We start from the raw sequence: 55674 nt of genomic DNA on the forward strand, positions 1-55674 counted from the left end.
TTACGCCACGACCGTCACGGTGCCCCTGGTTGCCAGCTAGGATACGGCCGGCTTCGTTGAGTTGGCGGCGCCGAACTCAGACGGTAACGGATCGACTGGGAACCATCGCTCGATCTGGAATTGTACTTGCAAGAGGTCGATTCTCTTCGCGGCTGTAGATGCTTAAAGCTCGCTCCTGAGACCTCAGGGATGGACTTTTTCTATGGAACTAAAGTCAGGCTGCTTGCTTGGTCGCGTCCGTGAAAATCACCGAAAACCAGTCCATCAGTGCTGCAACATGCCGACAGGCTATCTCAGTCACCAGGCCTTTGATCTTGCTGGTGATCCCGACAGGAATCGAACCTGTGACCTACAGATTAGGAATCTGCCGCTCTATCCTACTGAGCTACGGGACCACGCCGCCCGACACATAGCCGCTTCCGATCGTTTCGCCAAGAGGCTCGCCGAAGGCAATGAAGAGGCCGGCCGAAGGCTAATCGGCCGGCCTTTCGTCGGGGCAGGTCAGGCTGCCAGCGCCGTTTCGGCCAGTTTAACCCAGTAGCTCATGCCGTGCGGGATGACTTCGTCGTTGAAGTCGTAGGCCGGATGGTGGAGGCCGGCGGTCTCGCCATTGCCGATGAAGATGAAGGCGCCAGGGCGGGCTTCCAGCATGTAGGAGAAGTCTTCGCCGCCCATCACCGGCTGGATGGCGCGGTGGACCTGGGTGTCGCCGGCGACATTTGCCGCGACATCGCCGGCAAAGACCGTTTCTTCCGGATGATTGAAGGTCACGGGATAGTTGGCGTCATAGTCGACAGTGATCGTCGCGCCGAAGGCGGTGGCTATTCCTTCGCAGATGGTGCGGATGCGCTCTTCCGACTTCTTGGCGATCTCTTTCTTCAGTGTGCGCACCGTGCCGGCAATCTCGGCGGTCTCGGGAATGACGTTGTAGGCGTCGCCGGCGTGGAACTTCGTCACCGAAACCACCACCGCCTCGACCGGATCGGTGCTGCGCGAAGCGACCGTCTGAAGGGCGCCGACCAACTGGCTGGTGATGACGATCGGGTCGATCGTGCCGTGCGGCATCGCCGCATGGCCGCCGCGGCCCTTCACGGTGATGGTGAACTCGGCGGTCGCCGCCATGATCGGACCCGGCCGGATGGCGAACTGGCCCACCGGCAGGCCCGGCATGTTGTGCATGCCAAAGACCCGCGAAATATCGAAACGCTCCATCATGCCGTCCTTGACCATCTCGTTGCCGCCGCCGCCGCCCTCTTCGGCCGGCTGGAAGATGACCGCGACCGAGCCGGCGAAATTGCGCGTTTCGGTCAGATATTTGGCGGCGCCCAAAAGCATCGCCGTATGGCCGTCATGGCCGCAGGCATGCATTTTGCCAGGAATGGTCGAGGCATAGGGCTTGCCGGTGATCTCGTTGATCGGCAGCGCGTCCATGTCGGCGCGCAAGCCGATGGTCGCGCCTTGCCCCTTGCGGCCATGGATGATGCCGACGACGCCGGTCTTGCCGAGGCCCGTCACCACGTCGTCGCAGCCGAATTCCTTCAGCTTCTCGGTGACGAAGGCGGCGGTCTTGAAGACATCGAAATTCAGTTCTGGCGTCTGGTGCAGATGGCGTCGCCAGCCGGCAACTTCATCCTGCATCTCGGCGGCGCGGTTGAGAATCGGCATAATGGTTCCATCTCGCTATTGGAGCAGACGATCTGGCCTGCTTGATTGCAATTGTGATTGCCATGCTTGTTGCCATCTTGGCACTTTGCCATCTTGGCGTCACATAGGGTAAATAGCACCCCAGACAATGTGATCCGGAAATTGAGGGCCGGATCAGGTCATGCTGGCCATCGCGTAACGAAATCTTACGGAGCCAGGGGCGACTACGGCAAGAGGCGATTTCGGATTCCATGATGCGGCACAGCCATATCCTCAAATTACTGCTAACGGGCGGCTTGGCGTTACCCATGCTGGCTGGGCCAGCTTTGGCCAATCCGGTGATCCTGTTCGACCTCAACAGCGGCAAGGTTCTGCAGCACCAGGACGCCTTCAAGCGCTGGTATCCCGCTTCGCTGAGCAAGCTGATGACCGCCTATGTCACCTTCCGGGCGATTGCCGCCGGCGAGGTCCAGCTCGATTCACCGATCAAGGTGACCAAGCATTCGGCGGGCGAACCGCCGAGCAAGATGGGCTTCAAGCCGGGCTCGGTGATGCGGCTCGACAATGCGTTGAAGATGATGCTGGTCAAATCGGCCAACGATATCGCCATGGCCATCGGCGAAAACATAGGCGGCTCGCAGGCCGGATTCGCCGTTCGCATGAATGCGGAGGCGGCGCGGCTCGGCATGACCGGAACGCATTTCGTCAATCCGAACGGACTGTTTTCGCCGGAGCAGTATACGACGGCGCGCGATCTTGCCCTGCTGGTGATGGCGATCCGCAAGGAATTCCCGCAATACGCCCCCTGGTTCTCGATCGAAGGCCTTGCCGTCGGCAAGAAGGCGATCTCCAACTACAATCTCTTGATCGGGCGCTATCCCGGCGCCGACGGCATGAAAACCGGGTTCGTTTGTCCCTCGGGCTTCAACATGATCGGCTCGGCGACACGCAATGGCCGCACGCTGGTCGCGGTCGTGCTCGGCGAAAAATCGGCGATCAGCCGTGCCGAGACCGCCGCCAGGCTGCTTGACCAGGGCTTTGCCATGCCCGACCCGAACTGGCTCACGGTCGCGGCCATGCCTTCCTATGGCGATACCATGTCACCGAACGACATGCATGATGAGATCTGCAAGAAGAAGGCGCCGCACGAGCAGTCCGAGGCGGCTCCGCCGGTGGCCGCGAAGGGCGCCGACGTGCCGAAATCGCCCTATCAGGAAAAGCTCGACCACGTGCCGACGCTGGTTGCCGTCGGCCTCGGCGGCGCCACCGGGCCGGCGCCGAAGGCGATGCTCGACCAGGGCGGCCAGGAATACGCCGATGTGCCGCTGCCGAGCTGGCGGCCAGACATTCCGGCGCCAAAGGGCGCCGAACCGGCCGTGGTGGGCCAGGCAACCGCGGTGCAGGGCGACCAGCTGGTCAAAGCCGCGAACTAGGCGATGGCTGGCTTTCCGATACCCGTCACGGTGGTCACCGGCTTCCTCGGCGCCGGCAAGACGACATTGCTCAACCGGCTGCTCAAAGATCCGGCACTGGTCGACACGGCCGTCATCATCAACGAATTCGGTGAGGTGGCGATCGACCACCTTCTGGTCGAGCAGGCCTCGGACGGCATCATCCAGCTGTCCGACGGGTGTCTATGCTGCACGGTGCGCGGCGAACTGGTCGACACGCTGGCTGACCTCGTCGACCGGCTGCAGACGGGCCGTATCGCCCGTCTCGCCCGCGTCGTCGTCGAAACCACCGGGCTCGCCGATCCGGCGCCGGTGCTGCAGTCGATCATGGCGCATCCCGCCCTGGTGCAGGCCTTCCGACTTGATGGCGTCATCACGCTGGTCGACGCGGTCAACGGCAACGCGACGCTCGACGGCCATGTCGAGGCGGTCAAGCAGGTGGCAGTCGCCGATCGCATCGTGCTGACCAAGGTCGATCTGGCCAGCGATTCCGGCGACGTCGATGCTTTGCGAACGCGAGTCCATCAGCTCAATCCAGGCGCCGTGGTGCTGGAGGCCGGCGACGGCCGAACCGGCGTCGCGGCTCTGTTCGACTGCGGCCTCTACAATCCGGCGACCAAATCCGCCGATGTCCGGCGCTGGCTCGGCGAAGAAGCCGCCCATGAGCACCACCATCATCATCATGATCACGGCGAGCATGAGCACCACCACGATTCCCGCGTGCGCTCCTACTCGCTGGTCCATGACGGCCCGGTGCCGTTTTCGGCGATCGAGATGTTCCTCGACCTGCTGCGTTCTGCGCATGGCGACAAGCTTTTGCGGATGAAGGGCGTCATCGAGCTTGCGGAGGACCCGTCGCGGCCGCTTGTTGTCCACGGGGTACAGAAGATCCTGCATCCGCCGGCGCGGCTACTGGCCTGGTCGGACGGCCAACGCGGCACCAGGCTGGTGCTGATCACGCTCGATATGCCGGAAGATTATGTGCGCCGGCTGTTTTCCGCTTTCACCAACCGGCCGTCGATCGACACGCCGGATCGCGCGGCGCTGGAGAGCAATCCGCTGGCGATAGCCGGGGGCTGATTCTCAGGCTCGCTCTGCGCCGCGTTCGACCAGGAAGCGGTGGCCGCCGGTGACGGCTGACGTTTCAACCAGTTGGTGACCAGCGTCGGCGCAAAAGGCGGGGATGTCGATGACCGCCAGCGGGTCGGTGGTCTCCAGCCAAAGCCGGCTGCCCGGCTGCATTGCCGCTAGGCGTTTTTTCGCCTTGAGAACGGGCAGGGGGCAGTTCAGGCCCTTGAGGTCATAGATTGCGGTGTGATTTGTTTGTTTGTTTTCATGCATGTCTTTGTCCCAAAACCGCTGCGCACTTTTGGGCGGCATGCATCGGCAAGGCGAAAACCTCAGCCGCCGAACATGCCTAGCAGCTTGTTCTTGATCTTCGACATCCGGCTTTCGTCCGCCGGCGGTTCCGCAGGCGCCGCCTCGACGCTCGCAGTGGCGACCGGCTGCTGGGCGGCCTGCTTGGCTGCTTCCTTTTCGGCCAGCGATTGGGCCTTTGCGGCTTGCTTTTCAGCCAGTGCCTGGGCCTTGGCGGCTTTCGCAGCCTCGATGGCAGCAACCCGCTGTTCCTCGGCCTTGCGCTTGGCTTCCTTCTCTGCGTCCAGCGCCGCCATCTTGCGGCCGGCGGGCGAATCGATGCGGCCCATGCGCGCCGTCTCGGTCAGCGTGCCGTCGGAATTCAGCGACGGCGGTTCGATCGGCACGCGCTCGCCCCGGGCGCGGCGCTTCGACCAGTCTGAAACGATGGCGGCTTCCTTGATGCCGGCAATGGTTGGCTTGGGCGCTGGCACGCTGGCCTTGACCGCGCCGGTGAAGGCCGCGTCATAGCTGCTTTGATAGGCGTTGAGTGCGCTCTTCAGCGAATCGGGCTGCGTGGTCGCGGGGCATGCGCCAGTCGGATCGAATGTCGTGCCCTCAGGCGCCACCTGGTTGAAGACATAGCGCTTGTCGCAGACATCGACCTTCGGTGGCACCTTGGTGATCTCGAAATTGTCGTAACCGACCTTCAGCATCTTCCAGAACTCATAGTTCGGGTCGTTGCGGTAGCGCGCCATGTTGGCGGCGGTCATGCGGAACGGGAAGGCCTGGATCTGGAACTCGGTCTGGCCGCCCTGGAAGGCATCGCGACCAAAAGCGTAGATCTGCTCGATCTGCGGGTCGGTCATCGAATAACAGCCCGACGACGAGCAGGCGCCGTGCACCATCAGATTGGCGCCGGTGCGGCCATTGGCACGGTCATAGGCGTTGGGATAGCCGATGTTGAAGGACAGGTGATAGTTCGAGCGCGGATTCATCTGCGACGGGCGGACCGTATAGAAACCTTCCGGCGCCTGGCGGTCGCCCTCGGTGTATTTTGGGCCGAGCTTGCCCGACCATTTGCAGATGTCGTAGCTGGCGACCATCTCGTAGCGGCCGGTGGTCTTGGCCTTCCAGATTTCGAGCTTGCCTTCTTCCTTGAAGATGCGAGCCATCACCGACGAGGTGCGGATCATGCCCTTGGCTTTCATGTCGGCCAGGATCTTGTCCGGCAGCGGCTTGCTGGCTTCCGGCGCAAAATTCTTCATCGAGGAATCGTTGCAGCCGGCAACGCCAAGCGCGGCGATCAGGAGTCCAGTGCGGGCAAGCTTGGTAAACATGGATACGGCTATGTCTTTTTCTCGCGGCACGGCCGGATAGCGCCCGGGCCTGCATGCTGAACACTGACGGACCCTAAGCCCGTTAACCTTGAAAATTCCTTACCGCAAGCGTCGGACGGCGCCCCCCACGGCAATTCGCCCGGTGTCACGGATTTTTTATTGAGCCGAATGCGGCGGCATTTTTGTGGCGAAATTGCTCCTTGACGCCACATTGCGGTGCGCTGCCGGCCAAAATCAGAGGCTGCGGCCCATCGCCAGATATTTTTCGCGGCGCTGTTCGCGAAAATCGGTGTTGGCGCCGGCAAAATCCTTCATCGTCTTGGCGATGAGATCGCCGGTGGCGGCGATCACCGTTTCGGGCGCGCGCTGGGCGCCGCCGAGCGGCTCGGCAATGATGGCGTCGATGATCTTCATTTCCAGAAGGTCCTGGGCGGTGATCTTCATGTTGGTCGCCGCATCTTTCGAGCGCGTGGTGTCGCGCCACAGGATCGAGGCAGCGCCTTCCGGCGAGATCACCGAATAGATGGCGTGTTCCAGCATGTAGACGCGGTTGGCGGTGGCGATCGCAATGGCGCCGCCCGAACCGCCTTCGCCGATTACAACCGAAATCGATGGCACTTTGAGGCCGAGGCAGGCCGAGGTTGAGCGGGCGATGGCTTCAGCCTGGCCGCGTTCCTCGGCGCCAACGCCGGGGTAAGCGCCGGCGGTGTCGACCAGCGTCAGAAGTGGGATCTGGAAACGGTCGGCAAGTTCCATCAGCCGCACGGCCTTGCGGTAGCCTTCAGGGCGCACCGAGCCGAAATTGTGCTTGAGCCGGCTCGCCGTGTCGGAGCCCTTTTCCTGGCCGATGACGGCCACCGGTTCGCCGCGGAAGCGGGCGAAGCCGCCGATGATCGCCTGGTCCTCGCCGAAATTGCGGTCGCCGGCGAGCGGCGTGAAATCGCTGAACAGACCCTTGATGTAGTCGAGGCAATGCGGCCTGTCGGTGTGGCGCGCGACCTGCACCTTCTGCCACGGCGTCAGCGCCTTGTAGATGTCGCGCAGCGCGTCGCGCACGCGCTTCTCGAGCCGGCTGATTTCGTCGCCGACGTCGACCGCCTCGCCATTCTCGGCAAGCTTCTTCAGCTCGAGGATCTTGAGTTCAAGGTCCTGCACCGGCTTTTCGAAATCGAGGTAATTGTACATTCTTGAGCGGACCGATGCGTCGGAAGGCAAACATCGCGCAGATGTAGGCTCCGCGCGGGCACGTTGCCCTCACATAGCGATATGAGGCCTAGTCGGCAAGCGGATGATGATCGTTGACCAGCCGCACCAACCGCTCTTCCAGCACATGCGTGTAAATCNCTGCGTGGTCGAGATATCGGCGTGGCCGAGCAGCTGCTGCACCGCCCTGAGATCGGCGCCGTTCTGCAGGAGATGGCTGGCGAAAGCATGGCGCAGCACATGCGGCGAAATTTTCGCCGCCGATATGCCGGCCCGCGCGGCAAGGCCTTTGAGATCGCGGGCAAAGACCTGCCGGGAGAGAAAGCCGCTGTCGCCGGCGGCCGGGAACAGAAACGGGCTGTCGGCGAAAGCCGGCACCGTGGCCCGGGCTGTGAGCCAAGCCCGCATCGCCGTGCGGGCCTTGGCCGACAGCGGCACCATGCGCTCCTTGTCGCCCTTGCCGCGCACCATGAAGAAGCGGTCGTCGCGCTGGGCGACGGTCACCGGCAGGCCGACTAGTTCGGAGACGCGCAAGCCGGTGGCATAGAGCACCTCCACCAAAGCGTGCAGGCGCAGTGCAGCCACCCGGTCACCATTGACGGCATCGCCTGTCTCAAGCGCGGCGCGGTCGAGCAGCCGACCGGTATCGGCCTCGCTCATCGTCTTGGGCAGCGGCCGGCCCTTTTTCGGACTGTCCAGCGTGCCGGTCGGGTCGTCGCCGCGCAAGCCCTCGGCGTAGAGAAACTTGAAGAACTGGCGGATCGCCGACAGTTTGCGCGCCTGCGACGTCGACGCAAAGCCGCGCGCCGCGATATCGTCGAGATAGGCGCGGATGTCGGCTGCGGCGGCAGCGGCAAGCCCGCCGGCAATCTGCTGCGAAGCGTCTTCGAGATCACGGCGGTAGGAAGACAGCGTGTTTGCAGCGGCACCGCGTTCGGCGCTCATCATCTCGAGAAAGGCTTCGATGCGAGCCGCGCTGTTCATGTTCCAGGGGTCAGTTTTGGGTCAGTTTTTCTTGGGGTTCAGCTTTTCCGGTGGAATGCGCACGGTGATTTCGGCTTTTTTCGGCTCGACGAACATCGCCAACGCCACCATCGTACCATAGGCAATGCCGGCAAGAATCATCATCGTCACGACAAAGCGGAACAGTGTCGGCATCAATCTTCGCCCGTCTTCTTGCTCTGCGATTCCAAGCCCTGTGTCCTTATGGGACGCTAATTCCGTCAATTCAAGGACGAAGGGCTCTGCGTGCGAAAGGCGCTGTGCTTGACGCAAACGGGCTTTTGATGTCGATACGCCGGCAAAGACGGCTTAGAAACAGCATGGTCTCATGAACGCGTTACCAGCAAATCCTCCCGGCGATAGCCATGCCGCGCTGCTCGACAGGCTGGGCAGCCGCTCGATCGTCTTTGTCGGCCTGATGGGCGCCGGAAAGACGGCGATCGGCCGCAAGGTGGCGACGATGCTGTCGCTGCCCTTCGTCGACAGCGACCAGGAGATCGAAACCGTGTCGCGCATGACGGTGCCGGAACTGTTCGAACGCTATGGCGAGACCGAATTCCGGGCATTGGAGCAGCGCGTCATCCTGCGCGTGCTGGAGAGTGGGCCGCAGGTGCTGTCGACCGGCGGCGGCGCGTTCATGAATGCGCAGACGCGGGAAGCGATCGCCGGGCATGGCGTGTCGGTGTGGCTGAAGGCCGAGATCGACCTATTGATGGAACGCGTGTCCAAGAAGCAGAACCGGCCGTTGCTCAAAAGCGCCGATCCGCGCGCCGTGCTCGAGCGACTGATGGGCGAGCGCTACCCGGTCTATGCCACGTCCAACATCACCGTGCCGACACGCGACGACCGCAAGGAGGTCATTGCGACGGAGGTTGTCGACGCGCTGTGCGGGCATTTCGGCATTCCGGCTCCGACTGCGCCAGGCGAGGTGCGGCTGTGAGCGAACCGGTCACTGTCGAGGTCGGCCTTGGCGAGCGTGCCTATGACATCCTGATCGGCCCTGGCCTTTTGGCGCGCGCCGGCGCCGAGATTTCGCGCCGCCTGCCCGGCACGAGGGCGGCGGTGGTCACCGACGACAATGTCGCGGCGGCACATCTCGACGCGCTGAAGGCCGGTCTGGAAACAGGCGGCATCCAGCCTGCCGTCATCACTTTGCCGGCCGGCGAAAAGACCAAGAGCTTTGCCCATCTCGAAGAGGTGGTCGACGGCGTGCTCGCCGCCAAGCTGGAGCGCGGCGATGTCGTCATTGCGCTCGGCGGTGGCGTCATCGGCGACCTGACCGGCTTTGCCGCCGGCATCGTGCGCCGCGGCATGAATTTCGTCCAGATTCCAACCTCGCTGCTGGCGCAGGTCGATTCCTCGGTCGGTGGGAAGACCGGCATCAACAGCCCGCGCGGCAAGAATCTGGTCGGCGTCTTCCATCAGCCGAAGCTGGTGCTGGCCGACACCGAAGTGCTCGACACGCTGCCGATCCGCGAATTTCGCGCCGGCTATGCCGAGCTTGCCAAATACGGGTTGATCGACCGACCGGCGTTTTTCGCCTGGCTGGAAGCGAACTGGGAAAAGGTGTTCGCCGGTGGTGCGGAACGGGCGGAGGCGATTGCCGAGGCCTGCCGCGCCAAAGCCGATGTCGTCGCCCGCGACGAGTTCGAAACCGGCGACCGCGCACTGCTCAATCTTGGCCACACGTTCGGCCATGCGCTGGAAGGCGCCACACAGTATGATGGCGCTCGCCTCGTCCATGGCGAAGGCGTCGCCATCGGCATGGCGCTGGCGCACCGCTTTTCCGCAAGGCTCAATCTGGCCAGCCCGGACGACGCGGCGCGCGTGGAGGCGCATCTTCGCGCCGTCGGTCTACCCTGGCGGATGGCCGACATCCCTGGTGAGTTGCCCGATGCCGAGGCGCTGCTTGGCTTCATCACCCAGGACAAGAAAGTGTCGCGCGGCGCGCTGACCTTCATCCTGACGCGCGGCGTTGGCCAGGCTTTTATTGCCAAGGATGTACCGGCGTCGGAAGTGCTTTCGTTCCTCAGGGAGAACCACCCGGGCCAGGAAAGCCGGCAGCGATGATCAACGAGCCCGGCTGGACCGTCGTCGCCGTCCTTGCCATCCTCATCCTGCTGGTCCTGGCCGTGCGCACGCGCCTGCTTGCCATGTTCGGCTATGAGCTGTCGCGCATCGAGCCGCAGCGCTCGACACAGGACGAGTTGCGCGGCGCGGTCGACGATTTCCGCCGCGACGGCCAGATGGTGCGTGAGGACCGCGACCGCGTCGGCGGGCTGTTCGATCTCGCCGAGCTCGAAGTCTCCGACATCATGGTCCACCGCACCAATATGCGCTCGGTCAATGCCGACAATGGGCCGGAAGCGGTGGTGCGCGAGATCCTGCAAAGCCCGCACACCCGCATGCCGTTGTGGAAAGGCTCTCTCGACAACATTGTCGGCGTGCTGCACGCCAAGGACCTGCTGCGAGCGCTGAACGAGGTCGGCAACGACTTTTCCCGGATCGACGTGATGAAGATCGCTTCGAAGCCTTGGTTCGTGCCCGACACCACGACGCTGCAGGAACAGCTCAACGCCTTCCTGCGCGCCAAGGCGCATTTCGCTATCGTCGTCGACGAATATGGCGAGGTCGAAGGGCTGGTGACGCTGGAGGACATTATCGAGGAGATCGTTGGCGAGATCGCCGACGAGCACGATGTAGACATTCAGGGCGTGAAGCAGGAGGCGGACGGTTCCGTGGTCGTCGACGGCACCGTGCCGATCCGCGATCTCAACCGGGCGCTCGACTGGAACCTGCCTGACGAGGAAGCGACCACCATTGCCGGCCTGGTCATCCACGAGACGCAGTCGATCCCCGAGGAAAAGCAGGCTTTCACCTTCCACGGCAAGCGCTTCGTGGTGATGAAGCGCGACAAAAACCGGATCGCCAGAATCAGGATCAGGCCGGCGGGCGAATCTTAAAGGTACCGAGCAGGCCCGCCACATGACGCTCTTTGCCGAGCTTATGCCGCGATCTGGCTCGTAGACCGTTCGTGGATGGTCGCACCGGTTTGAGCGTCAACTGCGACCAGGCTGACCTCGTAGCCCCAGAGGCTGCGGACATGGCGCAGCGTCGCGTCACGGCTGGCCCCTTCGAGCACAACACCATCCTTTACCCTGTGTTGCAGTCGCAACTGCCGGTCGCCGAGCAGGTCGACATCAATCACCTGGATGTCCGGCCGATTCGCTCCAAGGTCGTAACCGTGGGCTAGCTCGGCCCGTATCTTGTGATAGCCACGTTCGTTGTGGATCGAGGCGACTTCGAAATGCGGTTGGTCGGCTCCATCGCCAAGCACGAAGAACCGCCATTTTCGGATCAAGCTCGGGCTGAGGTACTGGCGGATAAAGGATTCGTCGCGGTGGTTGGCCCAGGCCTCAAGCAGGACCTCGCGCCAGTTGCCATGTCCTGCAATGTCCGGGAACCAGTCGCGGTCCTCCGCCGTCGGCTCGGTCGAAATGCGCTGTATGTCCTGCATCATGTCGAGGCCGAGGGCATAGGGATTGATGCCTGAAAACCGGGGATCGTCAAAGGCCGGCTGGAAGATCACGTTCGAATGGTTGCGCAGGATTTCGAGCATGGCACCTTCGCCGATCCGGCCGCGATCGAATAGCATGTTCATGAGCGTATAATGCACGAAGGTGGCGCAGCCTTCATTCATGACTTGAGTCTGTCGCTGCGGGTAGAAATATTGCGCGATGACGCGGACGATCCTGATGATCTCGCGCTGCCAGGGTTCCAGGATCAGGCTGTTCTTCTCGAGGAAATAAAGGAGGTTTTCCTCGGGAAGGTTGAGCGATCTCTTGCGCTCCGCCATCCCTTGATCCTCATTGCCGGACTTGTTTTTGTTCTGCGACGGCGGCAGCGTGCGCCACAGATCGTTGTAGGAGCGCTCTTCGTATTCGAGGCGCTCGCGAAGCCCTTCGCGCTGTCGCTCCGACGAGAGCTTTGGCGGCCGGTGGTAGCGGAACACCCCTTGTTCCATCAGCGCATGGGCGGAATCGAGAATAGCCTCCACTGCTGCAAGGCCGTGCCGCTCCTCGCACCGGGCGATGTAGCCCTTGGCGAAGTCCAGATAACCCAGGATTGCCCCGGCGTCGGTCCATTGCTGAAACAGATGATTGTTCTTGAAGAAATGATTGTGGCCAAGCGCCGCGTGGGCCGTCACAAGGGCCTGCAAGGCCATGGTGTTTTCCTCCATGAGGTAGACGATGCAGGGATTGGAGTTGATGACCAGTTCATAGGCCAGCCCCCGACCACCCTTACGGTAAAGAAGCTCCTGGTGAAGGAAATGTTTGCCGAACGACCAATGCCGATACATCAGTGGCATGCCGATAGATGAGTAGGCGTCGAGCATCTGCTGGGAGGAGATTATCTCCATCTGGACCGGGTAAGTATCGAGATGCAACTCGTCGACCGCGATCGCCTCGATCTCTTCAAAAGCCCGCGATAATTTCTCGAAATTCCAGTCGGAACCGGAAAACAACAAATTCGTTTCGTTGGCTCGCCTGACCATCTCTCTCTCTCAAGCGCTCTTGATGGCCACCGGCTGCCTGGCGAAGAGCCGGTGGAAGACCGGGTAGATATCCGCGGGAGCAGCGATGCGGCTCATCTGGAAGTTGGGCCATTTCAGCTCGATCGTACTGTAGGCGCGCCAAAGCGACGTCCCGTTTTCGGTAGCACCGAATATGTGGCTCTCGCGTTCGTCGATGATCTCGACATAGGCGAAATACTGGCACAGGCGCATGAGCTTGCCGTTCATGAGCTCTATGCATCGCTCGGAATCGGTGGTGAAATTGTCCCCGTCAGAGGCCTGCGCGGCGTAAATGTTCCACTCGCTGGCAGGATAGCGCTGGCCGATAATGCGGTGCATTTCGTCGAGCGCGGTGGAGACGATCGTACCGCCGCTCTGCGTGTTGTAGAAGAACGTGTCCTCATCCACTTCGTGCGCCTCATGGGTATGGCGGATGAAGACGATCTCCGTGCGTTCGTAGCGCCGTTTCAAGAACAGGTGCAGCAGCACGAAGAAGCGTTTGGCCAAGTCCTTTTCGCGTTGGCCCATCGATCCGGACACGTCCATAAGGCAGAACATGACGGCATTGGCATTCGGCACCGGCCGGGCGTCGAAGCGGTTGAATCGGATATCGACCGGATCGACAAAGGCAATTCGCCTGCGCCGTCGCTCCAGCCGGTCAAGCTCGTCGCGTAATTCCGCGATGCGCTGGCGCACCGCCGCGCCGGCCGGGGCCGACTCAAGCGTGACGATTTCCCGGAGGATCGCCTCCAGTTCCTGCTGCGTGGGGCGCCTCAGCGCAATGCGCCGGCCTAGGCTGTTGCGCATCGTGCGGCCGGCATTGATGTTGGTCGGGGAACCAGTTGCCGCGAAGCCGGCCCGGCGCGGCTTGAAGGCAAGGATTTCCTTGAGATTGAGCTTAACCAGGTCGGGCAGTTCGAGATCCTCAAAAAAGAGTTCGAGCACCTCCTCGCGTGACAGCACGAAACGAAAATCGTCTTCCGACGCCGTGTTTCCTGGCGACGACGCCGCGCCGCCCCCATGCGGCTTCGGGAGCAGGTCTCCAGGGGAAAAATGCCTGTTGCCCGGAAGGATGTGTCGGCGCCGTCCGCTGGCCCTGTCATCGTTGAAGCTCGGCTCGGCCGTTTTCCTTTCAGGCATGGGCACGGCGTGCTCGGTATCCACGTCGGCGATCCTGCCAGTGCGGATTTGATCGCGAATGCTCCGCTTCAACTCCTCGCGAGCACGCCTGAGGAAGCGCTGTCGATTGCCAAGGCTCTTGTCCTTGGGGTTCAGGCGACGGTCGATGAAGATCGGCATGGAACCATCCGGCTCTGTCAACCCGCCTTGTTCACCCGCATGTACCAGTCCACCAGCCGGCGTACCTGCCGTTCTGTGTAGCCACGCTCGATCATGCGCTGTACGAATTCGTTATGGCGCTTTTCCGTAACGCTGTCTTGCTTGGAGCCGAAGCTGATCACCGGCAAGAGGTCCTCGACCTGTCCGAACATCCGCTTCTCGATGACCTCGCGCAGTTTTTCATAGCTGGTCCATGACGGGTTGCGGCCGTGGTTTCTTGCGCGAGCGCGCAGAGTGAACTTCACCACCTCGTTACGGAAGTCCTTGGGATTGGCGATGCCTGCCGGTTTCTCGACCTGCGAAAGTTCGTTGTCCAGGATCTCCCGGTTGAGGATCTGGCCGGTGTCGGGGTCCTTGTAGTCCTGGTCCTCAATCCAGGCATCCGCATAGGCGATGTAGCGGTCGAAGAGGTTCTGGCCGTATTCGCTATAGGACTCCAGATAGGCCTTCTGGATTTCGTGGCCGATAAACTCGGCGTAGCGCGCCGCAAGCTCCGACTTGATGAATTCAAGATAGGCCGCTTCCGTTTCCTTCGGGAACTGCTCCCGCTTGATCGCCTCCTCCAGAATGTACATCAGATGCACAGGATCGGCGGCCACCTCCTCATTATCGAAGTTGAATGTCTGCGAAAGGATCTTAAAGGCAAAGCGCGTGCTGACGCCCGTCATGCCTTCATCGACGCCGGCGGCGTCGCGATACTCTTGGACCGACTTTGCCCTGGGATCGACTTCCTTCAGATTTTCGCCGTCATAGGCGCGCATCTTGGTGTAGAGCGGCGAGTTGTCGTGCTCGGCCAAGCGCGTCGAAACTGCAAAGCGGCTGAGGATGTCCAAAACTTCAGGGGCACAGGGGCTGGCGGCCAACTCGCTCTCACGCAGCAATTTCTCATAGATCTGCCTCTCTTCGGTGATCCGCAGGCAATAGGGTACCTTGACCACCAGGATGCGATCGAGAAACGCCTCATTGTTCTTGTTGCTCTTGAACTGTTGCCATTCCGACTCGTTGGAATGGGCGACGATGATCCCCTGGTAGGGAAAGGCGCCGAAATTTTCAGTGCCGTTGTAGCTGCCTTCCTGTGTCGCGGTCAGCAGCGGATGCAGAACCTTGATGGGTGCCTTGAACATCTCGACGAATTCAAGCAGACCTTGCGTGGTCCGGTTCAGGCCACCGCTATAGGAATAGGCATCGGGGTCGGACTGGCTAAAATTTTCCAATTGCCTGATGTCGACCTTGCCGACCAGGGCCGAGACATCCTGATTGTTCTCATCGCCAGGTTCGGTCTTGGCAATGCCGATCTGGCGCAGCCGCGAAGGCATCAGCTTGACGACGCTGAATTTGGAAATGTCGCCAGACAATTCGTCGAGGCGCTTGGCCGCCCATGGCGAAATCAATCCGTTCAGCCGGCGCCGGGCTATGCCGTATTTATCCTCTAGCAGATCACCCATGTGATCGGGATGGAACAGCCCAAGCGGCGACTCGAAAACCGGGCTGATCTGGTTGCCGACCTTCAGCGTGTAGATCGGGCGCTGCTCCATCAGTTTCTTCAGGCGCTCGGCCAGAGAGGATTTGCCGCCGCCGACCGGGCCGAGGAGATAGAGGATCTGCTTGCGTTCTTCGAGCCCCTGCGAGGCATAGCGGAAATACCCGGCTATGCGCTCGATCGTATCCTCCATTCCATAGAAGTCGGAAAAATGAGGGTAGACCTTGAGGGTCCGATTCGCGAAAATGCGGCCGAGCCGCTCGTCTTTGCTGGTGTCAACCAGTTTTGGTTCGCCGATTGCGTCGACCATCCTTTCGGGAGCCGAAGCATACATCGATTTGTCTTCCCGACAGGCAAGAAGATACTGTTGGATGCTGACCTCTTCGTCCGCCGCATTGGCATAAATTTCCGAAAAAAGATCGAAGACGTCGGATTGGGTTGCACGCATGATGTTCTGCCCTCGGAGCCGATCTGGATTCCAATCGCCTCATCACCTTCAACTGTCGGAAAGCATTGTTGGTTCCCTTCACATGAAGGAGAGTGGCTGCAATCCGGGTAGAAGGCTTGGGAGGAAACATTCGGAGTGGCTGGAATGGCGGGTTGCCCGGTGCTGCGGCGCTGATGGGCGGCGTTGTCGCCGGCCAGCTATCTCGATGGACACAAGCATCCGCCGACCTTCATCGCCTATTCGCGCGCCGAAGGCTGCGACGACCAATCGAAGGCTTTGCCAAGCGCCTGCGCGCCACCGGCACTGAAGTGACGCTGTTCGACGGCAACGCCTACACGCATATGTCGATCAATCACGACTTCGGCGAGGACGTCGACGCGTTGACCGCCGCGATGCTGGCCTTCCTGAATGCGACCGTCGGTTGATCCCGGATCCCCGCGAGGCGTCCTGGATCAGACCAAAAGCCCCGGCGGGACATTGCCGACCCGGCGCCTACAGGTGCAATTGTTCCTGAATTGTCGATTGGGAAAGAAAATCATGAATGGCGCCGATCTGCTGTGCGACGTGCTCCTGGCCAATGACGTCACGGTCTGCTTCGCCAATCCTGGCACATCCGAAATGCATTTCGTTGCCGCACTGGACCGCAAACCTCAGATGCGCTGCGTGCTCGGCCTGTTCGAGGGCGTGGTGACCGGCGCCGCCGACGGCTATGCGCGCATGACCGACCGCCCGGCAGCAACGTTGCTGCATACCGGACCGGGTCTCGCCAACGGTTTGGCCAACATGCACAACGCAAGGCGTGCGCGCAGCCCGATGATCAACATTGTCGGCGACCATGCTTCTTACCATCTGCCGCTCGATGCCCCGCTGACCAGCGACATAGAAGGCCTAGCGTCGCCGATGTCGAACTGGGTTGGCCGCGTCAAGGGGCCGGCCGATATTGTGCCGGCCGCAGAGGCGGCTTTCCGCGCTTCACTCACGCCGCCTGGCGTCACGACCTTGATCCTGCCTGCGGATGCCGCCTGGGGCGAAGTTGCTGCGATTTCGCCTGGCAAGGTGAAGCTGGAGCCGCCGCCCGCCGTCGACATGGATGTTGTGCGCACGATCGCCGAAGCAATCCGCGCCGCGCCGGGCCGTGTCGGCATGGTGGTGCGTGGGCAGGCGGCGCGCGCCGATGGACTTGAAATCGCAGGGAGAATCTCATCGGGAAGCGATGTCAGGCTGTTCAGTGAGGTTCTGATCGCCCGCATGCAGCGCGGCCGCGGGCGGTTCGCCCCGACCCGCATTCCCTATCCGGTCGATGCGGCGACGGCCACGCTCCGGGACATCGATTTGCTGGTGCTGGTCGGCGCCAAGGAGCCGGTTGCCTTCTTCGCTTATCCCGGCAAGCCCGGGCGGCTGGTTCGGGACGATTGCAAGGTGCTTTCGCTGGCGGCGCATGGCCAGGATCTGAAAGCGGCGCTGGAGGCGCTGGCCGACGAACTCGGCATCAAGCCGACGCAGCAATTCACCGCGGCAACCGCCTTTCCAGACGAAACGACGCTGAGCGGGAGACTGACGGACGATGCCATCGCGCTGTCGATAGCGCGCAAACTTCCGGCCAATGCCATCGTCTGCGACGAAGCAGTCACCTCGGCGAGACGGTTCTTCGCGCTATCCGCCTTTGCGGCGCCGCACGACTACATGATGGGTACGGGCGGATCGATCGGCGGCGGCATTCCCATGGCTACCGGCGCAGCGATCGCCTGCCCGGACCGCAAGGTGATCAATCTCGAAGCCGACGGCAGCGGTATGTACACGGTGCAGGGACTGTGGACCCAGGCCAGGGAAAAGCTTGACGTGCTGACCATCATCTTTTCCAACCGGACCTACGCCATCCTGCATGGCGAAATGAAGAATGTCGGGGTCAATGAAATCGGCGAGAACGCCAAGCGCATGCTCGATCTCGACCATCCTGCGCTGGACTGGGTTGCGCTGGCCAAAGGCATGGGCGTCGAGGCGGCCCGCGCCGACACGTGCGAACGGTTCGACGCGCTGCTCGACAGTGCGCTGTCGCGTCCGGGACCGTTTCTCATCGAAGCGGTGATCTGAGGCGGAAGAGACTTACCAGCGGGTCTTTTCGCCGGGTGCAGCCGGTTCGATTGCCAGCGCATGGACGCCGCCTTGCAACTCCGCTGCTAGCAATTCGTTGACGGCGCGGTGGCGGTCGATGCGGCTCATGCCGGCAAAGACGGATGAGACGATGCGGACGCGAAAATGCGTCTCGCCAGTGCCGTCATAGGCACCGTGATGGTCGGAGCCGTGGTGGTGATGACCGGCATGGAGATGGCTTTCATTGACGATCGCCAGCCGCTCCGGCGAAAACGCCTTGTTTAGCTTGTCTTCCATCGTCGCCTGTATGGACATCGCCATCTCCCTTCACCATATCTGCAAGGCGTGATCGGGAAATCGGGATCGATCCCGCCGGGCCGCCTCAAAAATCGCCATTCGCCCTGCTTTATGCCGCGATTCAGCGGTTAGGGCGATGATCGCGAAAATGTCAATTCTTGTTTCGCACGTGCGAACAGCCCATAAATGGGTGAGATGAAACCGTACCCCAAATATTTCGAGAAAATTCGGGTCCGTCCCGACAAGGATGCGGAGCTGAAGTCGCACTCGCCGATCTGCCAGTGGGACGGCTGCAAGGAGGCCGGTACTCACCGGGCGCCGGTCGGACGCATGAAGGAAGGCGAGTATTTTCAGTTCTGCTTCGATCATGTGCGCGAATACAACAAGGGTTTCAACTACTTCTCCGGCGTGCCGGACACCGAGATCGCCCGCTTCCAGAAGGAAGCGATGACCGGCCACCGGCCGACATGGAAGATGGGCGTCGCCGGCGCCTCGACGCGCTCCTCGCCCGATTTCGCCCAGCAGCGTTCCGGTCGCGCCGGCTATTACAACCGCATGCGCGATCCCTTCGATCTGTTCAAAGGGCCGAAGGACCCGCGCGAGGCGCGCGAACGCAAGGCCAAGCCGCTTGAGGCCAAGGCACTGGAAACGCTTGGCCTTGATACAAAGGCGACTGGCAAGGACATCAAGGCGCGCTATAAGGAACTTGTGAAGCGCCACCATCCGGATGCGAATGGCGGCGATAGAGGTTCGGAAGACCGGTTCCGCGATGTGCTGCAGGCCTATCGCGTGCTCAAGCAGGCGGGTTTGTGCTGAGCAACCTAACGGTTCGTGTCGTTTTCCAACTTTCATAAGGGTGGAAAAGGCTCTAAGACCGCCCCCGGACAAAATCGATTGCCGGCGAAATCAGGCATTTCGCCCGTGGAGACTTGGATAGAGATGAACAAGGTCGATCGCGACATCGCCAATTTGCCCGACACGACGGTGTCGGTGAAAGACAAATTCGGCTTCGAGTCCAAGATGGTGGTGCCGGCCTATTCGGTAACCTCGGAACATGTGCCGGACATCGATCCGGATTATCTGTTCGACAAGGCGACGACGCTGGCGATCCTTGCCGGCTTTGCCTACAACCGCCGCGTCATGGTGTCTGGCTATCACGGCACCGGCAAATCGACGCACATCGAACAGGTCGCCGCCCGCCTTAACTGGCCCTGCGTGCGCGTCAACCTCGACAGCCATGTCAGCCGTATCGACCTCGTCGGCAAGGACGCCATCGTCGTCAAGGATGGCCTGCAGATCACCGAATTCCGCGACGGCATCCTGCCCTGGGCCTACCAGCACAATGTCGCGCTCTGCTTTGACGAGTACGATGCCGGCCGTCCGGACGTGATGTTCGTCATCCAGCGCGTGCTGGAATCGTCGGGCCGCCTGACGCTGCTCGACCAGAGCCGGGTCATCCGCCCGCACCCGGCGTTCCGGCTGTTTTCGACCGCCAACACGGTCGGCCTCGGCGACACCACCGGCCTCTATCACGGCACGCAGCAGATCAACCAGGCGCAGATGGATCGCTGGTCGATCGTCACCACGCTGAACTACCTGCCGCACGACAATGAGGTGAACATCGTGCTGGCCAAGGCCAAGCACTATCGCGACGGCAAGGGCAAGGACATCGTCAACAAGATGGTGCGCGTCGCCGACATGACGCGCTCGGCCTTCATCAATGGCGATCTGTCGACCGTGATGAGCCCGCGTACCGTCATCACCTGGGCCGAAAATGCCGAGATCTTCGGCAATATCGGCATGGCGTTCCGGCTGACCTTCCTCAACAAGTGCGACGAGCTGGAGCGTTCGGTGGTGGCCGAGTTCTACCAGCGCGCCTTCGGCGAGGATTTGCCCGAGAGCGCCGCCAACGTGGTGCTGGGGTAAGCTGAGCCTCGATGGCGGGTCCGGGCGACAACACGCGCAACAAGTCGAAGACGGGGTCTGAAGCCGACAGCTTCAAGCGTGCCGTCACCGTCTGCATGCGCGCCATCGCCGGCGACAAGGAGCTCGAAGTCGGTTTCGCCAAGGACCGCCCGGCGCTCGCCGGCAGCCGCGCCCGACTGCCCGAACTGCCGAAGAAAGCGTCCAAGACAGACATCGCGATTACTCGTGGCCTGGGCGATTCCATGGCGCTGAAGCGCGCCTGCCACGATCAGCGCATCCACACCAAACTGGCGCCGGAAGGCAAGCTGGCGCGCTCGATCTATGACGCCGTGGAACAGGCCCGCGTCGAGGCGATCGGCAGCCGCGCCATGCAAGGCGTCGCCGACAATATCGGCTCGATGCTGGAGGACAAATACGCCAAGGCCAACCTTGTCGACGTCAAGGACAAGGCCGACGCGCCGATCGAGGAAGCGCTGGCGCTGATGGTGCGCGAGAAGCTGACCGGGCGGCCGATCCCGAAGAGCGGCGAGCGTCTGGTCGACCTCTGGCGACCCTGGGTCGAGGAGAAGGCCAAGGCCGATCTCGACGGACTGTCGGCCAAGCTCGGCGACCAGCAGGCCTTCGCCCGCGTCGTGCGTGAGATGCTGGCGTCCATGGAGATGGCCGAGGAACTCGGCGACGATCAGGAGACCGAAGACTCCGAGGACAATGACGACAACCAGCCGCAAGGCGAGGAGCAGAGCGAGGAGGGCGGCGAAGAGGATTCCGGCTCCGAGCAGTCGCAGTCCGAGGATGCCGAGGCCTCGGCCGACGACGAACAGTCGTCCGAGACGGAGGCGTCCGACGCCACCGCCGACGATCTTTCCGACGATGACGATGCGGACGCCGAAACGCCGGGCGAAGCCCGCCGCAACGACAACCCCTTCACCAATCTGCCGAAAGAGATCGACTACAAGGTTTTCACCACCGCCTTCGACGAGACGGTCGGTGCGGAAGAGCTGTGCGAGGAGGAAGAACTCGACCGGCTGCGCGCCTTCCTCGACAAGCAGTTGGCCAATCTCTCCGGCGTCGTCGGCCGGCTCGCCAACCGGCTGCAGCGCCGCCTGATGGCGCAGCAGAACCGTTCCTGGGATTTCGACCTCGAAGAGGGTTATCTCGATCCGGCACGCCTGGTTCGTGTCGTCATCGATCCGATGCAGCCCTTGTCGTTCAAGCAGGAGCGCGACACCAAATTCCGCGACACGGTGGTGACGCTGGTGCTCGACAATTCGGGCTCGATGCGCGGCCGGCCGATCACGGTTGCCGCCACCTGTGCCGACATTCTGGCGCGCACGCTGGAGCGCTGCGGCGTCTCGGTCGAGATCCTCGGCTTCACCACGCGGGCGTGGAAGGGCGGACAGGCGCGCGAGAAATGGCTGAAGGACGGCAAGCCGCCGAACCCCGGCCGGCTCAACGATCTGCGCCACATCATCTACAAATCCGCCGATCATCCGTGGCGCCGCGCCCGGCGCAATCTCGGCCTGATGATGCGCGAGGGCCTGCTCAAGGAAAACATCGACGGCGAGGCGTTGTTATGGGCGCACAACCGGCTGATCGCCCGGCCCGAACAGCGCAAGATCCTGATGATGATCTCGGACGGCGCGCCGGTTGACGATTCGACGCTGTCGGTCAATCCTGGCAACTATCTCGAGCGCCACCTGCGCGCCGTCATCGAGCTGATCGAGACGCGCTCGCCGGTCGAGCTTCTGGCCATCGGCATCGGCCACGACGTCACCCGCTATTACAGGCGCGCCGTCACCATCGTCGATGCCGAGGAACTGGCCGGCGCCATGACCGAGCAGCTTGCCTCGCTGTTCGCCGAGGAAAACGTGCGCGATACACGCCGCGGCGGCTACCGGCGCGCCGGATGATTTTTTTGTGCGGCGGGTTTCGGCAGATGCTCTTCGCGGTCACTGCCTTGTCCGGCATGGCGTTTGCGCCGGCCATCGCCGCCGGCCCAAGCGCGGTCGAGCCGGTCGAAGTCTCGGCGCGGCCGATCACCACCTTCCATATCGGCAGCGCCGACAAGCAGTTTGGGCCGCTGGAATTCGTCGGCGGTCTTGAGATGAACTCGACGACGCGCGATTTCGGCGCGCTGTCGGCATTTCGGTTCGTCAAACCCGGCAGCGATTTCATCGGCGTCGCCGATACGGGCTTCTGGTTCTTCGGCTCGATCACCCATGATGCCGACAAGCGGCCGTCCGGCATCCAGAATTTCCGCATGCAGCAGATGGTCGATGAGAAGGGCCGGCCGATCGACAAGAAATGGGAAGTCGATGCCGAGGGCCTTGCAGTCAACGACGGCATTGCCACCGTCGGCTTCGAGCGCGATCACCGCGTCGCCCAGTTCAAGATCGACCCCAGCAAGATGACTGCGCCGTTCAAGCAACTGAACTTCCTGGTTCCAGCCCGGGAACTGCGGCAGAACCGCGGTTTCGAGACCGTCACCCACGCCAATCCCAACGGCCAGCACGCGGGCGGCCTCGTCGTGGTCTCGGAAAAGAGCTTGGACAAGGCTGGCAACATCTATGCCGCCATCATCGAAGGGCCGCACAAGGGCGTCTTCACGGTCAAGCGCAACGGCGATTTCGACATCACCGACGGCGCTTTCCTGCCGGATGGCGATCTCTTGCTGCTGGAGCGCAGTTTCTCGATGGCCGGCGGTGTCAGGATGCGGCTGCGACGCATCTATGGCGAAAGCGTCGAGAAGGGCGCGGTTGCCGACGGGCCGGTGCTGATGGAAGCCGATATGGGCTACCAGATCGACAATATGGAAGGGCTCGACGTCTGGACCCGCGATGACGGAGCGCTGATGGTGTCGCTGATCTCGGACGACAACCATTCGATCCTGCAGCGCAACCTCTATCTGGAATTCATCCTGCACCAGGATTGAGAGCCCTAAGGCTTGGTGGCGATCCAGATGACGTGGCGCGCGCCGCGCTTGCCATTGGCGCGCGTCTTCACCTCGTCCACGACAAAGCCCGCCTGCTTGAGCCTAAGTGTGAAGCCGGCATCGGGGCCTTGCGACCAAACAGCCAGCACGCCCCCGGGCCTGAGCGCTGCACGCGCCGCGCCGAGGCCGGCAGCGCCATAGAGGGCGTCGTTGCCCTTGTAGACGATGCCTTCGGGGCCATTGTCGACATCGAGCAGGATGGCGTCCCAGGCTGCCTTGTCGGATCTTATGATGTGCCCGACGTCGGCTTCGCGAACCGTCACACGGGGATCGTCGAGACAGCCGGCGAAGACCGCCTCCATGGGGCCGCGCGCCCAGGCGATGACGGCGGGGACAAGCTCGGCAACGGTGATGCCTGCGTCGGCGCCCATTTGGGCAAGCGCAGCGCGCAGCGTAAAACCCATGCCGAGGCCGCCGATCAGGATTTTCGGTTGGGCGCGGCCGCCGATCTTTTCACAGGAGAGCTTGGCCAGCGCTTCCTCGGAGCCGCTGAGGCAGCTGTTCATCAGCTCATTGGTGCCGAGCATGATCGAGAATTCGCTGCCGCGCTGCTTGAGGCGCAGTTCCTGTCCGCCGTCAGGCGTTTTGGCCGAGCCGAGCTGGACCCAGGGAATCACGGCCTAGACAGCCACGGCCGGCTGGCTCCAGTGGGCGGCGAGCAGCCGGTAGGGGATCAGGGCCACAACAGCGATGATCAGCTTCACCGAGAGGTCGCCCAGCGCCCAGGAGACCCAGCGCATGGACTCGACCGGCAGCACGCCCATCAGCGGCGCCGTCTCCAGCGCAAAGCTGTCGTTCGGGCCGGCAAAAGCGAAGGCGGCCGAAAAGGCGATGCTGAAGAACACCAGGGTGTCGAACACCGAGCCGACCAGCGTGCCGACGATCGGCGCGCGCCACCAGCTCTGCCGGCGCAACCGGTTGAACACGGTGACGTCGAGCAATTGCGCGCAAAGGAAGGCCGCGCCGGAAGCTGCGGCGATGCGCACCAGCCGGTCGGCTGATGTCTCGAACTCGATCAGGCCGTGGCGAAACAGGAAGGGCGGGACGAGGATCGAGCAGACCACAGCGGTCATGAAGCCGACAAAGACGATGCGGCGCGCCACGGTCGGGCCGTAGCGGCGGTTGGCAAGGTCGGTGACCAGGAAAGAGAAGGGATAGGTGAAGGCGCCCCAGGTCAGGATGTCGGCCAGCGACAGACCGCCGACCTGGCCCTGCATCGGGAACTGCACGAGGATGTTCGATGCCACGACGACAAGCGCCATGGCGGCCACAAAGGGCAGATATCGCGAGAAGGAAGTCATTTTTTTATCCTGGGTAATGGAACCAGCCAGGCGCTAGCCGAAGTTCGGGTCGCGCTGCCTTAGAAGTTTTGAGCATCGGATTGCTCCGATGCTGCTGCCTTAGAAGTTTTGAGCACCGGATTGCTCCGATGCTCAGGGCGGTCGTCCCCCGCCTTGATATCGTTAAGCGGCGGGCTGGTCGGCCAGCTTCTTGGCGATCTGCTTCTTCAACAGGCGCGCGCGCTGCGACAATTCCTTGGCGTCGGCCTTGGCCAGGAAGGCGTCGAGGCCGCCGCGATGCTCGACCGAACGCAGCGCGTTGGCCGAAATGCGCAGGCGCACATTCTGGTTCAGCGCTTCCGAAATCAGCGTCACATTGACGAGGTTCGGCAGGAAGCGGCGCTTGGTCTTGTTGTTGGCGTGGCTCACATTGTTGCCGGTCTGGACTGCCTTGGCAGTGAGTTCGCAGGTGCGGGACATGGTTCTAACCTTCAGTTCTGTCTAGCCTGCCAAACCTTGTTCGCCCGCGCCGGGTGGCGCGCGGTTTCAGTCAGGCGGCCTTATGGAAAAGTTGGCGTTCCATAGTTGCATTTCGCCAATGCGTCAAGCTCCGGCTTACCCACGACTGTGACGAGCGTTTCACATAAAGGCCGGAATTCAGCCTATAAGCGGTCGGACAGGGACATCTCAAGCCGGAGTCGCCCGCCTCCGGTTAAAAAAATCAAGGACCGAGCCCGCCATGCTTCGCCCGTCACATGCCGTTGTCGCCATACTTGTCGCCGCCTTGCCGACATCAACCCTTGCCGCCGCGCCCGCAGCCACCGCACAGTCCTTCAAGGGCGAATACACGGTGTCGTTCCTCGGCCTTTCCGTGGCCAAGGCGACATTTTCCAGCCACTACGAAGGCTATAGCTATTCCATAGAGGGCACCGTCTCCAGCGCCGGTCTCGCCACCTTGTTCGACGACACGAGCGGCACGATATCGTCAAAGGGCAAGATCCTGGGCAAGCAGATGCAGCCACAGGTATTTCGCGCCGATTATAAGTCCGGCAAGAAGGCTTCCATGGTCGATATCCGCTTTGCCAATGGCGCGGTGACCGCCACCCAGGTCATTCCCGAGCCGAAAAAGCGCAATCCCAAAAACTGGATACCGCTGGGCAGCAACGATCTGGCATCGGTGCTGGATCCGATGGCGGCTACCGTCATCCATGCCGACAGCCTCGACCAGGTCTGTGGGCGCAAGGTGAAATTCTATGACGGCGAGATGCGCGCCGACCTGACGCTGACCTACGCCTCGAAAGGATCGATCTCGGTCAAGGGCTACAAGGGCGACACCGTTACCTGCAAGATGAGCTTCGAGCCGGTGGCAGGCTACCGCAAGGGCCGCAAGGCGCTGAATTACCTGAAGAAGAAGAGCCAGATGATGGTGACGTTTGCACCGCTCGGCCAAACCGGCATATATGCGCCGATCCACGCCACGGTCGGGACGCAGATCGGCACCTTGACTGTCAGCGCGGGGCGGTTCGAAGCTACTGAATAGACGCGCCCACCCGAATAGAATGGGGCGAGTCGCCGGAGACGGGCATGGGGCGCGCAACACTGATCGGTTTCTCGGCGGTCGCCATGTGGGCGCTGCTGGCGTTGCTCACCGATGCGTCGGGCGCCGTGCCGCCATTCTTGCTCTCGGCCATCACCTTCACCATCGGCACCGCAGTCGGGCTGGTTGCCCGGCTGTTCATGCCGGCGACCGATAAAAGCCTGAAGATCCCACGCCAGGTCTGGGTGATCGGCATTGCCGGACTGTTCGGCTACCATTTCTTCTATTTCACCGCGCTGCGCAACGCGCCGGCGGTCGAGGCAAGCCTGATCGCCTATCTGTGGCCGCTGCTGATCGTGCTGGGATCAGCGCTGATGCCGGGCGAGAAGCTGGCCTGGAACCATGTCGTCGGCGCGCTGCTCGGGCTCGCCGGGACCGTGCTGATCGTCACCAAGGGTGGCGGCCTCGCCTTCGATGCTCGCTACACCTTCGGCTATGCGATGGCGGCCGTCTGTGCGCTGCTGTGGTCGTCCTATTCGCTGCTGTCGCGGCGCTTTCCGGCGGTGCCGACCTCGATCGTCACCTGGTTCTGCGCCGCCACGGCAGCCCTGTCTCTCGTCTGCCATCTTCTGCTGGAAAAGACGGTGCTGCCCGATGGTCCCGGCCAGTGGCTGGCGGTGCTTGGTTTGGGGTTGATGCCGGTGGGCGCGGCCTTCTACGCCTGGGATATCGGCGTAAAGCGCGGCAACATCCAGGTGCTCGGCGCGGCAAGCTATGCGGCGCCACTGCTGTCGACATTGGTGCTGATCGCGGCGGGCGTTGCCGAGCCGTCGCTGCGTATCCTGGCTGCCTGCGTACTGATCACCGGCGGCGCGGCGCTGGCGGCGAAATCGTTGTTCCTGCGCAAGGCGGCAACTGGCGGGGCAAGCGCATGACGATGCCGTTTGCCGGCGGCATCGACGCCAACGCAAATGCAACATTGATTTTTTCGCTGGTGGCGGCAGTGATCTACGCCTTCACCCTGGATATGCGGCCGACGCTGGCCCGCTCGGCGGCAAAGACGCTGGCCGTGGCCATGCTTGCGGCACTCGCCTTCATGCAAGGTGGGCCGCTGTTGCTCGTCGTCGCACTGCTGCTCAGCGGCGTCGGCGATGCCTTCCTGTCGCGTGACGGCGAAAAGGCCTTCCTCGGCGGGCTGGCCAGCTTCCTTGCGGCGCATGTCCTCTATGTGCCGCTCTTCCTGCTCGGCGGCGGCGGGCTGGATGTGCTCAGCACCGAGACATGGCGCGGCGCCATCGCGCTTGCCATGGCGGCCTTCGCAGTCGTGATGCTGGCGGCGCTCTGGCGCCGTGTCAGTCCCGGCCTGCGGGTGCCGATCGCCATCTATATCGCGGCCATTCTGGCGATGGGCATCTCGGCGTTGACGCTCGCCAATCCGTGGGTCATCGGCGGCGCTGTTATGTTCATGGCATCGGACGGGCTGCTTGCCGCGGAGAAATTCCTGGTTCCGGCAATAGCACCCTATCGCGCCGGCATCCGTTATGCGGTCTGGGTGCTCTACTATGCCGCCCAGCTCTGCATAACTCTTGGTTTTCTTCTGGCCTAAGGCTGCCAGCCCGGCTCGGCCATTTCAAACGCGGCGAAGTCGAAGCCCGGCGCCACGGTGCAGCCGACCAACGTCCATTCGCCGAGGCTGCGCGCCGATTGCCACCAGCCGGCCGGCACGACGATCTGCGGCCGCTCGCCCGCCGCAAGTTCAATGCCGAGCACCTGCTCGATCACCTGGTTAACCTTTGGACTGCCTTCCTCGCACATCGACAGCGCCAGCGGCGCCCCGGCATGGAAATGCCAGACCTCGGCCGCGTCCTTGACCCGGTGCCAGGCCGAAATCTGGTCCTGTTCAAGGAGGAAATAGATCGCCGTCGAATGGCCCCGCCCGGCGCCGTCGCGAAAGGTCTCGGCATACCAGCCGCCTTCCGGATGCGGCTTGAGGCCGAGCGTGGCGATGATTTCAGCGGCGCTGGTCATGGCTGATCCCGGAACGATGCTCAGAAATTGTCCTTGCGCTTGCGGATTTCCGCGAACACTTCGGCGTCCGGGGCCGCCTCCATACCGAGATGCTTGCGGATCGCCGGGTCGTGCCAGCGCAGGAACGGATTGGTCGACAATTCCTCGCCGATCGTGGTCGGCAGCGTCGCCTTGTTGTCGGCGCGCAGGGTCTCGATTTTGGCGGCGCGTTCCCTGAGCGCCGAATTGGTCGGGTCGACGGTCAACGCAAAGCGGGCGTTCGAAAGCGTATACTCATGGCCGCAATAGATGACCGTGTCCGCCGGGAGTGCGGCGAGCTTCTTCAGCGACTCATACATCACCGGCGGCTTGCATTCGAACAGCCGGCCGCAGCCGAGCGCGAACAAAGTGTCGGCGGTGAACGCCACTTTCGAGGCCTGAAAATGATAGGAGACATGGCCCGCAGTGTGGCCGGGCGTGGCGATGACATCGATCCGCTCGCCGCCGAGATGGACGACCGAGCCTTGCCCGACTGTCTCGTCGATGCCAGGGATCTTTTCCTTTTCAGCCTCCGGTCCGACGATGCGCAGCTTGAAGCGCTCCTTCAGCGCCAGATTGGCCTCGACATGGTCGACATGGTGGTGGGTGGTCAGGATCATCGTCGGCTTCCAGCCGGTACGCTCGATCGCGGCAATGATCGGCGCTTCTTCGGGCGCGTCGATAATGGCGGTCTCGCCGCTTTTCGGGTCATGCACCAGCACGCCGAAATTGTCGCTGCGGCACATGAACTGTTCGATTTCGACGGGCATTGGCATCTCTCCATTAGTTGGCGCAGACATAGGGCGCTTGGCCGCCGATGTCACTCTAGCTTTGCAGAACGTGCCGGCTTTGTTGAACTTGGGCGGCATCGCAGCTACCGTCCCGCGCATGCATTCCGATATCGTCGATCTCCGCTCCTTCTATTCGACCACGCTCGGCCGCCTGGCTGAACGCTCGATCACCATGGCGCTGTCCTCAATATGGGCAACAGTGCCCAACGAGCGGCTGGTCGGGCTCGGCTATACCTTGCCGTGGCTGGAGCGGTTCGGCACCGATGCCGAGCGGGTGTTTGCCTTCATGCCTGCCACGCAAGGCGCCGTCGTCTGGCCGGCGAACGGGCCGACGGCTACGGCGCTGGTCTTCGACGAGGAATTGCCGCTGGTCGATTCCTGCATCGACCGCATGCTGCTCGTGCATTCGCTTGAACATGTCGAAAACCCGCGCGAGACGCTGAACGAGATCTGGCGGGTGCTGTCGCCGGCAGGGCGCGTCGTCATCGTCGTGCCCAACCGGCGCGGTGTCTGGGCGCGGTTCGAGCACACGCCGTTCGGCAATGGCCGGCCGTTCTCGCGCGGCCAGCTGACAGAATTGCTGCGCGAGGCGAATTTCACACCGGCTTCCTGGTCCGACGCGCTGTTCTTCCCGCCATCGCCGCGGCGCTTCATGATGCGGTTCCACAATGTGCTGGAGCGCGCCGGCCGGCGGTTCTGGCCGATCTTTTCCGGCGTCATCGTGGTCGAGGCGCAGAAGCGGCTCTATCAGGGCGTGCCGGTCGCGCAGCGCGCCTCGCGCCGTGTCTTCGTGCCGGTACTGTCACCGCACGGTGCGACGCGGCTTGGCCGCCGGGCGGAAGGGGTGACATCGACGACGCGTCAGGTGACACCTTCGTGATCATCATGAAAACTGGTGTTGCGTGGGTTTTTCCCACCTATCTGTCGCAGATGCATTCGCGGTCCGTTTGAGCGGCGGATGCCTTCAGGTATCTCCATCTGGTTTCAGCAACGCTTCTGAACGCAAGGACCTCGTGCATGGCTGATCAACCGGACAAGTCCGCCACCGCTCAGCCGGTAACCGTCGAAGCCAGCAGCCTGCGCGATCAGGTGGCGACGATCAAACGGGCGCTGATAGGCTCACCGGTGCGCAAGTGGCTGGTCTGGACGTCGGTCGGCATTATGGCGGTCATCGTCGCCACGTCGATCGGCCAGGTTCTGCTCAACCGCTGGAACCAGCCTTTCTACGATGCGCTGGCGCGTCGCGACATGGCGGCCTTCCTGCATCAGCTGATGATCTTTGCCGTGATTGCCGGCACGCTGCTCCTGCTCAACATCGCTCAGACCTGGCTCAACCAGATGATCCGGCTGAAGCTGCGCGAGGCGCTGACGCTCGACCTGATCGACCAATGGATGCGGCCGGCGCGGGCCTTCCGGCTCGCCAATGCCGGCGCCATCGGCGTCAATCCCGACCAGCGCATGCAGCAGGATGCCGCGCATCTGTCCGATCTGTCGACGGACCTCGGCGTCGGCCTGCTGCAATCCTTCATCCTGCTGGTGTCGTTCGTCGGCGTGCTTTGGCAACTCTCGTCGGGCTTCGTCTTCCACATCAACGGCTGGTCGCTGGCGATACCGGGCTACATGGTCTGGGCCGCGTTCCTCTATGCCGGCATCGCCTCCTGGCTGAGCTGGCTGGTCGGGCGGCCGCTGATCCGCCTCAACAGCGACCGCTACACCCGCGAGGCCGAGCTGCGTTCCGGGATGGTGCGCGTCAACGAGAATGTCGACGCCATCGCGCTCTATCACGGCGAAGCCGATGCCAAGAGACGGCTCGAAATCGACCTTGGCACGGTGCTGGGCGCGATGCGAAACATCTACAAAGCGCAGATCAACCTTTCCTGGGTGACCGATACCTATGGCTGGATCACCGTGGTGGCGCCGATCCTTGTGGCATCGCCGGTCTATTTTTCAGGCGATATCAGCTTTGGCGGCTTGATGATGGCGGTCGGCGCCTTCAACCAGGTGCACTCGTCGCTGCGCTGGTTCATCAACAATATCGGCGGCATCGCCGACTGGCGCGCCACGCTGATGCGCGTTGCCGACTTCCGCATTGCGCTCGATGAAACCGATGTGTTGCACGACAAGGAAAAGCGCATCGAATTCGGCGATAACGCCAATAGCAGCCTGACCTTCGAGAAGCTCCAAGTGGCCTCGCCGGAGGGCTGCACCAAACTTTCAGACAGCCATGTCGAGATCCATCCCGGTGAGCGCGTCATGATCACCGGCGACCCAGGCGCCGGCAAGACATTGTTCTTCCGCGCCATTGCCGGCCTTTGGCCCTGGGGCAGCGGGCGGATCGGCTTGCCGGCCGGAGAAACGCCGATTTTCGTGCCGCGTGTTCCGTATTTTCCTGCCGGCACGTTACGCGAAGTGCTGCATCCGAATGGCTCGGCGCCGGCTGGCGATGCTGATTTTGGGGCGGTGCTGGCCGAGGTCGGCCTCGAGCGGCTGTCATCCTCGCTCGACCGTTCCGCACGCTGGGAGCGTGAACTCAACGATGACGAACAGCGGTCGCTGGCCTTCGCCAGGCTGGCCTTGCGGCAGCCGAAATGGGTGATCATCGACGAAGCGATGGACGCGTTCGATGGTCCTTCGCTGCGAAGGGTACTGTCCATGCTGGAGAAACGCCTGCCGGAAACCGCGATCCTCAACATCGGGCGCGGACTGCACAATGGTCATTTCTTTCCACGCGCATTGAACATCGTGAAGGATACGGGTGCTGCGCCACTGAAACCCGCCCGAGTCAGGACCGGCGCCATCGACCCGCCGTCGAAAGCGGCCGTGCGGCGAAAGAAGTAGAAGGGGCTTTATTTCGCCGCGATCGCGGCGAAGATTCACGGGTCGAAACATCCGTGGTGCGGCCATGCTCGATGCGCTCAGCCTGCTTGCCTGCCTTGCCTGCACCACGCCCGTGGCTGCCCCGGCCGATGCCGTGGATGTCGAACTGGTGCTGGCCGTCGACATCTCACAGTCGATGGACGAGAGGGAGTTCGCGCTGCAGCGCGCTGGCTATGTCGAGGCGCTCAGGCATCCCGATTTCATCAAGGCCGTGCGCTCGGGAACCACCGGGCGCATCGCGCTTGCCTATTTCGAATGGGCGGGCGTCGTGCGCGAGGATGGCGTCATCGCCTGGCAGGTGATCGACAGCGCAGAGAGCGCCAACGCCTTCGCCGACAGAATAGAAGCGCGGCCGTTCCGCAGCTTTCGCGGCACCTCGATTTCCGGTGCGCTTGCCTTCGGCGCCGGGCTGTTTGAGGGCACGGGGTTCGATGCGCCACGCAGCGTCATCGACATTTCCGGCGACGGTCCCAACAACACCGGGCTGCCCGTCGCCACGACACGCGATGCGGCGGTGGCCAAGGGCATCGTCATCAACGGCCTGCCGATCCTGATCAGCCCGTCGCCGACGTTCAGCCATCTCGACCAGTATTATGACGACTGCGTCACCGGTGGGCCAGGCTCCTTCGTGTTGCCGATCTATGCGGCCTCGGAATTCGCCACCGCCATACGCCGCAAGCTGATCCTGGAGGTGAGCGGCATCGCCGATGCGACCGTGGTCCCGATCGATGCCGCCGCACCCATGGACTGCCTACAGGGCGAACGCGACCGGCGGCTATATTCCGACCCATATCTGCCGGAACTCGACAAATGAGGTTTGAGGCAGTTCGGAGGGGAAAGCCGCTGCGCGGCTTGTCGGCAAACTTCAGGCCGGCCGTGCACCGTATTTGTCGCGAAATTCGGCATAGAGATCGCGGCGCCAGCGCCGGCCGCCGACATAGCCACGCAACAGCTGCGGCAGCGAATAGCCAAGCGCCTTCGACGACCGGTTGGCCATATAGCCGGAGAACGCCTGCGAAACCCTGCCCTTGAGTGCATCGGCGATGAGCTGCCGGGCGATCATGTAAGGCGGGATGTAGGGGTAGCGGTCGGCGATATAGGGGTGCTTGTCGATCAAGCTCGCATAGGCTTCGACATAGCCGTCCCGGCGACCGGAGATCGAATTCTCCGAGTTGTACTTTTTCCAGTCGATCACTTCGGACAGCTGCGCGCCGCTGCGACGGGCAAAGCGCAGCAACAATTCGCGATCCTGCATGCGCGTGACGTCACTGTCGTAGCCGCCGATGGCCAGCAGCGACTCGCGCCGGGCGGTGATTGCCGACCCGGCAATGAAGATGGTCTGCGCGACAAGGGCCCGCTCCAGCGAGTCGCGGCTCAGCAGCGCCTCGCGGTTGACGCAGTTGGTGCGGCGATTGCCCTTCAGCGACACGAAGGAACTGATCAGCACTTCGAGTGAGGGATTGTTGTCGAACTGCTCCAGCGTCCGCGCCAGGCGATCCGGCAAATAGACGTCGTCGGAATCGAGGAATGTCACCACCGGCGCCTGCGCCCGCTCGATGCCGGCATTGCGGGCGGCATTGGCGCCGCGCCATTTCGAGCCAACATAGATCAGCCGTGGATCGCGGATTTCGGCAAGTGCGGCTGCCGTACCGTCGGTCGAGCCGTCATCGACGACAATGTGTTCGAACCGGGGAAAATTCTGCGCCAGCACGCTCTCCACGGCGCGCACCACCTTGCTGCGGCGATTGTGCGTCGGTGTGATCACCGAGATCAGCGGAGCGAGGTCGGTTGCCTTGGACATGTTGCTTCGATTGTGCCCCGAAATGCCTGGAGGCCGGAGGTTTTGATGGTCGCCGTCCAAGCCTTACCCCGGGATGGCATTCGATTCGACGCTACAAAAAACCAGCGGCAATGTCATCACAAACTGTTGAGCCAGGACGCCGTAAGCCGGCCGATTACCCCAGACGTAATCGACCGATGGCCATCATGTCTGCAGATTGCGCCAACGAAGCCGGTCGTCGGGCTTCGATCTCACAGGGAGTTCAGCCGTGGCCGCCTACGCCGTCGCCCATATGCGTCAAGTCACAATGGGCCCGCAGATTGTCGAGTATCTGCAGAGGATCGACGCCACATTGGAGCCGTTCGGCGGCCGCTTCCTTGTCCACGGCGGCGACATGGACGTGGTCGAAAACGAATGGCCCGGGCATCTGATCGTCATCGAGTTTCCGGACAGGGCGCATGCGTGGGGCTGGTACGATTCATCAGCCTATCGGGAGATTCTGGCCTTGCGCACCGACAACTCCCACGCCGATGTGATCATCGCCGATGGCGTTCAGCACCCGCACAAGGCGACGGACGTGCTGGAATAGGGGCAAACTACCGCTTCAGCAAGAACACCGCTTGCTGGCCGAAGAAATTCCAGAACCACCATGGCATCGACAGTCCGATCTTCTGGCCGTTGCCGTCGAGCGCGGTGGCTTTCTCGACCGAAGCGCCGAGTTCCTCGACCAGATTGACGAAGTCGCGGATGGTGCAGAAATGGATGTTGGGCGTGTCGTACCAGGAATAGGGCAGGTCCGCGGTCACCGGCATCCGGCCATTGACGAACAGCGACAGCCGCACCCGCCAGTGGCCGAAATTGGGGAAGGAGACGATGGCGCGGTTGCCGATTCGCAGCAGCTCGTCGAGCACCAGCTTCGGGTTGCGGGTCGCCTGCAGCGTCTGAGACAGGACGACGAAGTCAAAACCCTTGTCTGGATAGAATTCGAGGTCGGTATCGGCATCGCCCTGGATGACCGAGAGACCGCGCGCCACGCATTCATTGACGCCGCGCTGTGACAGCTCCAGCCCGCGGCCGTCGACCTGCTTGGTCTCCTGCAGGAGTTCGAGCAGCAGGCCGTCGCCGGAGCCGACATCGAGCACCCGCGACTGCGTCGGTATCAGGTTGGCCACGACTTCGAGGTCGACGCGCTGGCTGCCATTGACGCTCATGAGGCGAGCCCCCTTGCGCGGGCCGCCGAGCCGATGAAGCCCTTGATGGCGGCAAACAGTTCGGGTTCATCGAGCAGGAAGGCATCATGGCCGCGGTCGGTGTCGATCTCGACGAAGGAGACGGAGGCGCCGGCGGCGTTGAGCGCATGCACGATCGAGCGGCTCTCCTCGGTCGGGAACAGCCAGTCCGAGGTGAAGGACACCAGGCAGAAGCGGGTCTTGGTCCCGGCAAAGGCATCTGCCAACCGGCCGCCATGGTCGGCGGCGAGGTCGAAATAATCCATCGAACGGGTCATGTAGAGGTAGGAGTTGGCGTCGAAGCGGTCGACGAATGTCATGCCCTGGTGGCGCAGATAGCTTTCGATCTGGAAATCTGCGTCGAAACCGAAGGTCAGCGCTTCGCGGTCCTGCAGATTGCGGCCGAATTTCCGATGCAGGGCGGCTTCCGACAGATAGGTGATGTGGGCGGCCATGCGCGCCACGGCGAGCCCCTTTTCCGGGCGCTTGCCGTGCTCGAAATATTTGCCGCCATGCCAGTCCGGATCGGCCATGACGGCCTGCCGGCCGACCTCGTGGAAGGCGATGTTCTGCGAGGAATGGCGTGCGCCTGTGGCGATCGGCAGGGCCGAGAAGACGCGCTCGGAATAGCACGATGCCCATTCCAGCACCTGCATGCCGCCCATCGAGCCGCCGAGCACGCAAAACAGCTTTTCGATGCCGAAATGGTCGACCAGCATCAGTTGCGCCCGCACCATGTCGCGGATGGTGATGATTGGCAGGTCGAGGCCGTAGGGCTTGCCGGTGGCGGGATTGGTCGAGGCCGGACCCGTGGAGCCGAGGCAGCCGCCGATGACGTTGGAGCAAATGACGAAGAAGCGGTTGGTGTCGATGATCTTGCCGGGACCGATCAGCACTTCCCACCAGCCGGGCTTGCCGGTCACCGGATTGGTGCTGGCGACATGCTGGTCGCCGGTCAGCGCGTGGCAGACCAGGATGGCGTTGGTGCGGGCATCGTTGAGGGCGCCATATGTCTGGTAGGCGATCTGGAACGGCGACAAAAGCGTGCCGGCGTCGAGCTTCAGCGGCTTGTCAGGGCCAAAACGCAACACAGGGCTCGACGGGTTGTCGGCCTCGTTGTTGGTTTTTGTAGCGCGGAGCGCGGCCATGTGACTCTCCTTGCCCGCCGTCAGGCAATAAAAAACCGGCAGTGCGATCGCAAAGCCGGTTACGTCACGCAAACGGCCCTTTAGCGAGTTGTTTAACGTGGCTGCAAGCCGACCGGCCAAATCACCACGGAACTGTTGCGTTCTTCTAGAACTCGTGCGGCCCGGCGTCAACGGCCAGCTATTGCCCGCCTCTCGACATTCGCGGCTACGGCTTGTATTTCCGCTGCGGCCTCCGGACGGAGGCATTCTCGATGGATTTGCGACATGGACAAGACAGCGGACAAGGCACGGCCGACGCCCCGCGCGGGCATTATGGACATCGACGCCTATGTGCCGGGCAAGAGCACGGCACCGGCCGGCGTCGCCAAGGTCCATAAATTGTCGTCGAACGAGAACCCGCTCGGCCCGTCGCCGAAGGCGATCGAGGCCGCGCGCGAAGTGGCTGGCAAGCTCGATGTCTATCCCGACGGCACCGCCCGCCGGCTGCGCGAGGCGATCGCCGAGGTGCATGGCCTCAACCCGGCAAACATCATCTGCTCCAACGGTTCCGACGAGATTTTGGGCCTGCTGGCGCAGACCTATCTGGCGCCAGGCGATGAGGCGATTTTTACCGAACATGCCTTCATGGTCTACAAGATCTACATTCAGTCGGCGGGGGCCAAGCCGGTTGCTGTGAAGGAAACCGAGGAGCGCGCCGACGTCGACGCGATCCTGGCCGCGGTGACGCCGCGGACCAAAATCATCTTCCTCGCCAATCCCAACAATCCGACCGGCACCTATCTGCCGTTCCAGGAGGTCCGCCGCCTGCATTCCACGCTCCCGGGCAACGTGCTTCTGGTGCTCGACGCGGCCTATGCCGAATATGTCAGGCGCAATGACTACGAGGCCGGCATCGAGCTGGCGGGCAGCGCACAGAATGTGGTCATGACCCGCACCTTCTCCAAGCTCGGCCTTGGCGGCGCGCGCATCGGCTGGATGTATGGCCCACTGCACATCGTCGATGCCATCAACCGTATCCGCGGCCCTTTCAACGTTAACGCAACAGCGATCGAGGCCGGCATTGCCGCCATCCGCGACCGCGCCCATGTCGAGCGCAGTTCGTTGCACAACGAGACCTGGCTTACCTGGCTGAATGAAGAGCTGACGAAGCTTGGGCTCAGGGTGACGCCCAGCGTCGGCAATTTCGTCCTCATCCACTTTCCCGACGACAAGAAGCATTCGGCTGAGGCGGCGGACGACTACCTCACCCAGCGCGGCTATATATTGCGGCGCGTTACCGGCTATGGCTTTCCCAATGCGCTGCGCATGAGCGTCGGCACCGAAGAAGCCAATCGCGGCGTTATCGACGCCCTCACGACGTTCCTGAAAAGCTGAAACAATGACATCACCGATGTTTGAAAAGATCGCGCTGGTCGGCATCGGCCTGATCGGCTCGTCGCTGGCCCGCGTTATCCGCCGCGAGGGCCTGGCCCGCCATGTCGCCATCGCGACGCGCAGCCCGGCCACGCTGGCGCGGGCGAAGGAGCTCGGTCTTGGCGAGAGCTACACCACCGGCGCCAGGGAAGCGGTCCGCGACGCCGACCTGATCATCGTCTCGGTGCCTGTGGGATCGTCGGGCGAGGTGGCGCAAGAGATCGCGCCGGGGCTGAAAAAGGGCGCCATCCTCACCGATGTCGGTTCGACCAAGGCCTCCGTCATTGCGCAAATGCAGCCCTATGTACCGGACGGCGTGCACTTTATTCCGGGGCACCCGCTGGCAGGTACGGAGAAATCGGGCCCGGATGCGGGTTTCGCCGACCTGTTCGAAAACCGCTGGTGCATCTTCACGCCGCTGCCGGGAACCGATCCGGCCGCGCTGGAAAAGCTGTCGGAATTCTGGCGGCGCTGCGGCTCCAACATCGACTCGATGGACCCGCAGCATCATGACATGACGCTGGCCATCGTTTCGCATCTTCCGCACATCATTGCCTACAACATCGTCGGCACGGCCGACGATCTGGAATCGGTGACCAAGTCGGAAGTGATCAAATATTCGGCTTCCGGTTTCCGCGACTTCACCCGTCTGGCCGCCTCCGACCCGACCATGTGGCGCGACGTGTGCCTGCACAACAAGGATGCCATCCTGGAAATGCTGGCGCGCTTTTCGGAGGACCTCGCCTCGCTGCAGCGGGCGATCCGCTGGGGCGACGGCGACAAGCTGTTCGACCTGTTCACCCGCACCCGGGCCGTTCGCCGTTCGATCATCGAGGCCGGCCAGGATATCGACGTGCCGGATTTCGGCCGGCAGGCGGTCGAGCACCCGGTGAAAAGTTAAATCTGTTTCAGACGGGCCAGGTCGCCGCGACCATGGCCATTGTCTCGGCCCGGTCCGGCGCGCCCAGCCGGCCGCCGAAGCGCTGGCATTTGAGCGCGGCCGCCGCGCTGGCAAAGCGCAACGCGTGCTCGACCGACATGGCCTCAGCAAGTCCAACGGCAAAGGCGCCGTGGAAAACGTCGCCGGCGGCCAGCGTGTCGACCGCCTTGACCTTCGGCGCCGCGATGTGGCGCACGCATCCGGCGGACCGGTCATGCCACCAGCTTCCCGAGGCGCCGCCGGTCACCGCCACGAAGGCGTCTGTGCGGCTGGCGAGGTCGGCGCAGGCGGTTTCGGGATCCAGCGCGTGGCCGCAGACAATGCGTGCAGCCGTCTCCGAAGCGACGATGTGCGACGCCAGCGGCAACAGATGCTCCAGCACCTCCAGCGGCGCCGTGTCGGCGTCGAGGATTGCCGGGCAACCGGCGTCGCGCGCGGCGGTCAAGGCAAGAGCGGCGGCGCCCGGCCAGCGCACATCGACCAGCACGGCATCGAAGCCGGAAAGATCGGCGACAGGCACCGCCTCGGGGTCGGCCTGCGCCTTTGGGTCGTAGAAGGGCACGATGATGCGCTCGCCATGAGCGTCGACCAGGATCGCGGCCAGCGCCGAGCGGGCGCCTTCGACGCGGCGGACAAAGCCGCAATCGACGCCCTCGGCCTCGATGCCGGCCAGCAATTGGTCGCCGACGGCATCGTCACCTGCACTTGCCCACAGGAACACCTCGGCGCCGAGACGGCGGGCGGCGCAGGCAGCACTTGTCGCCATGCCCGAGGCGATCTGGATGCCGTCCGAGGCGATGAACTTGCCCTGATGCGTGGGCAGGGTTTCGACGCGCAGGATGGTATCCAGCGTCAGCGCGCCAACGCTCAGCAGTTTCACCGGTCGGTTCATGCGTCGGCTTGCTCGAGCATGATCTCTCCCCAAAAGCCGTTCCCGCTCTTTGCGATCATGCTCTATCTCTTTGTTTTAACGGAATTCCGGACGGAAAACCGCTTACACTTTTCTTGGAATTGCTCTAATCGAGCGGCTTGATCTTGCCCAGCGGAATGAAGCCGAGCGAGACCTTGCCCTTCACCACCTTGAGCGGCATCGACGGTTCGTTGCCGAGCAGCGCCAGACCGGCAAAGCCTTGCTCGATCTGGCTCTTCTGCTCGGGGATTGCGGTGGCGAGGATTGCCGCCACGGCTTTGGGATCCTGCAGCTTGATCGTCAGGTCGGCATTGACCAGGCCGTTGGCGTCGACCGACACCGGGCCGGAGACGGTGATGCGCGCGGTTCCCGACGACAGATCGAGCTTGTGGATGTCGGCCGCCTGGCCGCGCAGGCTCCTGGCCTGCGTCTTCATCAGCGCGACGCCGTTCTTCAGCGTCGCGTCGCCGCTGCCGTCGAGCGGCGGCAGCACGCGCCCGCCGATCGCGTCGGCGTCGATCTCAAGATCGGTGAAGCTGCCGACGTAGCCGATGTCCTGGCCGTCGGGCCGCAACTCGCCCGCCGCGGTTCCGGCGCTGAACAGTGAAACCGGATCAGTGTCGTCGGCCGGATCCGTCTGGCCGGACAAGCTCTCCGCCTGCAGCGAAATGCTCCGGGGCAGGGGCCAGAAGAGCTTGGCATTGGCCTGCAGATTGTCCCAGTCGATCCATAGCGGCGCCATCCCCGGCACCGAGGTGCGCAGCGGCCCACGCAACTCGGCGGCAGGCGACAACGGCCGGATGAGCTCTGCAACGAAGTTGAAGCTGCCTGCCGAGGCGGCAACGTTCCTGGCGTCGTCCTCGTAAGCCAGATTGTCACAGGAGATGGCAAAACTCAGGGGGTAGCCGCTGACGGTGAGGTTGGCGCAGCCGGCCTCGATGCCTTTGTCCTTGAGCGAGGCCACCGCCTTGTCGGCTTCGCTGCTGACGCGACCGGCGACATAGAACCAGACTGCGCTGTAGACGCCGAACAGCATAACGAGCAAGGCAGCGAGCCACATCAGCCGGCGGCGAAACTTCGACGGACGCTCGTCACTTGACGTCATGCTGCGGCTTTCATTAACGCGGGCGTGTTGCGGGTGGACTGTGGCTTACGCAAAAGCAAAAAGAACAGAAGAGCACCGATTCCGATGCGGCGGCGTCACTCTCGTACAATCAGGCTTGGCGATATGGGTGATTTTTGGGTTTTTGGCTACGGCTCGCTGATCTGGCGACCGGGATTCGCCCATGTCGAGACACGGCGCGCGCGGCTTTACGGCTACCGCCGGTCGCTCTGCGTCTATTCCTTCGTGCATCGCGGCACGCGCCAGCGGCCGGGCCTGGTGCTAGGCCTCGACCGTGGCGGCTCCTGCATCGGGCTGGCCTTTCGCGTGCCCGGCGAGCTGCGCGATGAGGTGCTGACCTATCTGCGCGAGCGCGAATTGGTGACCAGCGTCTACCTCGAGCGTGTGCTCGATATCAGCCTCGACGGGAATGGGGCGGCCGCGGGAGAGAGAGTGAAAGCGGTTGCCTATATCGTCGACCGCCAGCATGAGCAGTATGCCGGCGGGCTCGACCCCGCGCATGCGGCAGGTGTTATCCGTGGCGCCGTCGGCCAGTCCGGAAACAACGAGGACTATGTGCTCAACACGCTGCAGCATCTCGCGGCGCTGGGTATCAGCGACCACTGGCTGGAAGAGGTGGCGAAGCGGATCGCCTCGTGAGCCAGTGGACCACGGCGAGCCTGCAGGCGAAGCGCTCGCGCCTTTGTGAAGCGCTGGCCCGCTGGAAAATTGGCTGAGGCCTTTGACCTCGGCGCGGCGAGACCTAGCTTAGCTGCGGCCCGAAGCATTCGGGTCGCCCGCCGCCAGCCCACGGAGCCCCGTCTTGCAAAAACGCCGTCTCGGTCAAACCGACCTTTCCATCGCGCCGCTGGTCCTGGGCGGCAATGTCTTCGGCTGGACCGCGGACGAGAAGACCTCCTTCGACCTGCTCGACCGGTTCGGCGGCGCCGGCCTCAACGCTATCGATACTGCCGATGCCTATTCGCGCTGGGTGCCCGGCCACGCGGGCGGCGAGTCCGAGACCATCATCGGCAAATGGATGAAAAGCCGCGGCAACCGTGACAAGATCATCGTCATCACCAAAGTCGGCTCGGATATGGGACAAGGCAAGAAGGATCTGTCCGCTGCCCATATCGAAAGGGCAGTCGAGGCGTCGCTCAAGCGACTGCAGACCGATGTCATCGACCTCTATTTGTCGCACTGGCCGGACCCGACCACGCCTTATGAAGAGACGCTCGGCGCCTACCAGAAGCTGCTCGCTGCCGGCAAGGTCCGCCATATCGGCGCCTCGAATCTCGACGCCGGCCAGCTGCGCGCCGCGCTCGATGTTGCCAGCCTGCGCGGGCTGCCGCGCTACAGCGTGCTGCAGCCGGAATACAATCTCTACGATCGCTCATCCTTCGACGGGCCGCTGCATGATGTGTGCGTGGCCGAGGATATCGGCGTCATCACCTATTTCAGTCTCGCCAAGGGGTTTTTGAGCGGCAAATACCGTAGCGAGGCCGATCTCGGCAAAAGTGAACGCGGCGGCGGCGTGAAGGCTTATCTCAATGCGCGCGGCATGCGCATTCTGGCCGCACTCGACACTGTGGCGGCGCGCCATTCGGCCAAGCAGGCGGAAGTAGCACTCGCATGGGTGATGGCGCAGCCCGGCATCACTGCGCCGATCGCCAGCGCCACGACGCTGGACCAGGTCGACAGCCTGGTGCGCGCCGCATCGCTGAAGCTCAGCGCGGAGGATCTCGTGGCGCTGGACAAGGCCAGCGCCTAGCCGCGCAGGTTCGGCACGATCGTTCAAGACGACGGCTGTCCGCCTTGCCACACTGTTCTCCATTATTGTGGAGAAGAGGCAGCATGGCCGCAGACATTCTTTCGCAGGCGCAGCCCTGGCAGCAATTGCTGGCGCTGGTGCTGGCGGCAACCGTCGTCATGGGCAGTCCTGGCCCGGCGACGATCAGCGTCACGGCGATAGGGGCCGCCTTCGGCCTGCGCAATTCGCTTCACTACACATCGGGGATCATTTTAGGCACGGTCGCGGTGCTGCTGGTCGTGGCCACCGGCATCAAGGCTATCCTCACCTCGATGCCGGGCGTAGCGCCAGTGCTGGCGGTCGCTTCAGCCGCCTATATTCTCTACCTCGCCTACAGAATAGCGACAGCGCCGCCGCTGGCCGCGCGTGACAGCAGCGCGGTTCTGCCGACCTTCCTCGGCGGCTTCCTGCTCGCCGTTGCCAACCCGAAAGCCTATCTGGCGATTGCTGCGGTCCTTGCTGGCTCCGCGACCGCAGCTCTCGGCATCCCGGCCAGGCTGGCGGTTCTCACCCTGATGATCGTAGCCATCCATGTGCTGTGGCTGCTGGCCGGCGCGGCCTTCGCCCGCACCCTGCGCCAGCCGCTGACGTCGCGGATCATCAATCTGGCCTTCGCGGCGACGCTGGTGCTGACCACGGCGCTGGCGGCGTGGCCTTGAGCCGGCCCGCAGAAGAGATCAAGCTTTGGTCTTTTTTGTTTTGGCGCGATTCAGGACGGAAAAAACCGCTCACACTTTTCCTGGAATTGCTTTGGCGGCCGCGGCGAGTTCGGCCAGCCGCTTGACCGCCGTCGGCGGCATTTGCGGCGGGTTAGGAGCCTGCGATGCCTCGATCAGCAGCTGGTCGCAGGCGGCTTCCGTATCGCCGATCAGCCGGTCCATGAATTCGTCCTTGCCGAGCCCGGGCGGGATCGGCGGCAGGAAGCGGGCCTTGATGGTGCCGGGAAAGCGCAAAAATTTGCGGCGAGGCCAATAGAGGCCGGCGACATGGGCGACCGGTACCACCGGGACGCCAAGCCGCGTATAGAGCTCGACAATGCCGTATTTGTAAGCCGGCTCGTCGCCTGGCGCTCGGCGCGTGCCTTCGGGGTAGATAATCAGCTGGCGCGGATTGCGCCCCATCTCCTGCTTTGTCGATGCAACGACCTGCTTCAACGCCTTGGAGCGGCTGCCGCGGTGAACCGGGATCATCCGCATCTTCAGGATGTACCAGCCGAAGAAGGGGATCCAGGTCAGCTCGCGCTTCAGGATATAAAGCGGATCGTGGAGGAAGGGAAAGAAAGCGATCGCGTCCCAAAACGACTGGTGTTTCGGCGCCAGGATGAAAGAGCCCTCCGGCAGGTTCTCGACGCCGGTGATGTCGCTCCTGGTGCCGGCGATCTTGTCGTAGAGCCACAGGCTGGTGCGCGACCAGAATTTCGGCACGAACCAGGCGCGATGGCGTGGCGAGAGGAAGTAGTAAGGGGTCCAGAGGACCATCTGGACGATCAGATTGACATAGAAGACGAAGTTGAACGCCAGCGAGCGGATATAGAGCATGCGGGGAAGGGCCCGTTGAGGAGGTGTGCGTTGGTTACACCAAGCGCGGGCAAAAAGGAAACGCCGCAATGGCCTGACATAGGCCGGCTCGCCACTGACTCAAGCCAGTCTCAACTCACCACGTCGCCTGCAACAGCCGCTGCTTCAGCCGCGGAGCGGCGAAATCGAGGAACGCCCTTAGTTTCACCGCCAGCAGGCCTTGGCCGGCATGGACGAGGCTCACCGGCCACGGCTGCGGCTCGAAGGGTCGCAAGACCGGGACGAGCACGCCGGAACGTACTGCGTCCGCGATCTGGTAGGAGAGCACCCGCGTCATCCCGGCGCCTGCAATCGCGGCATCGATTGCAGCTTCCGCCGTGTTGACGCGCAGCCGTGAGTGGATCGGCACGATCAGTTCGCCCTTGTCGCCGGCAAAGCTCCAGCTGGCGAGCGCTGCAGGCCCTTCGAAACTGATGCATTCATGCGCGGCCAGATCGTCCGGCGTCCGCGGCATGCCATGCGCGGCGATATAGGCGGGGCTGGCGCACACGACGCGACGGATCGCGCCGACGCGGATGGCAATGAGGCTCGAAGGCGCAAGCTCGCCGATGCGGATGGCAAGGTCGAGATGTTCCTCCGCCAGTTGGGTTATCCGGTCAGCCAGCGTCAGGCGAATGTTGACTTGAGGATAAGCCGCCAGGAATTCGGTGACGACAGGCAGCACGTGCAGGCGACCAAAAACGACCGGCGCGGTGATGAACAGGTCGCCGGTCGGCGTGCTGTATTCGCCGGCAGCGGTGCGTTCGGCTTCGCCGACCTCGCCGAGGATGCGGCGGCAGGCGGCGAGATAGGCCTGGCCGGCATCGGTCAGCGTGAGCTGCCGGGTCGAACGGTTCAGCAGGCGCGCCTGAAGGTGCTTTTCGAGGTCGGAAACCTTGCGGCTGACCGTTGCCAGTGGAATGCCGAAATGGCGGCCGGCAGCGGAAAGGCTGCCCGCTTCCACCGCGGCGACGAACAGCGACATGGCTTCGAGACGATCCATACTTTCTTCCGGAAATTGGAAGGATAGCTTGCAACTATGCCATCTACATCCAAAACATGGAAGGATCTACCTCTTCGCGTACAATGGCCGTGTTTCGGCCTCGCGGAGGCTTCCATGAATGCTCACACTTTCACCAGCGATGTCGCCTTCACGCCGACGGTCAAGGCGATCCAGACCCGCAAAGGTTCGCGCAAGGGCTATGCCAGCGCCGAGGAGCGCGGCGGATGGCGCGCCCATATGACGCCCGACCTCGCCGACTTCATCGCGGCGCAGACCAGCGTCTTCCTGTCGACGGCAAATGGCGAGGGTCAGCCCTACATCCAGCATCGCGGCGGGCCAGCCGGCTTCCTCAAGGTGCTGGACGAGAAGACCATCGGCTTTGCCGATTTCTCCGGGAACAGGCAGTTCATCACGCAGGGGAATCTCGCCGACAACAACCAGGCATTCCTGTTCCTGATCGACTATGCGCATCGCCAGCGCGTCAAGATCTGGGGCACGGCGCGCGTCGTCGAGGACGATGCCGAGCTTCTGGCAAGGCTGATGCCGCAGGACTACAAGGCGCGCCCCGAGCAGGTCATCTTGTTCACCGTCTCGGCCTGGGATGCCAATTGCCCGCAACACATTCCGCAGCGATTCGAGGCCGCCGATGTCGCGGCCGCACTCGCCGAACGCGACAAGCGGATTGAAAGCCTCGAACAGGAGATTGCGCGGCTGCGTGGCGCGGAAGACGGCACGGCCAAGGGGTAATCGAGCGCCGTCAGAGTCGTCTGTCTGGACGCAATTCCCAAGGGAAAGCGTACGTGCTTTTCCCGGGGAAACCGCTACACACTTTTCCTGGAATTGCTTTAGTCCTTGGCGGTCGAAACCTCGGCCAGTGCGACGCTGTCGGCAGTCTGGCGGACCGGGACGACGCCGCGCGCAAGCGCCAGCAGGTATTTGCTGTATTCGGTCAGAAGCACGCGTAGCGCTTCCGGCTTGGTCAGCCAGTCGCCATTGTCCAGATTGGTGTTGACCACCGGATAGGGTTCAAGCCTGGCGCCATGCAGCAGGCGGCCCATCTCGAGCAGGCTGCGCGGCATGTGGTAATTGTTGGTGACGAGGATGACGCTGCCATAGGCGTGGCTCTCCACCCATTTAGCGCTTTCCTCGGCATTGCCGATCGTGTCGAGCGCGGCGCGGTCGATGTCGACACAGCAGGAAAACAGCGCCTTGTCGCCGCCGGTAGCAGCCTGCAATTGGCGGCGGCTGGCAGAGGGATGCACGCCTGAGATCAGCAGCCGCTCGCCCTTGCCGGAGGCAAGCAGATCGAGTGCTGCGTCGAGGCGGGCCTGACCGCCGGTCAAGACGATGATCGCATCGGCCTTGGCTGGGTTGGTCGGGGTCGTCATGTGGCTGACCTTGCTGGCGAACCAGCCGAAGCCACCGGCAAACAGGGCCACCAGCAGCAGTAGACAGAGGGAGGCGAGACGCAGGGCGGTGCGCAAACGGCCCAGCCCGGTACGCACACGCAAACGCACCACTGGCATCTGTCCAGCCGTTCCGGTCGACTCCCGCGCGTTCATCATCCTATGGTTAATCCTGAAATGCCTTTTTGGTAAGGAAAAAAGCGCACATTGCGTTACGTCGGTTTTCGATCCGTGATCGTCCCTTCCATTCCTGTCCTTGCCCCCGAACTGTTTTCGCTTCTGCCCTCACGGTTCACCCCGCATCCGGCTGGCGGACATCGATGTCGCTGAGATAGGCGACGACGGTGGCGTGCGAGGTCGCCGCCGTCAGTCCGCCGATCACCAGCACCATCAGGCCGACGCCGAGATAGCCTGCCGATCCGATGGCGAAATTGCCGAACAAAGCGGTGGCCTGGTCGGCCTGCGGCGTTGCCATGTTGCGCGACGACCACCAGGAAAAGACGATGAAAACCAGGATCGCGGCTGCGCCGCCGGCGGCCGCGCCCTTCATGCCGGTGACCAGGAAATGCCAGCGGAATTCGCGCGCGATGAAGCGCGCCTCGGCGCCGACGAAATGCAGCACTTCGATGATATGGCCGTTACCCGCCATAGCGCCGCGCGTCGCAAACACTACGGTCAGCACCGTCGCCGACAGCATCAGGACCAGCACGGCGATGCCGATGGTGACCGTGGTGCGGGCCATGGCGACCAGCCGGTCGACCCATGTACGGTGATCGTCGAGCGAAGCACTCGGCAGCTTGGGCGTGAGCGCCGCACGGATGGCGCTAAAGTCGGGCGGACTGGTCTCGTCGATGGTGACGATGATCAGGCGCGGCACCGGCAATTCGTCGATATTCAGGCCCGAGCCCAGCCATGGCTCCAACAGACGCGCGGTGGCGTCGCGATCGATGATCCGGGTTTCCTTCACGCCGGGGAATTCGCCGACGATCTGCGAGGCCTGGGCAAGGGCTGCCTCCATGTCGAGGCCGTCGACCGGTTTGATCTGAATCGTCGCCTCGCGCGAGATCTGGTTTTCCCAGACCGAGGCAGTGTCGCGCACCAGCGTGACGGCGCCGAAAGTCAGGCAGGACAGGAAGGTCATGATGGCGATGACCAGCACCAAGGCGCGGCCGGCAATATTCTGCGCCGGCACGATCGGCGCCATGCGGCGGTGGACGCGCTGCGTCGTCGTCGCGGGCTCGGCGGCGTCTTCATGCAGCTGTTCGGCCGATAGCTCAGTCATAAATATCCAGCCTTCCGCCGGCCAGGATCATGCGGCGCGCGTCGACCTGCTCCATCAGGCCGAGATCGTGAGTGGCGATCACCACCGCGGTGCCGAGCCGGTTGAGCTCAATGAACAGCCTGAGCAACCGGCGCGCCAGCGGCGGGTCGACATTGCCGGTCGGCTCGTCGGCAAGCAGGATTTCGGGCTGTTCGATCAAGGCCCGGGCGATTGCCGCGCGCTGCTTTTCGCCACCCGAAAGGACCGGCGGCAGCACATGCATGCGCTCGCCCAGGCCAACCCATTTCAAAAGTTCGGTGACGTCGGTGCGGTAGCTCGCTTCCTCGCGGCCGCGCACGCGCAGCGGCAGAGCGACATTCTCATAGGTGGTCATGTGGTCGAGCAGGCGGAAATCCTGGAACACCACGCCGATGCGGCGCCTGAGATGCGGCAGTTCAGCGCGCGAGATGCGCGAGCGGTCCTTGCCGAAGATGGTGATCAGCCCGCGTGTCGGCTTCAGCGACATGAACAGAAGGCGCAGCAGCGTCGTCTTGCCGGCGCCGGAGGGCCCGCTCAGGAACTGGAAGGAGCTCTCCGGAATGTGCAGGGAGATGTCGCGGAGGATTTCCGGACCCATGCCATAGCGGAGGCCGACATTTTCGAAGCGGATCACGTGCGACGACCTGAGGTGTGTGGCGGCGGCGTGCCAGCCCTTTCTGTCCAACGACCATCGGCCGCCATGGTTAACCGTCGGTTAATTTTCGCTGTTTTTGAGTGCGTCACAAGGGTTCCGGTGGGGAAGCGTTAACCATTTCCATTTACGCAAAAGAAACGAAGAGGCAACAGCGGGGCCATGATGGCTGAGCAACGAACCGCGCGCCCGGTTTCCGGCGAAATCATGACCGGGACAAGTGTCGCACCGGAATCGCGGCCTGTGGCGACCGACATCGTCGATGCGGATTATGAGGTGCTGCCGCAGCTGATCCCACTGATAGAAGCCATGCCGACGCCGGCGCGCGACATCGCGACGCCGTCGATGGAAGGCATGGAGATGCTGCGCAAATCAGATGCGTCAGCCGGGCGGCCGGCATCGCGTGGCGGGCCGATCTTCTGGATTGCCGGCATCGGTGCGGCGCTTGCCGCCTTCTGGGTCTCGGGTGGCCATGCGCTGGTGCGCCAGACGCCGTTCTGGTCAGTCGAACAGCCGGAGGGCGCCGTACTCAGCATTGCCGGCGTCACGTCGCGTGTCGACGCCTCGGGACCCGCCCCGGTGCTGTTCGTGGATGGCGAGGCCGTCAATGACGGTTTGAAGGCGGGACAATTGCCGCCGCTGGAGATACGTGTCACCGGCAATGACAGCCGCATCACCCGTTATACTCTGGGGACATCCAACCGTTCTCTGGCGCCCGGCGAAAGATTCGGCTTTTCCAGCCGCCTCGATGTGCCTAGAAACGGCGTCAAGGCCGTGGCGGTCACCTTCGCCGGCTAGTCGGTTCTCTGGAAAGGTTGTTGATGCCAGTTGTGCGCGGCAAGGACATCGAGGTCCTGTTTTCGGCGTCCGCGATCGCGCGGCGCAATCTCGAACTCGCCAAGGAGATCGCCGAGCACGACTATCACGACCTGCTGGTGATTTCGGTGCTGAAGGGCTCGTTCATCTTCGCCGCCGATTTGATCCGCGCCATGCACGATGTCGGGCTGTCGCCCGAGGTCGAGTTCATCTTCATTTCCAGCTATGGCGCCGGCACCACCAGCGGCGAGGTGAGGGTGCTGCGCGACATCGACAATGAGGTCGCCGGCCGCGACGTGCTGCTGATCGACGATATCCTGGAGTCGGGCAAGACGCTCTCCTTCACCCGCAACCTGATGCTGTCGCGCGGCGCCAAAAGCTGCGCCATCGCGGTGCTGTTGGACAAGCGCATGCGCCGCCAGACCGAGCTGAACGCCGACTATGTCGGCTTCGACTGTCCCGATTACTTCGTCGTCGGCTACGGCATGGACGTCGCTCACGCTTTTCGCGAACTGCCGTTTGTCGGTGTCGTCAAAGGCGATGCCTGAGAAAAGGCCCCCGACGCTTCAAATTTTCAGAAAAAGTCAACTTTTGCCCGCCAAATTCCGGCCCATGGCAAAGCTTCTGATCGTCGAGGACGATGAGTCCGTCCGCACCCTCGCCGCCCGCGCGCTCGAACGCGCCGGGCACTCGATCGATATCGCCGCCGACGGCGCGCAGGGGCTGGCGATGGTCAGTGCTGCAGGCGGCGGTTACGACCTCGTCGTCTCCGATATCCGCATGCCGGAAATGGACGGCATCGAGATGGCGATCGCCGCAGCCAGGCTTTTCCCTGACATGAAGATCCTGCTGATGACCGGCTATGCCGACCAGCGCGAGCGCGCCGAGGAATTGAACGGCGTCATTATCGACGTCGTGCAAAAGCCTTTCACGCTGGCTGAAATCCGCTCGCGGGTCGACCAGGCGCTCGCCTGCTTCGCCTGACACGCTTCAGGCGACATCCTGAGACGCGGCGAGGACAGGCGCAGCGCTCCGGCGCCGTTCGGTGTTGAGCGCCAGCAGACCGGCGCCGATGATCAGCGCCGCACCGATGGCAGTGGTCGAGCGCGGCACCTCGTCGAAGAACAGGAAGCCCCACAGCGGCGACCAGATGATGCCGGTGTATTCGAAGGTGGCGACGCGGTTGGCGGGCGCCAGCCTGTAGGCCTGCGACAGCAGAATCATGCCGGCCGAAGCGACGAAGCCGCAGGCCGCCATCTTGAGGAAATCCGGGGTCGTCGGCCAGACCCACGGCCGCACCAGGAATTCGAGGCTGGGGTGGACAGCATGGGTTATGCCGGCAAGCCAGAATGTGCCGGCAACCGCAGCGGCGCCGACCAGATAGGCGCCGTTCTGGTAGAAGGCCATGACGGTGGAGGATTCGGTGTCGCCGATCTTGCGCGCCATCAGCTGTGAAAAGCCGTAGAGCAAAGCCGAGCCCAACGAAAGCAGCGCCNTGTCGCCGATCTTGCGCGCCATCAGCTGTGAAAAGCCGTAGAGCAAAGCCGAGCCCAACGAAAGCAGCGCCGCCCAGTCGAACAGGCCGGCGCCCGGGCGCAGCATCACGACCACGCCCAGCATGCCGATCAGCACGGTGGCGAGAGCCTGCCAGGATACCCGCTCGCCGAGATAGGGTCCGGCTATCGCCATGATGAACAGGGGCGCCATGAAATAGAGCGCCACCGCGTCGGCGAGCGGCAAGGCAGCGATCGCCAGATAGTAGACCGTATAGGAGGAGAACTGGATGAAGGCGCGTATCGTCAGCAGGCCGAACCGCTTCGAGACAATGGCCCGCAGGCCGACATCGGCGCGAACGAGAACGACCAGGATCGGCAAAGCGACGATCGAGCGGATCCACATCACCTCGGTCACGGGATAGCCGGCCGACACCGCCTTGACCAGCGGGTCCTGGAGCGAGAACACCAGCACGCCAAGGCACAGGCTGATGATGCCGAGAACGATCCGGTTGCGCATGTTGTTCTGCCGGCCCTTGCCTTAACTGCCCGCAGCCGCCCGGCCATGGGGTAAAAAGAACCCGCCACCGTTTCGGGCAGCGGGTATGAGTGAGGACTCTTTGATTGGTCCGCAGCCGGTTTCGCGGCGGCATATCCAATGGGTGAGCGGACTATGCTGCGGCGTTTGACATGTTGCAAACGAATTGGAATGATACCAGCGATCAAATTTGCTTATGACGGATTCGATGCGGCCAGCCCTCGACAGCGATCTCCTGCGCACCTTTGTCGCCATTGCCGAAGCGGGCAATTTCACCCGGGCGGCGGAGCAGGCCGGGCGCACCCAGTCGGCGGTGTCGATGCAGATGAAGAAGCTCGAGGAGCTGGTCGGCGACAGCCTGTTCGAACGCGGCTCGCGCGGCGTGGCGCTGACGCGCCGTGGCGGCGAGCTGATCGTCAATGCCCGCCGCATCGTCTCTCTGCTCGACGAGACGGCGGCATCGATGGCGGCGGCACCGCTTGGCGGGCCGGTGCGCATCGGCATTCCCGAGGAATATGGTCACGCCATCCTGTCGCGCGCGCTCGGCGCCTTCTCGAAGCGTCACACCAAGGTCGAGGTCACCGTGCGCTATGCACATTCCGGCGCCCAGCTGGCGGCGCTAGCCGCCGGTGAACTCGACCTCGCCGTGGTGTTCGAATGGCAGGATCCTTCCGGCGGCGAGGTGCTGATGCACGATCCGACAGTGTGGGTGACATCGAGCCTGCATCACATGCATGAGGAGCGGCCGGTGCCGATCGCGCTCTACAACAGAGCCGGCTGGTGCAAGGACTTCGCCATCAAATCGCTGGAGCAGCGTGGGCTGGCCTACCGTGTCGCCTATACCAGCGACACCACCGGCGGCCTGAAGCTCGCCGTCACCTCTGGCCTGGCGATCGCGCCGATCTCGCACAGCAATATTCCGGATGGCTGTCGTGAACTCACCGCCGCTGACGGGTTTGGCCATATCGATTCCTCGAATGTGGTGATGCACCGCAGCCCAAATGCCTCAGGCGAAGCTATCGACGGCATGCAGGAGGCGATCCGCGAGGCGTTCGTCAACCGGCCGGCTTAGCCTGCCGCATCCTCGTAGAAATGCAGGCGACTGCCGAAGGGGTCGCCGACCGACACTTCACGGGTCTGCCACGACGTGGTTTCGAGGCCCGGCCGGGCGTAGCGGTATCTCTTGCCGATCAGTTCGCGGTGCAATGCCGCGATGTCCTCGACCTTGATGCGCATGGCTATACCCGGCGCGCCGTCGCCATGATGTTCGCTCAGATGCAGGACACAGCCGTCGCGGATTACACCGATATAGAGCGGCGCATTGTCGTCGAAGCGGTGCTCGAACTCGACCTTGAAGCCGAGAAAGTCGACATAGAATTCGCGTGCCTTGGCGATGTCGAAGATGCGCAGGATGGGCGTGACGGCACCGAGTTTCGGCATGGCGCTGATACCATTCAGTTCGACGGATGTTGCCTTGGAGGCTACTTCAGCTCCAGCAGCCGCTCGAGGTAGCTGCGCTCGATGTCGGGGCTGAGCGCGTTGCCGAGCCGCTTGCGAATCGCTTCGAGAATCTGGCGGGCGCGCTGCACGTCGATCTCGTCGGGTACCTTCACCGAATCGCCGAAATCGGGTCCGCGGCTGGCGCGCGGCCGGCCCAGCGGATCGCGGCCGGCGTCCTGTTGGCGGCCGCCTTCCTGGCTGCCGCCCTGGTCCCCCTGCATCGCCTGCAGCTGCTTCATCATCTCCTTGGCGCCCTTGCGCAGCGCTTCCAGCGCGCGACCCTGGTGGCCGACTGCCTGGTCGCCTTCGCCTTCGCCAAGCGACTTTTCGGCATTGCCCATGGATTTGCCAGCGTCGCCAAACCCCTCATTGGGTTGCATGCCCATGCCTTCCAGGCCCTTCTTCAGCTTGTCGAGTTCGCTCTGCAACTGGCCCTGGCCTTCCTGCAACTGCTTCATCGCATCGGCGAATTCCTGCGGTGTCATCGACTTCGGCCGGGCGAGAGGATCGCGATCCTTGCCGACGCCCGGCTGGTCCGGGTCGTCGCCATTGCCTTCGCCGGGCTGCTGATTATCTCCGCGCTGCATCTGGTCCATGCGGTAGGTGTCGTTCATCATCTCCTGCTGGCGGCGCATGATCTCGCCCAGCTTGTCCATCTGCTGGCGCATCTCGCTGTCCTGCTCGCCGCCCTGCTGCTGACGGCCGGCCTGCAGGTTGTTCATCATGTTTTCCAGCTGCGACAGCAGCTCCTGCGCCTTGTCGCGGTCGCCCGACTTCGCCAGGTTCTCGATCTGGTCCATCATGCGGTCGATATCACTGTGACGCAGCTCGCGACCATTCTGCTGCATCTGCGGCGCGTTCGGGTTCTGCTTGGCGCGCTCGGCGAATTCCTGCAGGAATTCGTTCATCGCCTCGCGCAGTTCCTTCATCGCCTTTTCGATCTCTTCGTCGCTGGCGCCGCGCTTGATGGCGTCCTGCAGCGCCTGCTGGGCCTGGCGGAGCCGCTTTTCGGCGGACGAGAGATTGCCTTCCTCGATGCCGAGCGCGATTTCCCAGAGATAGGCAACCTCGTTGCGCAACTGATCGTCGCTGTCCGACATCTTCAGCCGGCTGCGGGCGCTCATGATGGCGAGGTAATGCGACATGTTGTCGAACGTGTCCTCGGGCCGCAACGTGATGGCGTCCATCAGGTCGAGCACGCGCGGCTTGGCATTGGCGTCGAGCGCCAGCAGGCGGCGCTGCTCGACCACCGCCCGCGCCAGCGGGTTGGCGAAGGGCCGCTCCGGCATCACAATAGTCTTGGTTTCGCTGGTCGCGGTGTGTCCGGCATCGTCGGTGGCCACAAGCGACAGCTTGATGCTGGCGCCGGCCCAGACGTGCTCGGTGAGGTCCTTGGTGGTCTTGGCGGCGTTCGCCTTGCCGCCGCGGCGCGGCAGCGCCAGCGGCAGGTCAGGCGGACCGTAGAGCGGATGCGCATCGGGCGCCGCCGGATCGGCCAGCGCGAAAACCGCCTTGGCGGTGGCCGCGCCATAGTCATCGTCGATCTGGTAGTTGAGCTCGAAGGCGCCGTTGACGGCGCGCTTGGGCTCGCCGACGAAGCGGATCGTCGGCGGCTTGTCGGGGATCACCGCGAAGGCCCAGCGACCGAGATCGGCTTCGCCCGACTTCAGCGTCAGCGTGCCGTCGGCGGTCAGCTTGCCGGTGAACTGGCGCAGCTTGGGGGTCGCGGGGTTGACCGCCGCTGCCTTGACGGCCGCCACCTGTGGTCCCGACGGGTCGATGGCGCGAGCATTGCCGCCCTTGTCGGCAAAGCTTAGCGTTTCCTCGCCGGAGCCGCCGGTCACGCGCAGCGAGACGTCGCTGCCTTGCGGCACGGTGAAGGTGGCAACCGCCTGCTTGGCGTTGCCATCGATGACTGGCGCGGTCAAGAAGATGGGCGGCTTGCCGGTATAGGCCGGCGGGGTCACCCAGGCATCGACGCGCGGCGGTACGATGTCGCGCGCCGCATGGGCACTGAAACCATCGGACAGCCTGCCGCCGGACGGTCCGAAGGAGAAGGCAAAAGCGGTGACCAACAGCAGCGCCGCCACGGCACGCAATGCCCACGGATCGCGCTCCGGCACGCGGGTACGCGGCAGGTCGGCGCCAAGGCTGCCGAGCTTGTCGGCCATGCGCTTTTGGTGCTCGCGCCACAACGCCTGGGAAAAGATGCTTTCCTTGCCGCTGGGACGGTCGGTCTGCACCAGCACCGGGCTGTGCTGCAACTGGTTGGCCGCCTCGATACGGCGGTCGATTTCGGCGGCGGATGGAAGCTTGAAGAAACGCAGCGGATAGAGCGCCGCCAGCGTGGCAATACCGAACGCAGTGACCAGGATAATGCGCGCAATGTCAGGCAGCCGGGGGAAAAGGCCGAGCCAGGAGAGGCTGAGAAACAGGCTGGCGATGATGAGCAGCGGCAGAAGCAGCGGCCAGCCGCGCTCGACCGTCATCGAGACCCGTGTCGCCAGCCGGCTCAGGGCAAGCCGCCCGGCCAGGCTGCGATCGCCACTGGAAATGGGGCGTTCCGTCATCGGCCCTTCCTGCCCGGGCGGGATAGCCCGGACTCAACAAGCAGAAGTTTACCAGCAAACACGGCAAAGGCGAGGCGGTTCCGGAAAACTTGAAAAGCTTTGACGGGTTTGCGTCCCACTTCAGTCGAAGCAAGGTTTAGAATTTCGCCGGATCGGTGTTCGAGCCGCAGACAAGGACGGCGATCCGCTCGCCCGGCGCCGGCGTGTAGCGGCCGGACAGCAGCGCTGCGAAGGCCGCTGCGCCGCCCGGCTCGGCGATGATCCGCACCCGCTCCCACAGCGCCTTTTGCGCGGCGATGATGGCGCCGTCGGTGACCAGGATGGAGCGTTCGACGAAGGCCTCGGCGATCGGGAACATCATCTCGCCGACGCGTTTGGGCGCCAGCGAATCGGCGGCGACGCCTTCGGCCGGCGCATCGACGGGGTGGCCGGCTTCGAAGGCGCGATGCAGCGTCGGCGCGCCTTCGGGCTCGATGGCGATGATCCTGATGCGGCCGGCAAACCAGGCGGCGATGCCGCCGATCAGGCCGCCGCCGCCGACCGCGACCAGCAGCGTGTCGATGTCGGGCAGATCGTTTTCGATTTCGAGGCCGAGCGTGCCCTGGCCGACCAATGTTTCCTCCTGGTTGAAGGCATGGATCTGCAGCGCGCCGGTCTTTTCGGCAAAAGCCTCGCTGGCGGCCAGCGCCTCGGCATAGCGGGCGCCGCCGACCATCAGTTCGGCGCCGTAGCCGCGGATGCGCTGCAGCTTGGCCGGTGGGCTGACTTCGGGAACGAAGATCGTCGCCTTGTGGCCAAGCCGCATGGCGGCATAGGCGACCGCGGCGCCATGATTG

56 protein-coding genes, 1 tRNA gene, 1 pseudogene and 1 riboswitch (1 of these 59 only partly in view) are annotated in these 55674 nt (G+C 63.2%); of the genes and pseudogenes, 28 read left to right on the forward strand and 30 right to left on the reverse strand.

All coding sequences use genetic code 11. From position 1 onward, the window contains the following. Window positions 1–318 precede the first annotated feature (318 nt). Window positions 319–395: transfer RNA gene (locus tag X757_RS144480), tRNA-Arg, on the reverse strand. A 106-nt stretch (window positions 396–501) separates the two neighbouring features. After that, window positions 502–1665, reverse strand: a complete 1164-nt coding sequence (locus tag X757_RS144475) for a M20 aminoacylase family protein (RefSeq protein ID WP_023685374.1) — start codon at window positions 1663–1665, stop codon at window positions 502–504. Window positions 1666–1898: 233 nt separating this feature from the next. Here X757_RS144475 and X757_RS144470 point away from each other — a divergent pair, with 233 nt between their 5' ends. Together X757_RS144470 and X757_RS144465 are read left to right on the forward strand one after the other, a co-directional pair. Next, window positions 1899–3077 (forward strand): D-alanyl-D-alanine carboxypeptidase family protein, encoded by a 1179-nt coding sequence (locus X757_RS144470; RefSeq protein ID WP_023685373.1) that lies wholly within the window; start codon window positions 1899–1901, stop codon window positions 3075–3077. A gap of 3 nt (window positions 3078–3080) precedes the next feature. Further along, complete coding sequence (locus X757_RS144465) at window positions 3081–4175, forward strand: GTP-binding protein (protein WP_023726959.1); 1095 nt, start codon at window positions 3081–3083, stop codon at window positions 4173–4175. Window positions 4176–4178: 3 nt separating this feature from the next. Here the strand turns inward: X757_RS144465 and X757_RS144460 are convergent, their stop codons facing one another. From X757_RS144460 to X757_RS144445, 5 genes and pseudogenes are all read right to left on the reverse strand, one after another. Next, complete coding sequence (locus X757_RS144460; protein ID WP_031193210.1) at window positions 4179–4436, reverse strand: sulfurtransferase TusA family protein; 258 nt, start codon at window positions 4434–4436, stop codon at window positions 4179–4181. Window positions 4437–4495: 59 nt separating this feature from the next. Beyond that, a complete protein-coding gene (locus tag X757_RS144455) occupies window positions 4496–5791 on the reverse strand; it encodes a murein L,D-transpeptidase family protein (protein WP_023685371.1) in 1296 nt (431 codons plus the stop codon). A gap of 234 nt (window positions 5792–6025) precedes the next feature. After that, window positions 6026–6976 carry an acetyl-CoA carboxylase carboxyltransferase subunit alpha gene (locus X757_RS144450; protein WP_023685389.1) on the reverse strand — a complete coding sequence of 317 codons (951 nt, stop codon included), beginning with the start codon at window positions 6974–6976 and terminating at the stop codon, window positions 6026–6028. Between the two features lie 88 nt (window positions 6977–7064). Further along, a pseudogene (locus tag X757_RS01000000165080) lies at window positions 7065–7978 on the reverse strand (site-specific tyrosine recombinase XerD). 21 nt (window positions 7979–7999) lie between these two features. Next, entirely contained in the window at window positions 8000–8152 is a 153-nt protein-coding gene (locus X757_RS144445; RefSeq protein ID WP_023670666.1) for a hypothetical protein, read from the reverse strand. 172 nt (window positions 8153–8324) lie between these two features. Between X757_RS144445 and X757_RS144440 the strand changes: the two genes are divergently transcribed. The 3 genes from X757_RS144440 to X757_RS144430 are packed head-to-tail and all read left to right on the forward strand — an operon-like array spanning window position 8325 to window position 10959. Then, entirely contained in the window at window positions 8325–8936 is a 612-nt protein-coding gene (locus X757_RS144440) for a shikimate kinase (RefSeq protein ID WP_023670667.1), read from the forward strand. After that, window positions 8933–10066, forward strand: a complete 1134-nt coding sequence (gene aroB, locus X757_RS144435; RefSeq protein ID WP_023694054.1) for a 3-dehydroquinate synthase — start codon at window positions 8933–8935, stop codon at window positions 10064–10066. Before X757_RS144440 ends, aroB begins: the two co-directional genes overlap by 4 nt. Next, window positions 10063–10959, forward strand: coding sequence for an HlyC/CorC family transporter (locus X757_RS144430; RefSeq protein ID WP_023670669.1), 897 nt, complete (start codon window positions 10063–10065; stop codon window positions 10957–10959). The genes aroB and X757_RS144430 overlap by 4 nt, the downstream gene beginning before the upstream one ends. A 41-nt stretch (window positions 10960–11000) precedes the next feature. Here the strand turns inward: X757_RS144430 and X757_RS144425 are convergent, their stop codons facing one another. From X757_RS144425 to X757_RS144415, 3 genes are read right to left on the reverse strand one after another with little or no spacing between them, the layout of a single operon-like run. After that, the gene (locus tag X757_RS144425) at window positions 11001–12551 is read right to left on the reverse strand and encodes a SpoVR family protein (RefSeq protein WP_023685369.1); all 1551 of its coding nucleotides are present in this window, start codon (window positions 12549–12551) and stop codon (window positions 11001–11003) included. 9 nt (window positions 12552–12560) lie between these two features. Then, complete coding sequence (locus X757_RS144420) at window positions 12561–13868, reverse strand: YeaH/YhbH family protein (RefSeq protein WP_023685368.1); 1308 nt, start codon at window positions 13866–13868, stop codon at window positions 12561–12563. A gap of 17 nt (window positions 13869–13885) precedes the next feature. Then, complete coding sequence (locus X757_RS144415) at window positions 13886–15835, reverse strand: PrkA family serine protein kinase (RefSeq protein ID WP_023685367.1); 1950 nt, start codon at window positions 15833–15835, stop codon at window positions 13886–13888. Window positions 15836–15927: 92 nt separating this feature from the next. Here X757_RS144415 and X757_RS1000000166845 point away from each other — a divergent pair, with 92 nt between their 5' ends. Both X757_RS1000000166845 and X757_RS144410 read left to right on the forward strand, forming a co-directional pair. Then, on the forward strand, window positions 15928–16260 hold the full coding sequence (locus X757_RS1000000166845; RefSeq protein WP_245260187.1) for a hypothetical protein: 333 nt from the start codon (window positions 15928–15930) through the stop codon (window positions 16258–16260). A 112-nt stretch (window positions 16261–16372) separates the two neighbouring features. Then, window positions 16373–17926, forward strand: a complete 1554-nt coding sequence (locus X757_RS144410) for an acetolactate synthase large subunit (RefSeq protein WP_023699106.1) — start codon at window positions 16373–16375, stop codon at window positions 17924–17926. Window positions 17927–17938: 12 nt separating this feature from the next. Here X757_RS144410 and X757_RS144405 read toward each other — a convergent pair whose 3' ends face one another. Then, window positions 17939–18241, reverse strand: coding sequence for a BolA family transcriptional regulator (locus X757_RS144405; RefSeq protein ID WP_023694052.1), 303 nt, complete (start codon window positions 18239–18241; stop codon window positions 17939–17941). Window positions 18242–18409: 168 nt separating this feature from the next. On the opposite strand from X757_RS144405, the gene X757_RS144400 reads away from it, so the two are divergent. From X757_RS144400 to X757_RS144385, 4 genes are all read left to right on the forward strand, one after another. Continuing rightward, on the forward strand, window positions 18410–19039 hold the full coding sequence (locus X757_RS144400) for a J domain-containing protein (protein WP_032887126.1): 630 nt from the start codon (window positions 18410–18412) through the stop codon (window positions 19037–19039). A 123-nt stretch (window positions 19040–19162) separates the two neighbouring features. Further along, window positions 19163–20149 carry a cobaltochelatase subunit CobS gene (cobS, locus tag X757_RS144395; RefSeq protein ID WP_023670677.1) on the forward strand — a complete coding sequence of 329 codons (987 nt, stop codon included), beginning with the start codon at window positions 19163–19165 and terminating at the stop codon, window positions 20147–20149. 11 nt (window positions 20150–20160) lie between these two features. Beyond that, window positions 20161–22059, forward strand: coding sequence for a cobaltochelatase subunit CobT (gene cobT, locus X757_RS144390; RefSeq protein WP_023694051.1), 1899 nt, complete (start codon window positions 20161–20163; stop codon window positions 22057–22059). After that, a complete protein-coding gene (locus tag X757_RS144385; protein WP_023726960.1) occupies window positions 22056–23081 on the forward strand; it encodes an esterase-like activity of phytase family protein in 1026 nt (341 codons plus the stop codon). The genes cobT and X757_RS144385 overlap by 4 nt, the downstream gene beginning before the upstream one ends. A 5-nt stretch (window positions 23082–23086) precedes the next feature. On the opposite strand, the gene X757_RS144380 is transcribed toward X757_RS144385, so the two are convergent. From X757_RS144380 to rpmB, 3 genes are all read right to left on the reverse strand, one after another. Next, window positions 23087–23758, reverse strand: a complete 672-nt coding sequence (locus X757_RS144380) for a spermidine synthase (protein ID WP_023726961.1) — start codon at window positions 23756–23758, stop codon at window positions 23087–23089. Window positions 23759–23761: 3 nt separating this feature from the next. Next, on the reverse strand, window positions 23762–24442 hold the full coding sequence (locus tag X757_RS144375) for a queuosine precursor transporter (RefSeq protein ID WP_023726962.1): 681 nt from the start codon (window positions 24440–24442) through the stop codon (window positions 23762–23764). A gap of 162 nt (window positions 24443–24604) precedes the next feature. Then, entirely contained in the window at window positions 24605–24901 is a 297-nt protein-coding gene (rpmB, locus tag X757_RS144370; RefSeq protein WP_023670682.1) for a 50S ribosomal protein L28, read from the reverse strand. 259 nt (window positions 24902–25160) lie between these two features. On the opposite strand from rpmB, the gene X757_RS144365 reads away from it, so the two are divergent. From X757_RS144365 to X757_RS144355, 3 genes are read left to right on the forward strand one after another with little or no spacing between them, the layout of a single operon-like run. Then, on the forward strand, window positions 25161–25961 hold the full coding sequence (locus X757_RS144365) for a DUF3108 domain-containing protein (RefSeq protein WP_023699111.1): 801 nt from the start codon (window positions 25161–25163) through the stop codon (window positions 25959–25961). A 44-nt stretch (window positions 25962–26005) separates the two neighbouring features. After that, on the forward strand, window positions 26006–26893 hold the full coding sequence (locus X757_RS144360; protein ID WP_023699112.1) for a DMT family transporter: 888 nt from the start codon (window positions 26006–26008) through the stop codon (window positions 26891–26893). Then, a complete protein-coding gene (locus X757_RS144355; protein ID WP_023699113.1) occupies window positions 26890–27564 on the forward strand; it encodes a lysoplasmalogenase family protein in 675 nt (224 codons plus the stop codon). The genes X757_RS144360 and X757_RS144355 overlap by 4 nt, the downstream gene beginning before the upstream one ends. On the opposite strand, the gene X757_RS144350 is transcribed toward X757_RS144355, so the two are convergent. Next, complete coding sequence (locus X757_RS144350; protein WP_023701384.1) at window positions 27561–27986, reverse strand: cupin domain-containing protein; 426 nt, start codon at window positions 27984–27986, stop codon at window positions 27561–27563. The two genes, X757_RS144355 and X757_RS144350, sit on opposite strands and share 4 nt — an antisense overlap. 20 nt (window positions 27987–28006) lie before the next feature. Beyond that, window positions 28007–28774, reverse strand: coding sequence for a hydroxyacylglutathione hydrolase (gene gloB / locus X757_RS144345; protein ID WP_023726963.1), 768 nt, complete (start codon window positions 28772–28774; stop codon window positions 28007–28009). A gap of 118 nt (window positions 28775–28892) precedes the next feature. Here gloB and X757_RS144340 point away from each other — a divergent pair, with 118 nt between their 5' ends. The 3 genes from X757_RS144340 (at window position 28893) to X757_RS144330 (ending at window position 32486) form a co-directional block, all read left to right on the forward strand. Beyond that, the gene (locus tag X757_RS144340; protein ID WP_023670688.1) at window positions 28893–29675 is read left to right on the forward strand and encodes a class I SAM-dependent methyltransferase; all 783 of its coding nucleotides are present in this window, start codon (window positions 28893–28895) and stop codon (window positions 29673–29675) included. Window positions 29676–29812: 137 nt separating this feature from the next. Continuing rightward, window positions 29813–31633, forward strand: coding sequence for an ABC transporter ATP-binding protein/permease (locus X757_RS144335; protein WP_023726964.1), 1821 nt, complete (start codon window positions 29813–29815; stop codon window positions 31631–31633). Window positions 31634–31697: 64 nt separating this feature from the next. Continuing rightward, entirely contained in the window at window positions 31698–32486 is a 789-nt protein-coding gene (locus X757_RS144330) for a DUF1194 domain-containing protein (RefSeq protein ID WP_023699382.1), read from the forward strand. Between the two features lie 51 nt (window positions 32487–32537). Here X757_RS144330 and X757_RS144325 read toward each other — a convergent pair whose 3' ends face one another. After that, the gene (locus X757_RS144325; protein ID WP_023673297.1) at window positions 32538–33473 is read right to left on the reverse strand and encodes a glycosyltransferase family 2 protein; all 936 of its coding nucleotides are present in this window, start codon (window positions 33471–33473) and stop codon (window positions 32538–32540) included. A gap of 247 nt (window positions 33474–33720) precedes the next feature. Between X757_RS144325 and X757_RS144320 the strand changes: the two genes are divergently transcribed. Then, a complete protein-coding gene (locus X757_RS144320; protein WP_023694041.1) occupies window positions 33721–34041 on the forward strand; it encodes a DUF1330 domain-containing protein in 321 nt (106 codons plus the stop codon). 7 nt (window positions 34042–34048) lie between these two features. Here X757_RS144320 and metW read toward each other — a convergent pair whose 3' ends face one another. Next, window positions 34049–34663, reverse strand: coding sequence for a methionine biosynthesis protein MetW (gene metW / locus X757_RS144315; RefSeq protein ID WP_023726965.1), 615 nt, complete (start codon window positions 34661–34663; stop codon window positions 34049–34051). Next, a complete protein-coding gene (locus tag X757_RS144310) occupies window positions 34660–35829 on the reverse strand; it encodes a homoserine O-acetyltransferase (protein ID WP_023685352.1) in 1170 nt (389 codons plus the stop codon). The genes metW and X757_RS144310 overlap by 4 nt, the downstream gene beginning before the upstream one ends. Before the next feature lie 60 nt (window positions 35830–35889). Beyond that, a riboswitch (SAM riboswitch) is annotated at window positions 35890–35967 on the reverse strand. Between the two features lie 126 nt (window positions 35968–36093). Between X757_RS144310 and hisC the strand changes: the two genes are divergently transcribed. Continuing rightward, a complete protein-coding gene (gene hisC / locus X757_RS144305) occupies window positions 36094–37203 on the forward strand; it encodes a histidinol-phosphate transaminase (RefSeq protein ID WP_023726966.1) in 1110 nt (369 codons plus the stop codon). 4 nt (window positions 37204–37207) lie between these two features. Beyond that, on the forward strand, window positions 37208–38143 hold the full coding sequence (locus X757_RS144300) for a prephenate/arogenate dehydrogenase family protein (RefSeq protein ID WP_023685350.1): 936 nt from the start codon (window positions 37208–37210) through the stop codon (window positions 38141–38143). Window positions 38144–38150: 7 nt separating this feature from the next. Here the strand turns inward: X757_RS144300 and X757_RS144295 are convergent, their stop codons facing one another. Next, window positions 38151–39074: a sugar kinase gene (locus tag X757_RS144295; RefSeq protein ID WP_023685349.1), complete on the reverse strand. Its 924-nt coding sequence runs from the start codon at window positions 39072–39074 to the stop codon at window positions 38151–38153. Between the two features lie 124 nt (window positions 39075–39198). Beyond that, on the reverse strand, window positions 39199–40197 hold the full coding sequence (locus tag X757_RS144290; protein ID WP_023685348.1) for a DUF2125 domain-containing protein: 999 nt from the start codon (window positions 40195–40197) through the stop codon (window positions 39199–39201). A 123-nt stretch (window positions 40198–40320) separates the two neighbouring features. Between X757_RS144290 and X757_RS144285 the strand changes: the two genes are divergently transcribed. The 3 genes from X757_RS144285 to X757_RS144275 all read left to right on the forward strand — a co-directional run bounded on the left by X757_RS144285 (window position 40321) and on the right by X757_RS144275 (window position 42663). After that, a complete protein-coding gene (locus X757_RS144285; protein WP_023673305.1) occupies window positions 40321–40854 on the forward strand; it encodes a gamma-glutamylcyclotransferase in 534 nt (177 codons plus the stop codon). A 163-nt stretch (window positions 40855–41017) separates the two neighbouring features. Then, complete coding sequence (locus X757_RS144280; protein WP_023685347.1) at window positions 41018–41965, forward strand: aldo/keto reductase; 948 nt, start codon at window positions 41018–41020, stop codon at window positions 41963–41965. Between the two features lie 83 nt (window positions 41966–42048). After that, a complete protein-coding gene (locus tag X757_RS144275; RefSeq protein ID WP_023685346.1) occupies window positions 42049–42663 on the forward strand; it encodes a LysE family translocator in 615 nt (204 codons plus the stop codon). Window positions 42664–42732: 69 nt separating this feature from the next. On the opposite strand, the gene X757_RS144270 is transcribed toward X757_RS144275, so the two are convergent. Then, window positions 42733–43542 carry a 1-acyl-sn-glycerol-3-phosphate acyltransferase gene (locus X757_RS144270; RefSeq protein ID WP_023726967.1) on the reverse strand — a complete coding sequence of 270 codons (810 nt, stop codon included), beginning with the start codon at window positions 43540–43542 and terminating at the stop codon, window positions 42733–42735. Between the two features lie 115 nt (window positions 43543–43657). Next, the gene (locus tag X757_RS144265) at window positions 43658–44563 is read right to left on the reverse strand and encodes a LysR family transcriptional regulator (protein ID WP_023685345.1); all 906 of its coding nucleotides are present in this window, start codon (window positions 44561–44563) and stop codon (window positions 43658–43660) included. A gap of 114 nt (window positions 44564–44677) precedes the next feature. On the opposite strand from X757_RS144265, the gene X757_RS144260 reads away from it, so the two are divergent. After that, a complete protein-coding gene (locus tag X757_RS144260; protein WP_023673310.1) occupies window positions 44678–45310 on the forward strand; it encodes a pyridoxamine 5'-phosphate oxidase family protein in 633 nt (210 codons plus the stop codon). Window positions 45311–45408: 98 nt separating this feature from the next. Here the strand turns inward: X757_RS144260 and X757_RS144255 are convergent, their stop codons facing one another. The 3 genes from X757_RS144255 to ftsE all read right to left on the reverse strand — a co-directional run bounded on the left by X757_RS144255 (window position 45409) and on the right by ftsE (window position 47903). Beyond that, window positions 45409–46128, reverse strand: coding sequence for a YdcF family protein (locus X757_RS144255; protein WP_023673311.1), 720 nt, complete (start codon window positions 46126–46128; stop codon window positions 45409–45411). A gap of 133 nt (window positions 46129–46261) precedes the next feature. After that, window positions 46262–47251, reverse strand: coding sequence for an ABC transporter permease (locus tag X757_RS144250; protein ID WP_023704319.1), 990 nt, complete (start codon window positions 47249–47251; stop codon window positions 46262–46264). Then, window positions 47244–47903: a cell division ATP-binding protein FtsE gene (ftsE, locus tag X757_RS144245; protein ID WP_023685344.1), complete on the reverse strand. Its 660-nt coding sequence runs from the start codon at window positions 47901–47903 to the stop codon at window positions 47244–47246. The genes X757_RS144250 and ftsE overlap by 8 nt, the downstream gene beginning before the upstream one ends. 180 nt (window positions 47904–48083) lie before the next feature. Here ftsE and X757_RS144240 point away from each other — a divergent pair, with 180 nt between their 5' ends. The 3 genes from X757_RS144240 (at window position 48084) to X757_RS144230 (ending at window position 49721) form a co-directional block, all read left to right on the forward strand. Then, the gene (locus X757_RS144240) at window positions 48084–48719 is read left to right on the forward strand and encodes a hypothetical protein (protein ID WP_023685343.1); all 636 of its coding nucleotides are present in this window, start codon (window positions 48084–48086) and stop codon (window positions 48717–48719) included. A gap of 23 nt (window positions 48720–48742) precedes the next feature. Beyond that, window positions 48743–49285 (forward strand): hypoxanthine phosphoribosyltransferase, encoded by a 543-nt coding sequence (gene hpt, locus X757_RS144235; protein ID WP_023673315.1) that lies wholly within the window; start codon window positions 48743–48745, stop codon window positions 49283–49285. Between the two features lie 64 nt (window positions 49286–49349). Beyond that, the gene (locus X757_RS144230; protein WP_023694030.1) at window positions 49350–49721 is read left to right on the forward strand and encodes a response regulator; all 372 of its coding nucleotides are present in this window, start codon (window positions 49350–49352) and stop codon (window positions 49719–49721) included. Between the two features lie 6 nt (window positions 49722–49727). Here the strand turns inward: X757_RS144230 and X757_RS144225 are convergent, their stop codons facing one another. Continuing rightward, window positions 49728–50750, reverse strand: coding sequence for a DMT family transporter (locus X757_RS144225; protein ID WP_023726968.1), 1023 nt, complete (start codon window positions 50748–50750; stop codon window positions 49728–49730). A 226-nt stretch (window positions 50751–50976) separates the two neighbouring features. Here X757_RS144225 and X757_RS144220 point away from each other — a divergent pair, with 226 nt between their 5' ends. Then, the gene (locus X757_RS144220; protein ID WP_023726969.1) at window positions 50977–51840 is read left to right on the forward strand and encodes a LysR family transcriptional regulator; all 864 of its coding nucleotides are present in this window, start codon (window positions 50977–50979) and stop codon (window positions 51838–51840) included. Here the strand turns inward: X757_RS144220 and X757_RS144215 are convergent. The 3 genes from X757_RS144215 to X757_RS144205 form a co-directional block, all read right to left on the reverse strand. Further along, on the reverse strand, window positions 51837–52208 hold the full coding sequence (locus tag X757_RS144215) for a glyoxalase superfamily protein (protein ID WP_023726970.1): 372 nt from the start codon (window positions 52206–52208) through the stop codon (window positions 51837–51839). The genes X757_RS144220 and X757_RS144215 overlap by 4 nt on opposite strands. A gap of 41 nt (window positions 52209–52249) precedes the next feature. Then, window positions 52250–54838 (reverse strand): TIGR02302 family protein, encoded by a 2589-nt coding sequence (locus tag X757_RS144210; RefSeq protein ID WP_023726971.1) that lies wholly within the window; start codon window positions 54836–54838, stop codon window positions 52250–52252. Window positions 54839–54974: 136 nt separating this feature from the next. Beyond that, window positions 54975–55674: the 3' portion of a threonine/serine dehydratase gene (locus X757_RS144205; protein WP_023726972.1), read on the reverse strand. Its footprint extends 242 nt past the window's final position; 700 of the gene's 942 nt are visible here — the last part of the coding sequence; the start codon falls outside the window, past its right edge — the gene reads right to left on this strand; it ends in the stop codon at window positions 54975–54977.

The sequence above is a fragment of the Mesorhizobium sp. LSHC412B00 genome (genome assembly GCF_000503035.1).
GTDB lineage: Bacteria > Pseudomonadota > Alphaproteobacteria > Rhizobiales > Rhizobiaceae > Mesorhizobium.

Bases quoted from the DNA above. Each gene is read 5' to 3' on its own strand.
- X757_RS144475 (WP_023685374.1), bottom strand. From the start codon at position 1,665: ATGCCGATTCTCAACCGCGCCGCCGAGATGCAGGATGAAGTTGCCGGC.
- X757_RS144470 (WP_023685373.1), top strand. From the start codon at position 1,899: ATGCGGCACAGCCATATCCTCAAATTACTGCTAACGGGCGGCTTGGCG.
- X757_RS144465 (WP_023726959.1), top strand. From the start codon at position 3,081: ATGGCTGGCTTTCCGATACCCGTCACGGTGGTCACCGGCTTCCTCGGC.
- X757_RS144460 (WP_031193210.1), bottom strand. From the start codon at position 4,436: ATGCATGAAAACAAACAAACAAATCACACCGCAATCTATGACCTCAAG.
- X757_RS144455 (WP_023685371.1), bottom strand. From the start codon at position 5,791: ATGTTTACCAAGCTTGCCCGCACTGGACTCCTGATCGCCGCGCTTGGC.
- X757_RS144450 (WP_023685389.1), bottom strand. From the start codon at position 6,976: ATGTACAATTACCTCGATTTCGAAAAGCCGGTGCAGGACCTTGAACTC.
- X757_RS144445 (WP_023670666.1), bottom strand. From the start codon at position 8,152: ATGCCGACACTGTTCCGCTTTGTCGTGACGATGATGATTCTTGCCGGC.
- X757_RS144440 (WP_023670667.1), top strand. From the start codon at position 8,325: ATGAACGCGTTACCAGCAAATCCTCCCGGCGATAGCCATGCCGCGCTG.
- X757_RS144430 (WP_023670669.1), top strand. From the start codon at position 10,063: ATGATCAACGAGCCCGGCTGGACCGTCGTCGCCGTCCTTGCCATCCTC.
- X757_RS144425 (WP_023685369.1), bottom strand. From the start codon at position 12,551: ATGGTCAGGCGAGCCAACGAAACGAATTTGTTGTTTTCCGGTTCCGAC.
- X757_RS144420 (WP_023685368.1), bottom strand. From the start codon at position 13,868: ATGCCGATCTTCATCGACCGTCGCCTGAACCCCAAGGACAAGAGCCTT.
- X757_RS144415 (WP_023685367.1), bottom strand. From the start codon at position 15,835: ATGCGTGCAACCCAATCCGACGTCTTCGATCTTTTTTCGGAAATTTAT.
- X757_RS144410 (WP_023699106.1), top strand. From the start codon at position 16,373: ATGAATGGCGCCGATCTGCTGTGCGACGTGCTCCTGGCCAATGACGTC.
- X757_RS144405 (WP_023694052.1), bottom strand. From the start codon at position 18,241: ATGTCCATACAGGCGACGATGGAAGACAAGCTAAACAAGGCGTTTTCG.
- X757_RS144400 (WP_032887126.1), top strand. From the start codon at position 18,410: ATGGGTGAGATGAAACCGTACCCCAAATATTTCGAGAAAATTCGGGTC.
- cobS (WP_023670677.1), top strand. From the start codon at position 19,163: ATGAACAAGGTCGATCGCGACATCGCCAATTTGCCCGACACGACGGTG.
- cobT (WP_023694051.1), top strand. From the start codon at position 20,161: ATGGCGGGTCCGGGCGACAACACGCGCAACAAGTCGAAGACGGGGTCT.
- X757_RS144385 (WP_023726960.1), top strand. From the start codon at position 22,056: ATGATTTTTTTGTGCGGCGGGTTTCGGCAGATGCTCTTCGCGGTCACT.
- X757_RS144375 (WP_023726962.1), bottom strand. From the start codon at position 24,442: ATGACTTCCTTCTCGCGATATCTGCCCTTTGTGGCCGCCATGGCGCTT.
- rpmB (WP_023670682.1), bottom strand. From the start codon at position 24,901: ATGTCCCGCACCTGCGAACTCACTGCCAAGGCAGTCCAGACCGGCAAC.
- X757_RS144365 (WP_023699111.1), top strand. From the start codon at position 25,161: ATGCTTCGCCCGTCACATGCCGTTGTCGCCATACTTGTCGCCGCCTTG.
- X757_RS144360 (WP_023699112.1), top strand. From the start codon at position 26,006: ATGGGGCGCGCAACACTGATCGGTTTCTCGGCGGTCGCCATGTGGGCG.
- X757_RS144355 (WP_023699113.1), top strand. From the start codon at position 26,890: ATGACGATGCCGTTTGCCGGCGGCATCGACGCCAACGCAAATGCAACA.
- X757_RS144350 (WP_023701384.1), bottom strand. From the start codon at position 27,986: ATGACCAGCGCCGCTGAAATCATCGCCACGCTCGGCCTCAAGCCGCAT.
- gloB (WP_023726963.1), bottom strand. From the start codon at position 28,774: ATGCCCGTCGAAATCGAACAGTTCATGTGCCGCAGCGACAATTTCGGC.
- X757_RS144340 (WP_023670688.1), top strand. From the start codon at position 28,893: ATGCATTCCGATATCGTCGATCTCCGCTCCTTCTATTCGACCACGCTC.
- X757_RS144335 (WP_023726964.1), top strand. From the start codon at position 29,813: ATGGCTGATCAACCGGACAAGTCCGCCACCGCTCAGCCGGTAACCGTC.
- X757_RS144330 (WP_023699382.1), top strand. From the start codon at position 31,698: ATGCTCGATGCGCTCAGCCTGCTTGCCTGCCTTGCCTGCACCACGCCC.
- X757_RS144325 (WP_023673297.1), bottom strand. From the start codon at position 33,473: ATGTCCAAGGCAACCGACCTCGCTCCGCTGATCTCGGTGATCACACCG.
- metW (WP_023726965.1), bottom strand. From the start codon at position 34,663: ATGAGCGTCAATGGCAGCCAGCGCGTCGACCTCGAAGTCGTGGCCAAC.
- X757_RS144310 (WP_023685352.1), bottom strand. From the start codon at position 35,829: ATGGCCGCGCTCCGCGCTACAAAAACCAACAACGAGGCCGACAACCCG.
- hisC (WP_023726966.1), top strand. From the start codon at position 36,094: ATGGACAAGACAGCGGACAAGGCACGGCCGACGCCCCGCGCGGGCATT.
- X757_RS144300 (WP_023685350.1), top strand. From the start codon at position 37,208: ATGACATCACCGATGTTTGAAAAGATCGCGCTGGTCGGCATCGGCCTG.
- X757_RS144295 (WP_023685349.1), bottom strand. From the start codon at position 39,074: ATGAACCGACCGGTGAAACTGCTGAGCGTTGGCGCGCTGACGCTGGAT.
- X757_RS144290 (WP_023685348.1), bottom strand. From the start codon at position 40,197: ATGACGTCAAGTGACGAGCGTCCGTCGAAGTTTCGCCGCCGGCTGATG.
- X757_RS144285 (WP_023673305.1), top strand. From the start codon at position 40,321: ATGGGTGATTTTTGGGTTTTTGGCTACGGCTCGCTGATCTGGCGACCG.
- X757_RS144275 (WP_023685346.1), top strand. From the start codon at position 42,049: ATGGCCGCAGACATTCTTTCGCAGGCGCAGCCCTGGCAGCAATTGCTG.
- X757_RS144270 (WP_023726967.1), bottom strand. From the start codon at position 43,542: ATGCTCTATATCCGCTCGCTGGCGTTCAACTTCGTCTTCTATGTCAAT.
- X757_RS144265 (WP_023685345.1), bottom strand. From the start codon at position 44,563: ATGGATCGTCTCGAAGCCATGTCGCTGTTCGTCGCCGCGGTGGAAGCG.
- X757_RS144260 (WP_023673310.1), top strand. From the start codon at position 44,678: ATGAATGCTCACACTTTCACCAGCGATGTCGCCTTCACGCCGACGGTC.
- X757_RS144255 (WP_023673311.1), bottom strand. From the start codon at position 46,128: ATGATGAACGCGCGGGAGTCGACCGGAACGGCTGGACAGATGCCAGTG.
- X757_RS144250 (WP_023704319.1), bottom strand. From the start codon at position 47,251: ATGACTGAGCTATCGGCCGAACAGCTGCATGAAGACGCCGCCGAGCCC.
- X757_RS144240 (WP_023685343.1), top strand. From the start codon at position 48,084: ATGATGGCTGAGCAACGAACCGCGCGCCCGGTTTCCGGCGAAATCATG.
- hpt (WP_023673315.1), top strand. From the start codon at position 48,743: ATGCCAGTTGTGCGCGGCAAGGACATCGAGGTCCTGTTTTCGGCGTCC.
- X757_RS144230 (WP_023694030.1), top strand. From the start codon at position 49,350: ATGGCAAAGCTTCTGATCGTCGAGGACGATGAGTCCGTCCGCACCCTC.
- X757_RS144220 (WP_023726969.1), top strand. From the start codon at position 50,977: ATGCGGCCAGCCCTCGACAGCGATCTCCTGCGCACCTTTGTCGCCATT.
- X757_RS144215 (WP_023726970.1), bottom strand. From the start codon at position 52,208: ATGCCGAAACTCGGTGCCGTCACGCCCATCCTGCGCATCTTCGACATC.
- X757_RS144210 (WP_023726971.1), bottom strand. From the start codon at position 54,838: ATGACGGAACGCCCCATTTCCAGTGGCGATCGCAGCCTGGCCGGGCGG.